The sequence below is a fragment of the Pararhizobium sp. genome (assembly GCF_965279435.1).
Lineage (GTDB): Bacteria > Pseudomonadota > Alphaproteobacteria > Rhizobiales > Rhizobiaceae > Pararhizobium.
This window is the reverse complement of sequence record NZ_CBDIHY010000002.1, coordinates 1-57,671: the sequence shown is the minus strand read 5'-3', so window position 1 is coordinate 57,671 and position 57,671 is coordinate 1. Positions and strand designations below refer to the sequence as shown.

Annotated in this window: 49 protein-coding genes and 4 pseudogenes; 29 read left to right on the top strand and 24 right to left on the bottom strand. The window is 58.6% G+C overall.

Going from position 1 to position 57,671, the window contains the following annotated elements:
* The first annotated feature begins 254 nt into the window (after window positions 1-254).
* Complete coding sequence (locus tag ACQY8Q_RS01815; protein ID WP_428424082.1) at window positions 255-458, top strand: cold-shock protein; 204 nt, start codon at window positions 255-257, stop codon at window positions 456-458.
* Between the two features lie 493 nt (window positions 459-951).
* On the opposite strand, the gene ACQY8Q_RS01810 is transcribed toward ACQY8Q_RS01815, so the two are convergent.
* Entirely contained in the window at window positions 952-1,659 is a 708-nt protein-coding gene (locus ACQY8Q_RS01810; RefSeq protein WP_428424080.1) for a hypothetical protein, read from the bottom strand.
* Window positions 1,660-2,134: 475 nt separating this feature from the next.
* Between ACQY8Q_RS01810 and ACQY8Q_RS01805 the strand changes: the two genes are divergently transcribed.
* A protein-coding gene (locus ACQY8Q_RS01805) for an IS630 family transposase (protein WP_428424032.1) occupies window positions 2,135-3,194 on the top strand; the annotation gives its coding sequence in 2 pieces (ribosomal slippage) (window positions 2,135-2,628 and window positions 2,627-3,194; 1,062 coding nt in all).
* A gap of 16 nt (window positions 3,195-3,210) precedes the next feature.
* Here the strand turns inward: ACQY8Q_RS01805 and ACQY8Q_RS01800 are convergent.
* The 12 genes and pseudogenes from ACQY8Q_RS01800 to ACQY8Q_RS01745 all read right to left on the bottom strand — a co-directional run bounded on the left by ACQY8Q_RS01800 (window position 3,211) and on the right by ACQY8Q_RS01745 (window position 14,249).
* Window positions 3,211-3,968 (bottom strand): IS5 family transposase gene (locus tag ACQY8Q_RS01800; protein WP_428424078.1). Its coding sequence is split into 2 segments (ribosomal slippage): window positions 3,211-3,635 and window positions 3,635-3,968, totalling 759 coding nucleotides; the frame shifts between segments, so codons are not numbered across the junction.
* 267 nt (window positions 3,969-4,235) lie between these two features.
* A complete protein-coding gene (locus tag ACQY8Q_RS01795) occupies window positions 4,236-5,924 on the bottom strand; it encodes an arylsulfatase (RefSeq protein WP_428424076.1) in 1,689 nt (562 codons plus the stop codon).
* 256 nt (window positions 5,925-6,180) lie between these two features.
* Window positions 6,181-6,483, bottom strand: a pseudogene (locus ACQY8Q_RS01790) (ornithine cyclodeaminase); the annotation flags it as partial.
* Window positions 6,474-6,919, bottom strand: a pseudogene (locus tag ACQY8Q_RS01785) (IS5 family transposase); the annotation flags it as partial. The pseudogenes ACQY8Q_RS01785 and ACQY8Q_RS01790, both read right to left, overlap by 10 nt.
* A gap of 219 nt (window positions 6,920-7,138) precedes the next feature.
* Window positions 7,139-8,041: an aldose 1-epimerase gene (locus ACQY8Q_RS01780; RefSeq protein ID WP_428424074.1), complete on the bottom strand. Its 903-nt coding sequence runs from the start codon at window positions 8,039-8,041 to the stop codon at window positions 7,139-7,141.
* Window positions 8,041-8,796 carry an SDR family oxidoreductase gene (locus ACQY8Q_RS01775; protein WP_428424072.1) on the bottom strand — a complete coding sequence of 252 codons (756 nt, stop codon included), beginning with the start codon at window positions 8,794-8,796 and terminating at the stop codon, window positions 8,041-8,043. The genes ACQY8Q_RS01780 and ACQY8Q_RS01775 overlap by 1 nt, the downstream gene beginning before the upstream one ends.
* A 7-nt stretch (window positions 8,797-8,803) precedes the next feature.
* A complete protein-coding gene (locus ACQY8Q_RS01770) occupies window positions 8,804-9,535 on the bottom strand; it encodes an ATP-binding cassette domain-containing protein (protein ID WP_428424070.1) in 732 nt (243 codons plus the stop codon).
* Window positions 9,532-10,515, bottom strand: a complete 984-nt coding sequence (locus ACQY8Q_RS01765; RefSeq protein ID WP_428425508.1) for an ABC transporter permease — start codon at window positions 10,513-10,515, stop codon at window positions 9,532-9,534. The genes ACQY8Q_RS01770 and ACQY8Q_RS01765 overlap by 4 nt, the downstream gene beginning before the upstream one ends.
* Before the next feature lie 73 nt (window positions 10,516-10,588).
* Entirely contained in the window at window positions 10,589-11,563 is a 975-nt protein-coding gene (locus tag ACQY8Q_RS01760; protein ID WP_428424068.1) for a sugar ABC transporter substrate-binding protein, read from the bottom strand.
* Window positions 11,564-11,609: 46 nt separating this feature from the next.
* Window positions 11,610-12,302 (bottom strand): GntR family transcriptional regulator, encoded by a 693-nt coding sequence (locus ACQY8Q_RS01755; RefSeq protein WP_428424066.1) that lies wholly within the window; start codon window positions 12,300-12,302, stop codon window positions 11,610-11,612.
* A 78-nt stretch (window positions 12,303-12,380) separates the two neighbouring features.
* Window positions 12,381-13,583, bottom strand: a complete 1,203-nt coding sequence (locus tag ACQY8Q_RS01750; RefSeq protein WP_428424064.1) for a mandelate racemase/muconate lactonizing enzyme family protein — start codon at window positions 13,581-13,583, stop codon at window positions 12,381-12,383.
* Between the two features lie 3 nt (window positions 13,584-13,586).
* Complete coding sequence (locus ACQY8Q_RS01745; RefSeq protein ID WP_428425506.1) at window positions 13,587-14,249, bottom strand: FadR/GntR family transcriptional regulator; 663 nt, start codon at window positions 14,247-14,249, stop codon at window positions 13,587-13,589.
* Between the two features lie 156 nt (window positions 14,250-14,405).
* Here ACQY8Q_RS01745 and ACQY8Q_RS01740 point away from each other — a divergent pair, with 156 nt between their 5' ends.
* From ACQY8Q_RS01740 to ACQY8Q_RS01685, 12 genes are all read left to right on the top strand, one after another.
* A complete protein-coding gene (locus tag ACQY8Q_RS01740; protein ID WP_428425504.1) occupies window positions 14,406-15,317 on the top strand; it encodes an SMP-30/gluconolactonase/LRE family protein in 912 nt (303 codons plus the stop codon).
* Window positions 15,318-15,397: 80 nt separating this feature from the next.
* The gene (locus ACQY8Q_RS01735) at window positions 15,398-16,180 is read left to right on the top strand and encodes an SDR family NAD(P)-dependent oxidoreductase (RefSeq protein ID WP_428424062.1); all 783 of its coding nucleotides are present in this window, start codon (window positions 15,398-15,400) and stop codon (window positions 16,178-16,180) included.
* 22 nt (window positions 16,181-16,202) lie between these two features.
* The gene (locus ACQY8Q_RS01730) at window positions 16,203-17,450 is read left to right on the top strand and encodes an enolase C-terminal domain-like protein (protein ID WP_428424060.1); all 1,248 of its coding nucleotides are present in this window, start codon (window positions 16,203-16,205) and stop codon (window positions 17,448-17,450) included.
* A gap of 831 nt (window positions 17,451-18,281) precedes the next feature.
* Window positions 18,282-18,824 (top strand): helix-turn-helix domain-containing protein, encoded by a 543-nt coding sequence (locus tag ACQY8Q_RS01725; RefSeq protein WP_428425502.1) that lies wholly within the window; start codon window positions 18,282-18,284, stop codon window positions 18,822-18,824.
* Between the two features lie 127 nt (window positions 18,825-18,951).
* On the top strand, window positions 18,952-19,893 hold the full coding sequence (locus ACQY8Q_RS01720) for an ABC transporter substrate-binding protein (RefSeq protein ID WP_428424058.1): 942 nt from the start codon (window positions 18,952-18,954) through the stop codon (window positions 19,891-19,893).
* Between the two features lie 81 nt (window positions 19,894-19,974).
* A complete protein-coding gene (locus ACQY8Q_RS01715) occupies window positions 19,975-20,772 on the top strand; it encodes an ATP-binding cassette domain-containing protein (RefSeq protein WP_428424056.1) in 798 nt (265 codons plus the stop codon).
* Window positions 20,769-21,794, top strand: a complete 1,026-nt coding sequence (locus ACQY8Q_RS01710) for an ABC transporter permease (protein ID WP_428424054.1) — start codon at window positions 20,769-20,771, stop codon at window positions 21,792-21,794. The genes ACQY8Q_RS01715 and ACQY8Q_RS01710 overlap by 4 nt, the downstream gene beginning before the upstream one ends.
* A gap of 1 nt (window position 21,795) precedes the next feature.
* Window positions 21,796-22,884, top strand: coding sequence for a phosphotriesterase family protein (locus ACQY8Q_RS01705; protein WP_428424052.1), 1,089 nt, complete (start codon window positions 21,796-21,798; stop codon window positions 22,882-22,884).
* 29 nt (window positions 22,885-22,913) lie between these two features.
* The gene (locus ACQY8Q_RS01700; RefSeq protein WP_428424050.1) at window positions 22,914-23,684 is read left to right on the top strand and encodes a glutamine amidotransferase; all 771 of its coding nucleotides are present in this window, start codon (window positions 22,914-22,916) and stop codon (window positions 23,682-23,684) included.
* 3 nt (window positions 23,685-23,687) lie between these two features.
* Window positions 23,688-24,605, top strand: a complete 918-nt coding sequence (locus tag ACQY8Q_RS01695; RefSeq protein WP_428424048.1) for a ribokinase — start codon at window positions 23,688-23,690, stop codon at window positions 24,603-24,605.
* Complete coding sequence (locus ACQY8Q_RS01690) at window positions 24,602-25,444, top strand: BtpA/SgcQ family protein (RefSeq protein WP_428424046.1); 843 nt, start codon at window positions 24,602-24,604, stop codon at window positions 25,442-25,444. The genes ACQY8Q_RS01695 and ACQY8Q_RS01690 overlap by 4 nt, the downstream gene beginning before the upstream one ends.
* A complete protein-coding gene (locus tag ACQY8Q_RS01685; RefSeq protein WP_428424044.1) occupies window positions 25,441-26,709 on the top strand; it encodes a Zn-dependent hydrolase in 1,269 nt (422 codons plus the stop codon). Before ACQY8Q_RS01690 ends, ACQY8Q_RS01685 begins: the two co-directional genes overlap by 4 nt.
* A 20-nt stretch (window positions 26,710-26,729) precedes the next feature.
* Here ACQY8Q_RS01685 and ACQY8Q_RS01680 read toward each other — a convergent pair.
* Window positions 26,730-27,423, bottom strand: a pseudogene (locus tag ACQY8Q_RS01680) (IS6 family transposase).
* A 158-nt stretch (window positions 27,424-27,581) separates the two neighbouring features.
* Between ACQY8Q_RS01680 and ACQY8Q_RS01675 the strand changes: the two are divergent.
* The 6 genes from ACQY8Q_RS01675 (at window position 27,582) to ACQY8Q_RS01650 (ending at window position 34,951) form a co-directional block, all read left to right on the top strand.
* Window positions 27,582-28,616, top strand: a complete 1,035-nt coding sequence (locus tag ACQY8Q_RS01675) for a LacI family DNA-binding transcriptional regulator (protein ID WP_428424042.1) — start codon at window positions 27,582-27,584, stop codon at window positions 28,614-28,616.
* 279 nt (window positions 28,617-28,895) lie between these two features.
* Entirely contained in the window at window positions 28,896-30,731 is a 1,836-nt protein-coding gene (locus ACQY8Q_RS01670) for an ABC transporter permease (RefSeq protein WP_428424040.1), read from the top strand.
* Window positions 30,732-30,777: 46 nt separating this feature from the next.
* The gene (locus ACQY8Q_RS01665) at window positions 30,778-32,007 is read left to right on the top strand and encodes an ABC transporter substrate-binding protein (RefSeq protein WP_428424038.1); all 1,230 of its coding nucleotides are present in this window, start codon (window positions 30,778-30,780) and stop codon (window positions 32,005-32,007) included.
* A 31-nt stretch (window positions 32,008-32,038) separates the two neighbouring features.
* Window positions 32,039-33,169, top strand: coding sequence for an ABC transporter ATP-binding protein (locus tag ACQY8Q_RS01660; protein ID WP_428424036.1), 1,131 nt, complete (start codon window positions 32,039-32,041; stop codon window positions 33,167-33,169).
* A 90-nt stretch (window positions 33,170-33,259) separates the two neighbouring features.
* Window positions 33,260-34,147, top strand: a complete 888-nt coding sequence (locus ACQY8Q_RS01655) for an inositol monophosphatase family protein (RefSeq protein ID WP_428424034.1) — start codon at window positions 33,260-33,262, stop codon at window positions 34,145-34,147.
* A gap of 225 nt (window positions 34,148-34,372) precedes the next feature.
* The gene (locus ACQY8Q_RS01650) at window positions 34,373-34,951 is read left to right on the top strand and encodes a tyrosine phosphatase family protein (RefSeq protein WP_428425500.1); all 579 of its coding nucleotides are present in this window, start codon (window positions 34,373-34,375) and stop codon (window positions 34,949-34,951) included.
* 320 nt (window positions 34,952-35,271) lie between these two features.
* Here ACQY8Q_RS01650 and ACQY8Q_RS01645 read toward each other — a convergent pair.
* Window positions 35,272-36,331, bottom strand: a protein-coding gene (locus tag ACQY8Q_RS01645) for an IS630 family transposase (RefSeq protein ID WP_428424032.1) whose coding sequence is annotated in 2 segments (ribosomal slippage) — window positions 35,272-35,839 and window positions 35,838-36,331 — 1,062 coding nt in all. Because the reading frame shifts where the segments join, the coding sequence is not laid out codon by codon here.
* A gap of 82 nt (window positions 36,332-36,413) precedes the next feature.
* Here ACQY8Q_RS01645 and ACQY8Q_RS01640 point away from each other — a divergent pair.
* Window positions 36,414-36,989 (top strand): annotated as a pseudogene (locus ACQY8Q_RS01640) (zinc-binding dehydrogenase); the annotation flags it as partial.
* A 155-nt stretch (window positions 36,990-37,144) separates the two neighbouring features.
* Here ACQY8Q_RS01640 and ACQY8Q_RS01635 read toward each other — a convergent pair.
* Genes ACQY8Q_RS01635 through ACQY8Q_RS01615 form a run of 5 tightly spaced genes read right to left on the bottom strand, consistent with a single transcriptional unit; the run spans window position 37,145 to window position 42,665 of the window.
* Entirely contained in the window at window positions 37,145-37,933 is a 789-nt protein-coding gene (locus ACQY8Q_RS01635) for a MurR/RpiR family transcriptional regulator (RefSeq protein WP_428424030.1), read from the bottom strand.
* 52 nt (window positions 37,934-37,985) lie between these two features.
* Window positions 37,986-38,843, bottom strand: a complete 858-nt coding sequence (locus ACQY8Q_RS01630; protein ID WP_428424028.1) for an inositol monophosphatase family protein — start codon at window positions 38,841-38,843, stop codon at window positions 37,986-37,988.
* Window positions 38,840-39,937 (bottom strand): ABC transporter ATP-binding protein, encoded by a 1,098-nt coding sequence (locus ACQY8Q_RS01625; protein ID WP_428424026.1) that lies wholly within the window; start codon window positions 39,935-39,937, stop codon window positions 38,840-38,842. Before ACQY8Q_RS01625 ends, ACQY8Q_RS01630 begins: the two co-directional genes overlap by 4 nt.
* 5 nt (window positions 39,938-39,942) lie before the next feature.
* Complete coding sequence (locus ACQY8Q_RS01620) at window positions 39,943-41,625, bottom strand: ABC transporter permease (RefSeq protein WP_428424024.1); 1,683 nt, start codon at window positions 41,623-41,625, stop codon at window positions 39,943-39,945.
* Window positions 41,626-41,645: 20 nt separating this feature from the next.
* Window positions 41,646-42,665 carry an ABC transporter substrate-binding protein gene (locus ACQY8Q_RS01615; RefSeq protein WP_428424022.1) on the bottom strand — a complete coding sequence of 340 codons (1,020 nt, stop codon included), beginning with the start codon at window positions 42,663-42,665 and terminating at the stop codon, window positions 41,646-41,648.
* Window positions 42,666-43,203: 538 nt separating this feature from the next.
* On the opposite strand from ACQY8Q_RS01615, the gene ACQY8Q_RS01610 reads away from it, so the two are divergent.
* The 7 genes from ACQY8Q_RS01610 (at window position 43,204) to ACQY8Q_RS01580 (ending at window position 52,924) form a co-directional block, all read left to right on the top strand.
* The gene (locus ACQY8Q_RS01610) at window positions 43,204-44,532 is read left to right on the top strand and encodes an ABC transporter substrate-binding protein (protein WP_428424020.1); all 1,329 of its coding nucleotides are present in this window, start codon (window positions 43,204-43,206) and stop codon (window positions 44,530-44,532) included.
* A 10-nt stretch (window positions 44,533-44,542) separates the two neighbouring features.
* The gene (locus ACQY8Q_RS01605) at window positions 44,543-46,447 is read left to right on the top strand and encodes an ATP-binding protein (RefSeq protein WP_428424018.1); all 1,905 of its coding nucleotides are present in this window, start codon (window positions 44,543-44,545) and stop codon (window positions 46,445-46,447) included.
* Entirely contained in the window at window positions 46,444-47,772 is a 1,329-nt protein-coding gene (locus tag ACQY8Q_RS01600) for a sigma-54-dependent transcriptional regulator (RefSeq protein ID WP_428424016.1), read from the top strand. Before ACQY8Q_RS01605 ends, ACQY8Q_RS01600 begins: the two co-directional genes overlap by 4 nt.
* A gap of 160 nt (window positions 47,773-47,932) precedes the next feature.
* Window positions 47,933-49,252: an ABC transporter substrate-binding protein gene (locus ACQY8Q_RS01595; protein WP_428424014.1), complete on the top strand. Its 1,320-nt coding sequence runs from the start codon at window positions 47,933-47,935 to the stop codon at window positions 49,250-49,252.
* 159 nt (window positions 49,253-49,411) lie between these two features.
* Window positions 49,412-51,088 (top strand): ABC transporter permease, encoded by a 1,677-nt coding sequence (locus ACQY8Q_RS01590; RefSeq protein WP_428425498.1) that lies wholly within the window; start codon window positions 49,412-49,414, stop codon window positions 51,086-51,088.
* 18 nt (window positions 51,089-51,106) lie between these two features.
* Window positions 51,107-52,207 carry an ABC transporter ATP-binding protein gene (locus tag ACQY8Q_RS01585; RefSeq protein ID WP_428424012.1) on the top strand — a complete coding sequence of 367 codons (1,101 nt, stop codon included), beginning with the start codon at window positions 51,107-51,109 and terminating at the stop codon, window positions 52,205-52,207.
* Between the two features lie 57 nt (window positions 52,208-52,264).
* Complete coding sequence (locus ACQY8Q_RS01580) at window positions 52,265-52,924, top strand: histidine phosphatase family protein (protein ID WP_428424010.1); 660 nt, start codon at window positions 52,265-52,267, stop codon at window positions 52,922-52,924.
* 162 nt (window positions 52,925-53,086) lie between these two features.
* Here the strand turns inward: ACQY8Q_RS01580 and ACQY8Q_RS01575 are convergent, their stop codons facing one another.
* The 4 genes from ACQY8Q_RS01575 to ACQY8Q_RS01560 all read right to left on the bottom strand — a co-directional run bounded on the left by ACQY8Q_RS01575 (window position 53,087) and on the right by ACQY8Q_RS01560 (window position 56,637).
* Entirely contained in the window at window positions 53,087-54,040 is a 954-nt protein-coding gene (locus ACQY8Q_RS01575) for a sugar ABC transporter substrate-binding protein (protein WP_428424008.1), read from the bottom strand.
* Between the two features lie 421 nt (window positions 54,041-54,461).
* The gene (locus ACQY8Q_RS01570; protein WP_428424006.1) at window positions 54,462-55,112 is read right to left on the bottom strand and encodes a GntR family transcriptional regulator; all 651 of its coding nucleotides are present in this window, start codon (window positions 55,110-55,112) and stop codon (window positions 54,462-54,464) included.
* Between the two features lie 80 nt (window positions 55,113-55,192).
* Window positions 55,193-56,125 carry a 2-hydroxyacid dehydrogenase gene (locus ACQY8Q_RS01565; protein WP_428424004.1) on the bottom strand — a complete coding sequence of 311 codons (933 nt, stop codon included), beginning with the start codon at window positions 56,123-56,125 and terminating at the stop codon, window positions 55,193-55,195.
* A gap of 107 nt (window positions 56,126-56,232) precedes the next feature.
* Window positions 56,233-56,637, bottom strand: coding sequence for a VOC family protein (locus tag ACQY8Q_RS01560; RefSeq protein WP_428424002.1), 405 nt, complete (start codon window positions 56,635-56,637; stop codon window positions 56,233-56,235).
* Window positions 56,638-56,836: 199 nt separating this feature from the next.
* Here ACQY8Q_RS01560 and ACQY8Q_RS01555 point away from each other — a divergent pair.
* Window positions 56,837-57,671: alpha/beta hydrolase (locus ACQY8Q_RS01555; RefSeq protein ID WP_428424000.1), on the top strand; the 835-nt coding region annotated here is incomplete at its 3' end.

The following is a 57,671-nucleotide window of genomic DNA, read 5'->3' as shown; positions in this document are numbered from 1 at the left end:
GTTCTATCCGCAGGGCTGCACCGCTACTTCTGCAACGCCTGCGACCGTACGCTCAAGCCAGCAACCACTCTTGCGGTCTGAAAGATCCCTCGCCGACTTGCCGGTAGGGACCAGATCCATGATGAACGACCCGGTTCTGATGCCCCAAGATCCAAGTTTGATAAGAAATCCGACGATCAGGAGGTTGCGGATGAGCCGCGCCAAATCTATTTTAGATGCAGCAGCGCTCGCTGCACAGGATACAGGGATTGAACATGGCTACTGGTACGGTAAAATTCTTCAACGAAGACAAGGGGTTTGGCTTCATTACGCCCGAAAATGGAGGTACCGATGTGTTTGTGCACGTGTCTGCGCTTCAGAGCGGAGGCTCACTTCGCGAAGGCCAGCAGGTGAGTTACGAGCTTGGTCAGGATCGCAAGACTGGCAAATCGAAAGCTGAAAACGTCCGGACGATTTGACCGGCTGGATGTGATCGTTGTCTTTACGGTCACATCCACACTGCCTTGAAAGAAGACGGTGGCGCTTCGTCGTCTTACCTTGTTTTGGTGCACGTAAACGATTGCCAAGCGCTCGCCAAATGGCGATCCGCCATCCAAATTGCGGGCGCCGATCCGATTACTCTCTCCTGACAAGGTAGCGAGAACGGTTGCATCCGCGTCCGTTGCAACGTCGCGATTTGCCTTCTCACCCGGACCTAACTCAGCGTCGGCATCGGTTTACCGCCCGCCTTTGTTTAACGGCGCCTTGTCTTCTGCGTCCTTCTTCTGCGTAACCTGATCGGCTGCTATCTGTGAATGGCGCATCGCCACCCAGGCATTGTCCGGTTCAGACGTGATCGACGTGCTCGTTTCAACTTTGGTCGGTGAAGAGGCCGAAGTCGCGGATATGGGTGAAACCGGACTGACCACAAAATTCTCCTCGTCCACGGGGCATCAAGCGACCGGCCGGGCGTCAAGCTTTTGGATCGGTGTCGAGAGCAGAAAAGGCGGCCTCGCGACGACGTTTCGGAAAGAGCGGTGTGATGTTAGATTCATCATCGTTCTTAAGGAGGAAGCCGACCTTCCGGCCACGATTGCGCGCGTCCAGTATCTTATCGATACGGCCCTGAAAGTCCTGACGCGGATCATAGTAGGAGGGCCGCTCAGGCTTTGGAAACGCGTATTCAAAGGAAATCGTCTCGATCAGGTCCAGCGCGTGTATACCCAGCCGGGAAAAGTCCTCTTCCCTGCGCTCGAACAAATCGTCGAAACCCGGCGGCACAATGTCAAGGGAATCGAGGCCATCGAGAACATTGCGGATGCGGTTCGGCATCCACAAAAGCTGTTCGGCGATGTCTGGTTTCATGACGCTCCACTCGGCATCCCTAGGCAGGAAGAGGCGTGGATCTTCCGCATGGAATACGAATTCGGTGGGATCTGCGGGGTTGAATTCTGCAGTATCGTTGACTGCGGCCTGACAGGCACCGACAAAATCGTCGAGTGCGATCACTGAGCGAACAGCAAGCTGCCGGGCTTCTAGGGCTGCTGCCCCGCGTTGCGCGGATCGACTTGCGCCCCTTTGAGACAGCATCGAAATCAGCCAGCCCGCAGCAACGCCTGCAAGGGTTAGCCCAGCACCCAGCAGGGCAGGTTCAATTCCGTTACCCAGAATTTCGCTCAATATGAAGTCCCTCTGCCTGGAAGATACCCAAGATGTAGTATACGCGCCAGCTTCCAACAAGTAGGTGCAGTGGAACAATCGGGAGGAAGTCCAAAAGATTACTTCCTAACATGTTTGCTCGGAGCCTTCTCCTAACAAGACGCGGGTTACCGGCTACTGATTCAAATGTTTCTGGGAAGGAGGCGAGCCCAGCCCGAAGCGCAAAATGCGTGTGGTCGCCAGCCTACATGCTAGGAGTGTCCATTACCCGAGTGAAAACCTCGTGCCGGGCATCCAAGAGCGTGTCTCCAATTTCATTTGATACCGAACTACAAAGCAAAGCCATGTGGGAGGCGGTTACGCCCGGATGGACGAGTTTTTGAATCCGGCAAACTTTGTAGTGCTCGACTTATACCAACCGTCACTGAGTGTGACACTCTCGAGGATTCCATCAAGCCGACGAATCTGAATCTCTGGCGCAAACAGGAGGTTTGCGATGGGTTCAGCGATTTCTTTGCGACCGGATTTCAATGGGTTCATTTTGCGGCGTCTGGCTCGGCAGGCGCGCGATGCCGATCAGGCGCGGCGTCTTCTGGCGCTCGCATCGATCTATGATGGCGGCTCGCGCGCCGATGCAGCTCGGGTCGGCAGTGTGACAGTTCAGATCGTGCGTGACTGGGTGGTGCGCTTCAATGATCGTGGTCCCGGCGGCCTGATCAACGGCAAGGCTCCGGGCAAACCTTCTCTGCTGAACGACGATCAGCGGGCGGCCTTGGCGCAAGCCATAGAACGTGGGCCGACCCCGTATCTGGATGGCATCGTTCGGTGGCGTCTATGTGATCTGGCGCAATGGATTTGGGAAGAATTCCGCATCTCGGTGAGTGAGGAGACCCTGGGCCGCGAAGTGCGTGCCATGGGGTATCGCAAGCTCTCGGCTCGCCCAAGACATCATGCGCAGGATGCCGAGGCGGCTGAGACATTTAAAAAACTTCCCCATCGCTGTGGCAGAAATCGCTGCCGGTCCCGCCAGTGGCAAAGTGATCGAAATCTGGTTCCAGGACGAGGCTCGTATCGGGCAGAAGAACAAGATCACCCGCCGCTGGGCCAAGCGTGGATCAAGGCCATCCGCACCCCATGACCAGCGCACACGCTCAGCCTATATCTTCGGCGCGATCTGCCCCAAGCAGGGCAAGGCGGCCGCTCTCGTCATGCCCTGGTGTGACACCCATGCCATGAACCAGCACCTGACCGAGATATCCCGCAACGTCGCAGACAACGCACACGCCGTCCTCATCATGGACCAGGCCGGATGGCACATGTCCAAAAATCTGATCGTTCCCGAAAACATCACCATCCTGCCACTGCCGCCCAAATCGCCGGAGTTGAACCCCGTCGAAAACATCTGGCAGTTCATGAGGGACAACTGGCTCTCAAACCGCGTCTTCAAGTCCTACGAGGATATCGTTGACCACTGCTGCTACGCCTGGAGAGCGATGCAGGAGCGCCCATCGAAAATCATGTCCATCGGCCGACGCCTATGGGCGCAAGGGTTCTGATCAATGACGTTTGGTATTAATCGATCCAGTAGCAGCATGTTGCGGCGATGGGGATGGCTGAGAAGAATGTGTGGGCACATCGATCGTATCTTGTTGCGATGCGTCTCCAGTTCTTGATCCTGCCGAACATGTTCTCGATGCGGTGGCGTTGCTTGTAGAGCAACTCGTCATAGTGGGCCGGGTCTCGGCGCTTTTTCCCCGGTGGAATGCAGGGAGAAATCCCCTTTTCTTTCAATCCGTTGCGGAACCAGTCGGCATCGTATCCACGATCTGCCAGCAGTTCTTTTGCTTTCGGCAGACGCTCAAGCAGATGCCGTGCACCTTTGTAATCACTCACCTGGCCCGCCGTCAGCAAGAACAGCAATGGCCTTCCCCTGCCATCGGTGACGGCATGCAGCTTGGAATTCAGGCCACCCTTCGTTCGTCCGATGCAGCGGGAAAGAGCCCCTTTTTTAGCAGGCTGGCTGCGGTGCGATGGGCCTTGAGATGGGTCGCATCGATCATCAATCGATCCGGTTGGCCCGCTTTGCCCGCGAGCGGCTCGAAAATCCGATTGAAGACGCCCAACTCGCTCCATCGGATAAAGCGATTATACAACGTCTTGTGAGGACCGTATTCCTTCGGCACATCTTTCCACTGAAGTCCATGTTTAAGCACGTAAATAATGCCGCTGACCACACGCCGGTTATCGACACGGGGGATGCCGTGAGCAAGTGGAAAATACGGTCTGATCCGAGCAAGCTGCGAGGGCGTCAGCAAAAACAAATCACTCATGGCAAATCCTCCTGCCAACAGTGAATCAAAACCCGCCGAGTTTGAAAAGGAGTTTAATCAATAGGGCCTGAGCCTAGATGCCAGGCTCGGGACTCGTGGTTACGCCTGGAAGACCAATTTCAAGATTCAGGAACATATCGGCATTAGCGTGGGCCAACGGGAATTCACTAGCTTGCGCGTTGGTTATGTCATGTCTGGATGGCGCCCGTTGGCTGCCAGGGGCGAGTGCCGAGTGGCGATTTGCGTCGGCACTCGGCACCCGACCTGTCAATTCTGGCCGGGCGCTATGGCCGTTATCTGCTCCATCGCATCGCTGACGGTGAAACTTGCCGCCTTCGCACGTGGCGGGAACTCTTTGAAGCTCTCGAGATATTTTCCGACGATTGCCTGTGCCGGCACGAATACGAATATGCGCCGAGCCGCCCAATCCGCATAGTATATACTGTTGGTGCCTTTCTCGAATGGATCGGAACGCAGATTGTAAAGCATCGGGGCACGCAGTTTGGTGAATTGACCCTGCCAGACGCCCAATGGAGTCTCCGGACCGATCTCGGTGTGTTGCTCGATAAAGGCGATTTTCCAATTCTTGATGCGGATCGCCATCAGGTCGCCGTCGTCGCTCCAGTAAGGAAAGCCTTCGCGAGGCGTTTCCTTAACCTCTCCCTTGAAAAATGGCAGGAGATTTTGCCCGTCGAGATGAACCTTGAAGGTCTTTCCGTTGAGCGAGTGGCCCGTCAGCAGTTTCCCCACGAGACCCGGCTCCCCTGCCGCTGCGGCAAAGGTTGGAACAAAATCCTCGTGCGCGCATATATCGTTGACGACCGTGCCAGGTTTGACAACGCCGGGCCACCGAATAAGCGTCGGAACGCGGAACGCGCCTTCCCAGTTGGTCGCTTTCTCGCCCTTGAAAGGCGTCGTGCCGCCGTCCGGCCAGGTAAAAGCTTCAGCGCCGTTATCGGTGGTATAGACGACAATGGTATTTTCGGTGACGCCGAGGTCGTCAAGCAGTTTTAGCAATTCCCCGACATGGCCATCGGTCTCCACCATCCCGTCCGGATAGAGGCCCAGCCCCGTTTTTCCATGCGATTCCTTCTTGAGATGTGTGAAGATGTGCATGCGTGTGGTGTTGAAATAGCAAAACCACGGTGTGCCAGCCTCTTGCTTTCGCTTGATGAAATCCTTGGCCGATGCGAGGAATTCTTCGTCGATCGTCTCCATACGCTTGACGTCGAGCGGTCCGGTATTTTCGATGACCTGCTTGCCGATCTTGCCGAACGCCGGGTCGATTGTCGGGTCGTAGGTATCGCTGGCCTTGCATTTGAGGACACCCCGCGGCCCAAACCTTGCACGGAAGCTCGGATCCTTCGGATAGTCGGGATTTTCCGGCTCCTCCTCGGCATTGAGATGATAGAGGTTGCCGAAGAATTCGTCGAAGCCGTGAGCCGTCGGGAGATGCTCGTTGCGGTCGCCAAGGTGGTTCTTGCCGAATTGTCCGGTTGCATAGCCAAGCGACTTCATGACATCTGCGACGGACGGATCATCGGCCCCGAGCCCGAGTTTCGCGCCAGGATTGCCTACCTTGGTGAGTCCTGTGCGGATCGGTGATTGCCCGGTAATGAATGCCGCGCGCCCAGCTGTGCAGCTCTGTTGCCCGTACCAGTCGGTAAAGACGGCTCCCTCCTTACCGATCCGGTCGATGTTAGGAGTGCGGTAGCCCATCACACCCATGTTGTAGGCGCTGATGTTGTACCAGCCAATATCATCTCCCATTATCATAAGGATGTTAGGCTTGCCGCCCGTTCCGCCAGTTTTGGTTGACTGTTGGGCCCTTACGTCGTCCGTCGAGACCAATGACGCCGCCACGGCAGTGAGAGCGGTGCCAGCGACAAGGACCTCACGCCTGGTCAGCCCAGGGGGTATTTCAGGCACAGAGGCATTCTTCGGATCATCTGCCATTTCCTGTTCCTCCATTTGAGGCGTTCGACCGCAATTGCTGATCTCGCCTACAGCACAGTATCAATGATATTGATTGTCAGTAAGTACGTTACAGTTACATCAACACTGTTCCTAACGCTCGGTGCCGAAGTATAGGATCAGTTAAACGTTCTCCGGGGGGTGTTGTTAGTAAAATGTCAGCGTTGACATCGTCGGGTAATTTCGGCCAGCATTGCCGTAACGGCTCGTGCTCTCTGCGTCAGGCTGACCAAAACGGTTAAGCCGCTGCTCGCAGGAGCATTCCGAACAAATCACGAGGTTCGTCCGGATCGGCGAGCAGATCAAGGTGCTCGAAGAAGGGGTGGTCATTGAGCTTGGCTCGAACATAACGCAACGCGGAGAAATCCTCGATGGCAAATCCAACACTGTCGAACAAGGTCACCTGCTCATCCCGATCCCGACCGCGGATTCGGCCATCGACCACCTGACACAGTTCGTTGACAGGGAAGTCCGCCGGCATCTGTTGAATTTCGCCTTCAATGCGAGTTTGTGGCGGGTACTCCACGAAAATCTCTGGCCTGCTGTGAGAATGAAGCGCACTGGGCATCCAAGACCACGTACCGCCATGTAGATTTTGGTGCTCAGGCCGCCGCGAGAACGGCCAAGGGCCTGATCCTCAGCCCTTTTTGCACCGGAGGCGTGTTGGTGAGCGCGGATGATGGTGCTGTCGACGATAAGGTATTCAAATCACTGTCATCCGACTTCGTTTCGAAGAGACGCCACCAGGCGCTCTTTTGACTCCAGCGGCTGAAGCGCCGAAAGACGCTGCTCCAACCGCCGAACATATCTGGCAGGTCACGCCAGGGCGAGCCCATTCGTACGATCCACAGGACCGTTTCTACGAACATGCGATTGTCGCGCCCTGAAGGCCCTCGCGTGCGATTATCGCCGACAATATGCCGCGACATCTGATCCCACTGGTCGCCACGAAGAATAAAACGGTCCAGAACACCCATGACTACCTCCAAAAGGCAGTCGTGAATCACATCATCGGCAGTTTGAGATCCTAAGAGTCCACACCTCCTAAAGCGGGTTCCTCGGTAGATTGTAAAGCCAGCGTCTACTGGCGCTGCCGATCGAATCCATCTATGCGGTTGCTTCGATCCGCTGGATCATGGCAGCTGCGACAGGGTGGTCGGTCCTGCCGGCTACGAGACGTGCATTATGTAAACAAATCAAGCGAGGCCGACTTTCGAGATGAAGGGTTTTATCCTGGTCGTCACGCTCAACATCTCTGATGGGTTGAGCACCTGCATGCCATGGGCTTGCGGCCCCTCGGGCAGATTGAACGCATCGACGGGATGGGTGACGGGCTCGAAGCAGAAGAAGTCAGCCTCTGGGGATGGAGAAAAGACGACATATTGATTTAGGCCTTCACCGACTTCAATTTCGGCGGCAATGCCGCGCGCAGGCCAGTCGATCCGGGCTTTTCCATTCCAGCCGGTGAACCAGTTGTTGATCCAGCGCTCTGGCAGACGGTAGCGCGTGTTAAAATCCATATCTGCATGGTTCGATACGGCGTCGAATATTTCCGGCAGGTGATCAGCCTGTTCCAGCCAGACGCCCTCAGCTGAAGCCGCCAGGAAAGTTTCGCGATCACGCACGAACCATGGGTGAAAACCAGCGCCGAAGGGTAGGCGGATACTTGCCCGGTTGGTGATGGTCAGCTCCATGATCAGCGCCATGCCGTCCAACCGGTAAGTCATCAACGCATCATAGCGAAACGGGCCGGGCCCCTCTGCCAAAAGCGATAGAGTGATATGGTTGTCAGCCTGTTCATCCACGATCCAAGCCGAGGAAAAACCATTGCCGTGGATAGGATATTTCTCCGTTTCAATGTTGCGTTCGATCGGGTGGAATGTTCCGTCGAACATAAAGCCACCGCCAGAAACACGCCCGGAAAAAGGGATCAGCAGAATGTTGGACAGATGAAATGGATGCTGTGTTGCCGGGTCCGCAGCGCGGAAGATCGGTTGCCACGCATTGCCGATAAAGACATCGTAACAACTGAGACCGGCGCCGAGGTCGGGGCGGACAGTGATCCGAGCGCTACCGTTGGAGAGGGTGACGGACGTCATCACCAGCCGCCGTCGATGGCAATGTTCTGGCCGGAGATCATGTCAGAGGTGGGCGAGACGAGGAAATGCACGAGATTGGCGACGTGGGTCGGCTGAATGCGCGTTTTCAGGGATTGGTTTTCAAGTACCCAGTCGTTGTATTGCTGCAGCCGGTCGGCAAAGATGCGCTCCTCGGCCTCCGATACGATGGCTCCCGGCGAAACAGCGTTGACGCGGATGCCGTGCGGTCCGAGTTCTCGCGCCAACGACTTTGTCAAACCAAGCATCGCGCCTTTTGACGCGACATAGGGGACATAGCCGTCCCATCGCCCGTTGAGTGTCAGTGAGCAGAAGTTGACGATTTTCCCGTAGCCCTTTTGCTTCATCGCCGGCGCTGTCGCGCGGGTCAATGCGAAGGCGGCGGAAGAATTGACCCGAACCTGATCCTCGTACTCCTCTAGAGAAAACTGTTCAAAGGGCTTGTTGATGATCAGCGCCGCGTTGTTGATCAGGATATCGATGCCGCCGGTGCTTGCAGAAAGCTCAGACACCCGCATTTCGGTGGATGCCAGCGTGTTCAGGTCCTCGCCGATAAAGATTGCCCTAACGCCATGGGTGTCGGCGATCTGCGTCGCGAAATCCTCTCCGCCTTCGGCGCGCGGCCGATCCAGCAACAGCAGTGTGGCGCCGCTGTGGGCAAGGCGCTCGGCTTGGGCGCGGCCGAGTGTTCCCAAAGCGCCGGTCAAAAGAACGGTTTTCCCAGACAGGTCGGTCATCTTATCCTCACAGCAACTCGTGGACTTCATCGATCGATGTTGCTGTCGTTGGGCGATCGAAAACGATCTCGCCGCGCGCCATGGCGACGATACGGTCACAGGATTGGAACACGTGCTGCATATTGTGCGAGATGAAGATGCCGGTGAGCCCCTGCGCTTTCAGCCCTCGCACAAAGCCGATGACCTTGTCAGTCTCTTTGACCGACAGATGGTTGGTCGGTTCGTCGAGAATCAGGACTTTCGACTTGAAATGCATGGCACGGGCAATGGCGACACCTTGCCGCTGACCGCCGGAAAGCTCGCCAACCAGGGCGTCGGGTGATCGCAGATGCAGATCCACGTCGGCGATGGCTTTGACACTCTCCTCGCGCATGCGTTTCTGATCCATGATGCCGAAGCCCCCGATCGACCATTTGATCGGCTCGCGGCCAATGAAGAGATTGCGGGCGATCGACATGGTGGGAACCATGGAATTGTACTGGTAGATGGTCTCGAGCCCATGGCGCATCGCCTCTTTCGGGTTGCGTATCTCGACCTTTTTTCCCTCGATGAGGATCTCCCCCGAATCCTGATGATGGACGCCGGAGAGGATTTTGATCAGTGTTGATTTACCAGCACCGTTGTCACCGACGAGGCCTACCGATTCTCCGGGATTGATAGTCAGATTGATGTTCTTGAGTGCGTGGACACCGCTATACCATTTCTGCAGGTTGCGGCATTCGATAATCGGGACTGTCACTTGTGCGCCTCCACCTTGATCTTGCGGGACATCTTGCCCATCCAGGCGTTGGCGATGACGGCGAACATGGTGAGCACGCCGATCGCGAACTTGAACCAATTGGCATCGACGCGGGACAGAACGAGGCCATTGTCTATGGTGCGGATCAAAAGCGTGCCGATGATCGCGCCGAACACAGTGCCAATGCCGCCGGCAAGTGCCGTGCCGCCAATAACCGCTGCAGCAACTGCCTGAAGCTCCAGCCCCTCTCCAATTGAGGGGAGTGGCGAGCCAAGACGTAGCACTTGCAGCAGACCGGCAAACCCCGCGAGAACCGAGCAAAGCATGAAGCAGATGATCTTGACGCGCTTGACGGGAATACCCATCGAAGCGGCGGCCTCGTTGAAGCCGCCGGTGGCGCGGATCCAGTTCCCGAAATTCGTCAGAGAAAGCAGGCCAGCGACAAGGACCGCGATGACAATGAACCAGATGAAGGACATGCGGATGATGGCTCCTTGCCAGATATAGTCCGTGAAGAGCCAAGTTGGCAGATCATCGGGAAGCAAGGGCGGGAAGCCACCGGAGATGACGATGGTCAAAGAACGGGCAATGAAGAGCATGCCGAGCGTTGTGATGAAACTTGGAATAGTGAACTGGAGCGTGATGTAGCCGTTGATGAAGCCAATCAAGGCGCACAGCAGCAGACCGAGCAGCACGGCTGCGGTGAACGGTACACCAGACGTGAGAGCAACCGCCATCGTCATGGGCATCAGTGCAAAAACAGAGCCGACCGAAAGATCGAACTCGCCGCAGATCATCAAGATCGTCACGCCGATCGCAACGAGCGCCATCTCGGGCAGAAGTCCCATGATGCCGCGAATGTTCTCGAATGACAGAAGGATGCCGTTCGATTTCACCTGGAATACAATCATCAAGATAATGAGGAGGGCGAGACCGGCGAGTTCGGGCTTGTCCAGATAGATTTTCAAAAACCGCTTCATGGGGCTGCTACTCATCGTTCAGCAACTTGCCTCCGCGGAGACAAGTTGCTGGTTTCAAATAGGCAAATCAGTGTCAGCGAAGACCCTTTTTCGCCATCTCAAGGATCATCGGCACATCCTTGGGCGTGACGATTCCCTGTCCGGTATCGATATCGGACGGTGCAAGGCCTGCCGTCTTGTAGAGATAGGTTTCCATGACCGGCATGAACCCTTGCATGTAAGGTTGCTGGTCGACCTGGACCTGCACATAGCCTGCCTGCATTTGCTGGAGGACTTCGGGCACGAGATCGAAGCCGCCGAGCAAAACTTTACCCGGTTCGATGCCACGATCCTTCAGCACCTTGGCAACGCCAGCATGCCAGTAACCGGTATCGAAATAGGCTGTGGTGTTGGGATTGGCGTTCAGATAGGCGCCGATGCGATCCGCCGTCAACGCGAGGTCGGTGGCGGAATCGATGCGCGTGATGTTGATTTCACGATCCTTGTGTTCTGCCTTGTATTCCTCAAGGAATTTCATGACGCCACCAGCACGTTGCTCGGACCAAGTCTGGCCGGGAGCATTCACGCCGACAAGCAGGTTCAGAGGACCGTCCTTCGGAAAGTTTTCCGACTGTGCCTTGGCGAGCGAATAGCCGGCCGCCGTAAAGCCTTGGCCGATGAAGGCCTTGCGGGCGTTACCCTTGGCACCTTCACTGTCGTCAACGTTGACGGCCAGCACCAGAATGCCGGCATCGACCGCCTCCTGGATGACGGCGTCATAGGCCTTGTTATCGACGATCGCGACGAAGATCGCGTCCGGCTTCGAAGCGATCGCCGCTTGCAGATTGGCGACCGCTTGCTCGACAGACCCTTCTGTCTGAGTGAGGATCAACTGGCAATTGGCACCAACCTTTTCGCAGGCATCGTCATAGCCCTTCTTGACGGACTGCCAGAAGGTGTTTGAGGCCGAAGAATGGCTGATGAAAGCGATATTGAGGCCTTCGGCGCTGGCGCCGGATGCCATCATTGTCAGCCCGAGGGCTGTTCCTGCTATCAATTTCCGGATCATGATGTTTCTCCTCCCGTTGTTACATCAAACTGGTTACTGGCGCGGATCACTCCGGCGCATCGAAGAACTCGGCCCTTGACCGGGCGATCTCTGGTAGCGACTTCAATATTTCGCGCAGGTGTGTCCGCACGGCGTCCTCCGCTTGTGCGACGTCGCCGGTTGCGATCGCATCGACGATCCGCTCGTGCTGATCGATCAGGCGGCCGACGTGCATGTCATCGACACTGAGGAACCGGACACGATCCATCTGCGCCTTGACACTTTCAATGACACTCCAGGCGTAGGCGTTGCCGGCGGCTGCGGCGAGTGTCCGATGAAACAGTTCATCAAGCCGCAAGAACGCGGCACGATCATTGTACGGCACCTGCTTCTGTCGGCCGATCTGTGCGCGCAGTTCGGCAACGGTCGTATCCGAATGCTCGGCAGCGACATGACGGACAATATCGGCCTCTATCGCTTCGCGGACAAACCGGACATCCATGACCGAGGCCGTCGAAATCTTGGTGACATAGGTGCCACGCTGCGGCAGCACCTGGACAAGACCCTCTTCAGACAGCTTGATGAAAGCCTCGCGAACCGGCTGACGGCTGATCGACAACGACTTGGCGATTTCCGATTCGGAAATCCTTCCGCCCGGCAACAGTTCCGCCTGGATGATCTGCTCGCGCAGAATGCGGTAGACCTGAGGCCCAACGGCTTCTGTCGGCGACAGAACTCGAAACGGCTTCGCGTTATCCATACTCAGCCTCCCCTTGTTTATTCTGTAATAAAAGCTACTGGCATACTACCATACAAGTCAAGGGTGCCATTGCTGTCTTTACGCATCTTGTTTCGACATGCGGCGGCTGACGGTGAATTTGCGGTCGAGATCTGCAGCCAGATCGACCCCATGGCCGGGGCCTGGCGGAACGGTGATCATTCCGTTTGTTACTGTTGGAAGCTGGGTGGTGAGGTCGGCGTACCAGGTTTTATAATAGGCACGCACGCTCTCTTGAACCAGCGCATTGGGCACGTTCAGCGACAGATGTGTCGATGCGGAAAGCACAACGGGCCCCGTGCAATCATGCGGTGCTACCGGCAGATGCCAAGCCTCGGCCATCGTGGCGATTTTCTTCGCTTCCGATATGCCGCCACACCACGACAGGTCGAGCATTATGACGCCGGCGGAGTCCGTTTCCAGAAGATCTCGAAAGGCCCAGCGGGTGGCGAGCGTCTCTGATGCGCACAGCGGCGCGCGGCTGGCAGCCGCATAGCGCTTCAGGCTGGAGAGCGAGTCCATCTTTATGGGATCCTCGTGCCAGAACGTTGCAAACGGCTCGAGCGCCCGGGCGATCTGTATGGCCGGCATAAGTTGCCACATGGAATGGAACTCGACCATGATGTCGATTCGATCACCGACGCGCTTGCGGATCTTCTCGAACGGTTCGAGTGCCTTGCGCAGATCGGGGCCGGAAATGTACTGGCCGCCGGATTTTTCCGCAGCGATATCGAATGGCCAAATTTTCATGGCGGTGATGCCGTCAGCGAGAAGGTCCTCGGCGAGTTCGTCGGCCCGCTCGAGAAAGCCGTTGAGATCGTCGTAATCCTTGCGTGGACCGCCAATGCCGTAATTGGCGGTTTGCTGCCCCTTGGCGTCACGCATATAGGTATTGCCGGCGCAGGTGTTGTACGTGCGGATTTCGCGGCGTGAGAAACCGCCAAGCAACTGCGCGATGGGCAGGTTGGTGGACTTGCCGAAAAGATCCCAAAGCCCGATATCGACGGCTGAGTTCCCGCGCATTTCCGCGCCGGTCGAGCGGAAGCCGAGATAACCGGTTAAGTCTTTGGAAATGCGGTCGATCTCCAGCGGATCGCGGCCGAGAAGTTTCGGAGCCACGACTTCGTGGATGTAGGTCTCGACCGTCTGGGCCATGAAGAATGTTTCGCCAAGACCGACAAGCCCTTCGTCGGTATGGATCTGGACCCACAGAATGTTCGAGAATTCCTGGACGCGGATAGTTTCAAATGCCGTAATTTTCATCGTTCAATACACCCCGGCCGCCAGAAGTGCCCTTACCGTCAGATCAAAATGCTCAACCATGGCCTGTTCGCCTTTTGCCGGATCGCCGTTGGCGATCGCCTGGGCGATGATCATGTGTCCGTCGATACTCTCCTGCCGCGTCTCGTTGCTCCCGCGGCTTGCCCAGCCAATCGGCCATGTATGGCGGGTCACAAGATGGAAGGAGCCGACAAGCAACGAGAACATCGGATTGCGCGATGCGACGCCGATTGCCTCGTGGAAAGCGATATCGTGCTCCATAACCTTCTGTGGATCGGCGAAATCGATCTGCATCGCATCGACAAGACCGATGATCTCCGATGCCTCCTTGTCGGTCCGGCGCAGCGCTGCGAGCACCACCGTCCTGCGCTCGATCGTGCGGCGAACGTCGAAAATCTGTTGGATCGTTGCCTGATCGGTATGAACGGCGTGATCGGTGATCATTGCCAGCACGTCCGCTTTGGGGGTGGCCACACGCGCCCGGCGACCGTTGCCGATATCGATCAGGGTTAGCGCCGCCAGTGATCGATAGGCCTCCCGGACGATGGTGCGAGAAACGCTGACCTGTTCTGCAAAGGCACCTTCGCTCGGCAGTTCGTCACCGACCTGCAAGCCATGCTCCCGAATATAGACTTTCACGGCAGTCATCACGCCACCGAGCAATCCCTCACTGGCGGGTTTTTCGATGGACCCCTCGCTGGAGTCAGGGATAAAATCCGTCAAGCTATCCTCCTACCTATCATATAGGTTTTACTTCACCTTGATTTATTGTCTGGCTTGGGTATTGTCAATCGCAATTATTCGATGCCTTGGGAGGGGTCATTGCAGACAAGCATTCAATTCGCGGCGCAGGACATTGTTGGCGAAAGTGTCATCTGGGCGGCGCACGAGCAGGCGCTGTACTGGGTGGATATCGTCGGCAAGCGCATTCATCGCCTGGAACCGGAAAGCGGCCGGCACGATGCGTGGCCGGCTCCTGATTTTCCAACATCGATCGGCCTGCGTGAGAATGGAGGCTTCATTGTCGGTCTGTGCCGGGAAGTCTGCTTCTGGTGCCCGGACAGTGCATTCGAGCCCTTTGTTGTTCCTGAGCCGGATTTGCCGGAGAACAGACTGAACGAGGGTCGCGTGGCCCCAGACGGATCCTTCTGGGTTTCCACCATGCAGAATAATCTTAATCCCGACGGCACGCCCCGCGAAATGACTGGAAGATCCGGCGCAATCTACCGTATTGATGCCGACGGAAGCGTGATGCAGCTGACCCCGCGCGAATATGGGATCACCAACACTATGGGCTGGACAGGGGGCAATCGCTTCCTTTTTGCCGACACGCCGCAGAATGAAATCTATTCTTTTGCCTACGATCCGCAGACGAAGCGTCTGTCCGATCGCCGGACGATCGTCAAAGGATTCGCACGCGGGTTGCCGGATGGTTCCTGCATGGATGCGGAGGATACGCTCTGGAATTGCCGTGTGGTCGGTGGCGCTTCGATTGCCCGGTTTACACCGCGGGGCGAGTTGCTGGCGCTTGTCGAGCTTCCCGTCTCCTGGCCGACGAGTTGCACCTTTGGAGGCCCTGATCTTTCAACCCTCTATGTCACGTCGGCCCGCTTCACCATGACGCCGGATCATCTGGCTGCCCATCCCATTGAAGGCAGCCTGCTCGCGATCGCAGATGCGGGCGTAGGTATTTCCGAACCGAAATTCGCCGGTTGAGGAAATGTCAAGAAGCCGGTTGACTTGCTGGTATGGTAGAATGTTAGTTATGGGACTTGTCGGTGACGGAGAGCGGTTCAATGGAGTTTTCGGGCAAGAGCATCGTCGTTACCGGTGGCAGTCTGGGTATGGGCCGGGCGTGCTCGGTGCGTTTTGCCGAAGGCGGGGGCAAGGTGTTGGTCGTCTCCAATGATGCCGGATCGGTTGCCGAAACCGTTGCGATAATCGGCCCGAATGCATCGGGCTTCATTGGTGACGTCCGCTCCGCACAGGACATGGAACAGGCTGTTGTTGAAGCCGTGGCACGGCACGGCGGTGTCGATATACTCGCATGCTGCGCTGGTATTCAGCGCTATGGCACGGTGGTCGACACGCCGGAGGATGTCTGGGACGATGTCTTTGCAGTTAATCTCAAGGGCATTTATCTCGCCTCGCGCTTTGTAATACCGGAGATGAAAAAGCGCGGTGGCGGCGCAATTGTTGCCATTTCATCCGTTCAGGCCTACGCCTCGCAGACGGGGGTAGCCGCCTACACTGCCAGCAAGGGCGCGATCAACGCGCTGGTCCGGGCGATGGCGCTAGACCATGCCACCGACAATATTACGGTCAATGCCGTTTGCCCCGCCTCTGTCGATACCCCGATGCTCCGCTGGGCGGCCGACCAATGGAAGGGCGATCACAGCCAGGATGAAATGATTGCGCTTTGGGGAAAAGGCCATCCGCTTGGCCGTGTCGGCAAGCCGTCCGAAATCGCCGAACTCGTCGCCTTCCTTGCCAGCGACAAGGCGCGGTTCATCACCGGTGCCGATCTCAAGATTGATGGAGGGACGATGGCCAAGCTGGGCATCGTGCTTCCCGAATGAGCATTATTAAAGGAGACCAGACATGAAGCGGCCCATCATCACCGACATTCGCGCCACCACCGTGACGGTTCCGCTCGAAGCGCCCCTCAGGCATTCCAACGGCGCCCATTGGGGCCGCTTCGTGCGCACAATCATTGAGGTCGAGACGGATATCGGCATTGTCGGCCTCGGCGAGATGGGAGGCGGAGGTGAGAGCGCCGAGGCAGCGTTTGCTGCCCTTAAATCCTATCTTGTCGGCCATGACCCTTTCGAACTGGAGCAACTCCGCTTCAAAATCTGCAATCCGACGGCCAGCCTCTACAACAATCGCACCCAAATGTACGCGGCCATCGAATTTGCCTGTATCGACATCATCGGAAAATTTCTTAGCATTCCGGCCTACGACGTCCTTGGCGGCAAGATGCGCGACGAGGTGGGTTTCGCCAGCTATCTGTTCTTCCGGTTGCCAAACAAAGATACAGGTACTGGCGAAATCCGCACGGCCGAACAGCTAATTGAACAGGCGCTCAGCCTGAAGAAGACGCACGGCTTTACGGCGCACAAATTGAAAGGCGGAGTTTTTCCACCCGGCTACGAGCTTGAGGTCTATCGAGAGCTAGCGAAGGCCGTTGGAACGGACAGCGTGCGCTACGATCCAAACGCCGCTTTCACCGTCGAGGAAGCTGTCCGCTTTGCCAAGGGTATCGAGGATCTCAACAACGACTATTTCGAGGATCCGACATGGGGTCTCAACGGTATGCGGCGGGTGCGTGAGAATACCCATATGCCGCTTGCGACCAACACCGTCGTCGTCAACTTCGAGCAGCTTGCGACCAATGTCCTGAGCCCTTCATGCGACGTGATCCTGCTCGACACGACCTTCTGGGGCGGCATTCGGGCCTGCGTCAAGGCTGCTGCGGTCTGCGAGACTTTCCAACTGGGGATCGCCGTGCATTCCTCGGGCGAACTCGGTATCCAGCTCGCGACGATGCTGCATCTTGGCGCCGTCTTGCCAAACCTCGTTTTTACGGCGGATGCGCATTACCACCAGCTTGTCGACGATATCATCATTGGTGGGCCGATGAAGTATGTAAATGGCAGGATCGCCGTTCCCACAGGACCTGGCCTTGGCGTCGAGATCGATCGGGAAAAGCTCGGCACTTATGCCGAACTTTACAAAGCACTCGGTGGATATCTCTACGACCGCGACCCTTCACGCCCAGGCTGGTTTTCAACGGTGCCGAACACACGCTGGGCCGATCCGGAGGACGCACGCATTGTCGATTATTGAATCGATAGAGTCGCATCGACGCAGACAGAAGATCCGATGGCACATGTCCATAAAGGCTGATGAAGAGAATTACATGAAGTCAGGCAGGTGCGGTTCTGTTATTTGAGGCTTTTTATCAGCGGGGCCGGAATGTTTACTGTGCCGCAAAATGGAAATACAATCTACGCTTGTTCTGTCTCAATCCTGTGAGCTAGATTCCGCAAAAATCTATCCGTCCGGATACAACTGCCTGCGATAAGGTTGTGCTTTGCAGTTGCATCAACTGAAATTGAAGAGATGCTGCAGGATGTCTTGACCCGATTGCTGACCACCGACACGCCATCAGCTGCCGCTGTTGTCTTGGTTCGCGATGGCGCCAGAGCTTCAGATGACCGACTGTGGTCCGAGGGTTTCACGGATGTGATCTCGGTCGCAACCAAGCCCCAAAACAATTTGGCGGTACCTATTATCGGCGTCGATAATTCAAGCGAGGCCCAACCATGTCCCGCTCGGATTTCTGTTCCCTCGGCCTTACAGCCGTTAGGCGAAGGGGTACCTTGACAGAAGGCGCAACTATGACCATGCCGCTTAGATTCTGCGGCTTGTTTGAATAGGGGAATTGGGGCATTCAGACCAGCAATAAATTCAAGTGACTTGATTGCGATGAAAGAGGAATGGTAATCGTGATCTCAATCACGGTTGGCTTCCACGAAGAGAGCTGTACTGCAAGGCACCTGGGCGCATTCGCTCCTAACAATAGAAGACAAAGATCGCATGAAAAACGGGCTTGGATTGACGACGGTAGTTGCCGATAGTGATGATGCGCAGGCCGCCAATCCAGTCCGGTTGGGGATGCGTTTGCGGCTTGCGCGTCAGACGCGGGGGATGACGTTGAAGGCCCTTGCGGATGCCGCCAATTGCTCCGAAAGTCTGCTGTCGAAAATTGAAAACGGCAAGGCATCGCCGTCATTGCCCATGCTGCACCGCTTGGTTGGTGCGCTCGATACAAATATCGGCTGGATGTTTGAGGAATCCGATGGGGAGGAGGGGATCATCTTTCGGGCCGGGACACGACCGCTGATCGCACTGGATCCTTTGCGGCGCGGCGAGGGGATTTCGCTGGAGCGGATCATTCCCTACTCGGCCGGGCATCTGCTTCAGTGCAATATCCATCACATCGAGGAAAAGGGTGAAAGCGCCGGGCCTATCCAGCATGCCGGAGAAGAGGTCGGGTATCTCCTTGCCGGTGAAATCGAATTGATTGTCGATGGCAAGAGCTTCATGCTTGCGACCGGCGACGCCTTCGTCTTCAACTCCGAACTGCCGCATCATTATCGCAATACCGGCCGTGAGCGCGCCAGCATCTTCTGGGTTAATACGCCAGCCACATTCTGAGTAAGCCCCCTTCGAAAAGTTAAATTCAAGAGACTTGACAAAAATTCAAGTCTCTTGAATTATGTCCTGGCGCTCAAGCGCTTGATGAGCCCGGCTACGGGCCTTTCCGAAAACAAGGGGAACCCGAATGCGCCTTTCCAGACTTTTGATCCGCAGCACCGCAGCCGTCGTCATGACACTTGCTTTCGGCGCCGCGTCCGCCAGCGCAGATACGTTTGCGCTCGTCACCATCAACCAGCAGGCGTTGTTCTTCAACCAGATCAACGACGGTGCGCAGAAGGCTGCTGATGCCGCCGGTGCCAAGCTGGTGATCTTCAATGCCAACAACGTGCCTGCCGCACAGAACGACGCGATCGAAAATTATATCACCCAGAAGGTTGATGGCATCATTCTCGTCGCCATCGACGTCAATGGCGTGAAGCCCGCGATCACAGCGGCCAAGACGGCCGGCATTCCGGTCATCGCCATCGACGCGCAGATCCCGGACGGAGACAACATCTCCTTCATCGGTGTCGACAATGCCAAGGCTGGCGAAGATATCGGCAAATTTTTTTCCGATTATGTGAAGTCCGATATGTCCGGCACTGCCAAGACCGGCATTGTCGGGGCCCTCAATTCCTTCATCCAGAACCAGCGGCTTGACGGTTTCAAGAAGGCTGTGACCGATAGCGGCCAGGCTGTTACTTTCCTCGACACCGTTGATGGCCAGAACCAGCAGGACATCGCGCTGGGGGCTGCCGAGAACCTGATGACCGCCAATCCCGACATGACGACGATCTACGCCACCGGCGAACCGCAGCTGATCGGCGCCGTTTCGGCTGTCGAAAGCCAGGGACGTCAGAAGGACGTCAAGATTTTCGGCTGGGACCTGACGGCACAGGCCGCCAAGGGTATCGAAGAAGGCTGGGTCACAGCTGTCGTTCAGCAGGATCCGGCCGGTGAAGGCAAGGCTGCCGTCGAAGCGCTGGTCAAGCTGAAGAAGGGCGAAACCATCGATCCGATCATCAATGTTCCGGTGACGATCGTCACCAAGGACAACGTTGCCCAGTTCAAGGACATGTTCAAGTAAGGGTTTTTCCCGCATCATCGCGGCATGGCCGGTTTTTAGGAAACTGGCCATGCCCGTTCAGGCAATCGGGGAGAACCCATCATGACCGACGGCACACCATACCGCGTCCGGATGACCGGTATTTCGAAACGTTACAATCCTATTCAGACGCTGGACAATGTCTCGCTGACCCTCAAGCCCGGCGAAGTGCTGGGGCTGGTCGGTGACAATGGCGCCGGCAAGTCGACGCTGAGCAAGGTGCTTTCCGGCGCCGTCATTCCAGATAGCGGCACCATCGAGATCGACGGCAAGGCCGTTTCCTTTTCATCGCCGGCCGATGCGCGCGGCGCCCACGTCGAGATGGTCTATCAGGACCTCTCCCTCTGCGACACCGTGGATGTGGCTGGCAATCTCTTCCTTGGCCGCGAACCGCGCCGCCGCATTCTCGGTGTGCCGTTCCTCGACAACAAGAAGATGCACGGGCTTACCCGCGATATGCTTGATCGTCTCGGTATCGTCATTGCCGATACGCGGCTGAAGGTCGAAAACCTGTCCGGTGGCCAGCGCCAATCGATCGCTATTGGCCGCGCCGCTTCGTTCGAGCCCAAGGTGCTCATCATGGACGAGCCGACTGCAGCGCTTGCCGTGGCCGAGGTCGAAGCCGTGCTGGAACTGATCCGCACGGTCAGTGCCCGCGGTGTCAGCGTTATCCTGATCACCCACCGCCTGCAGGACCTGTTCCTCGTCTGCGATCGCATCCAAGTCATGTACGAAGGGCGCAACGTCGCCGAACGGCTGATCGGCGAGACCAGCATCGAGGAAGTCGTCAACCTGATCGTCGGGCGCAAATTTTCGGCCCGTTCCGCCCGGCACGGCAATGAAACTGGAGTTTCCGCATGAGCATGCCCTCAAGCCAAACCGGGCATGCCGGTTCTCACGTTTCGCCTTCCCGTCTGCGCAAGGCAACGCTTTGGGACAAGCTTTTGGCAAACGGCAGCGTCGTGTCGATTGCCCTGTTCTTTCTCGTCGTCTGCGTTGTCTTTTCGATCATAACCGATGCCTTCTTGACGGCGCCGAACCTGCTCAACATCATCCGCCAGTCGGCGCCGCTCCTGATCGTTGCTGCCGCCATGACCTTCGTCATCACCACCGGCGGCATCGATTTGTCGGTCGGCTCGGTGCTGGCGCTGGTCGCCACGTTGTCGGCAACGGCCTTGCAAGCTGGGATCGCGTGGCCACTGGTCATTCTCTTGATGCTGTTGCTCGGTGTCATCATCGGCGCCATCCACGGCTTCTTCATTGCCTATGAGCGCATTCCAGCCTTCATCGTCACGCTGGCGGGCCTGTCCGTCATCCGTGGCCTGGCGCTGCTGATTACCGGCGGTTACTCGATCCCGGTCGATCCGGCGAGCTTCTTCACCGTCATCGGCCGATCCTGGTTTCTCGGTGTTCCCGTGCCGGCGCTGATCGCCCTCGTGGTGCTGCTGGTCGCCTATATCGTCTTCAACGAAACTCCATTCGGCCGCTATGTCACCGGCATCGGTGCCAATACCGAGGCCGTGCGCCGCGCCGGCATCGACACGCGCTTCACGACGATGTTCGTCTATATCCTCTCCAGTGCTGCGGCAGCATTGGCCGGCATCATCGTCACCGCCCGCCTCGGTTCCGGGTCATCCAATGCGGGCCAGGGTTTTGAGCTTGAAGTCATTGCCGCCGTGGTTCTCGGAGGCACCAGCCTGTTCGGCGGACGGGGCACAATCCTTGGCACCGTGCTCGGCGCTCTAACCGTTGCCGTCATCGCCAATGGGTTGATCCTTGCCCATATGTCACCCTTCCTGACGCCCATTGTCACCGGCACGATCATTCTGATCGCCGTCTGGCTCAACTTCCGCCTCTTCCGGGGCGCAGTCAGGGGCAAGTGATATGGATCATTTGTTCGATACAGTGCCCAGAGAGCGCGCGGAGATTGGCGTGAAGACGGGAGCAGTGATGACCGTTCTCGGTCCGGTGCCGGTCGCCGAGATGGGTATCACCCTGATGCACGAGCACATCCTGCTCGACGGCGCCAAATCCTGGCGCTGCCCCTGCCACCCGGAAGCCCAGGCCATCGGCGAGCAGAAGGTCAGCATGGAGATCATCGGCGAATTGCGGATGAACCCCTATATGAACCGCGACAACGTTTCGCTCGACGACAGCGATCTGGCACTGTCGGAGTTGAAGCGGTTTCAGGCATTGGGCGGTCATACGGTCGTTGATACCACCAACATCGGCATCGGCCGCGAGCCCGTCAAACTCGCCCGCATCGCAAAAATGTCCGGTCTCAAGATCGTCATGGGCACTGGCTTCTACCTAGAATTCAGCCATCCGGACTGGTTAAAAGCCATGGATATCGACGAAGTGGCGGCCTTCATCGTCAACGATGTCGGCGGTGGCGGGACCCAGCCGGAGGTCATGGCCGGCATTATCGGCGAGATTGGCGTCAGCAAGGATTTTACGTCCGAGGAACGCAAGTCGCTGCGGGCTGCGGCCCGCGCCTCGAAAATCACCGGCGTGCCACTTTCCATCCACCTGCCCGGCTGGGAGCGGCTGGCGCATGAGGTCCTCGATATAGTCGAGGAGGAGGGCGCTGATCTGCGCCACACGGTTCTCTGCCACATGAACCCAAGCCATGACGATCTGCCGTATCAGAAGGCGCTGGCCGAGCGTGGCGCTTTTCTCGAATACGACATGATCGGCATGGATTTCTATTATGCCGATCAGGACGCCCAGTCGCCGTCCGACGAACAGAACGCCCGCGCGATCCGTTCGTTGATCGATATGGGTTACAGTGACCGCGTTCTGCTCTCGCAGGACGTGTTCCTGAAAATCATGCTCACCCGCTACGGCGGCTTCGGCTACGGCTTCATCCTGAAGCATTTCCTGCCGCGCCTGAAGCGGCACGGGGTTGATCAGGAAGCTATCGACCGGATGCTGATCGACAATCCGAAATCCGTTTTCTCCAGCGTTCTCTGAGCGCTGACAATAAAGTCCAAGGAGTTTCCATGTCCAAGTCCAAAGTCCTTCTCGCAGGTGAGTCCTGGGTTTCTACCGCAACCCACATCAAGGGTTTCGACCAGTTTCCGACCGTCACCTATCATACCGGCGCCGACGAGCTGCTGGCTGCGCTGAAAGACAGCCCGTTTGATGTGCAGTTCATGCCGGCCCACGAGGCCCAGCGCGATTTTCCGCAATCGCTGGAAGCGCTGTCTGCCTATGACGCGATCATCCTGTCGGATATCGGCGCCAACACGCTTCTGCTGCATCCCGACACATGGATCCACTCGAAGACCACACCAAACCGTCTTCGCCTGCTGCGTGATTATGTCTGCAATGGCGGCGCCCTGCTGATGTTTGGCGGCTATTACAGCTTTCAAGGCATCAATGGCGGCGCCCGCTACCACAGGACACCGGTCGAGGACGTGCTGCCGGTTTCATGCCTGTCTGTCGATGACCGCGTCGAGGTTCCGGAAGGCTTTGCGCCCGTCGTCACCGCCAAGGAAAGTCACCCGATCCTCAAAGGTCTTGGTACAGACTGGCCGGTCCTGCTTGGTTACAATGAAGTGACAGTCAAGGACGGCGCCGAAGTTTTGGCGACGGTCTCGACCGATTACGGTTCGCAGCCTCTGCTGGTCACCGGTACCTACGGCAAGGGCCGCACCGTCGCCTGGACCTCCGACGTCGGTCCGCATTGGCTGCCATCGAGCTTCATCGCCTGGCCGGGCTACAAGACCCTGTTCGAGCAGATGCTTGCCTGGGCAACGGCGAAAGCCTGAGCCATGCGCGTCCATGTCGTTGGCAATGCTTGCATCGACACCACTTTCCGTCTCGACCGCCTTCCAGAAGCGGGCGAGACGCGGAATGCGGTGAGCCATGCCGACGGCCTCGGCGGCAAGGGCGCCAATCAGGCCGTAGCTGCGGCGCGCACCGGTGCGCCTGTCACGCTTTGGGCCGCAATCGGCCGGGATGGCAATGGCGCCTGGATTCGCGAAACACTGACCGGCGAGATCGATAGCGCCTGCCTGACGGAGTTCGATCTACCGACCGACCGTTCGACCGTTGCTGTCGATGCTGTTGGTGAAAACATCATTCTTAGCGGTGTCTCCTGCGCTCTGGCATTTGATCCCCTCGCACAGACCAAATTTCTCGATACGATCGCGCCGGACGATGTGCTGGTCATGCAGGGCAATCTTTCCGGTGTGGTGACCGGCGCCTGCCTGCGGGCCGGGAGGGCCAAAGGGCTCACGACAATCTTGAATGCCAGCCCGCTGGCGGCAGGTGAGCCGCCCGAGTTCGCAAATGTGGACTTCGTCATTGTCAACGAAGGTGAGGCTCAAGCCATTTCTGGCTCCCGCGAACCGGCTCTCGCCGCGGCCAGAATCATCGAATCTGGTGCGCGCCGGGTGATCGTCACACTCGGCTCCAGAGGTTGCCTTCTTCTTCTGACCGGCATCAACGCGGCTCCAGTCTATATCGAAGCTCCGAAGGTTTCGGCGATCGATACCAGCGGCGCCGGCGATGTGCTGTGCGGCATCTTTGCGGGCTACCTGGCCAGGGGAGTGCATCCGCAACGTGCCATCCGCATCGCAGTCGAGGCATCCGCGCTGGCGGTGACACGGCCCGGAACACTCTCCTCCTGTCCAACAGCCAAAGAACTATCAGCTCTCATCAAAACATCAGAAACGGAACACCCATGATACAGACCTCAAAACCGGTCGGCCCGGGCACCGGCGATGCGATCACGTCCCTCTTCGGCCGTAGCAAAGCTGTCATCGGCGTCGTGCACCTGGCACCTCTGCCGGGTGCGCCGCGTTACAATGGTGAGGCTGTCGAGGACATCTACACCCAAGGCCTGGACGATGCCCGCGCCTATCTCGAGGGCGGCTGCGATGGTGTCATCGTTGAAAACCACGGCGACATTCCCTTCTCCAAGCCAGATGATATCGGCCCCGAAACCGCCGCCTACATGTCCGTGATTTCCGATCGCATCCGCCGCGAACTCGGCCGCCCGATCGGTATCAACGTCCTGGCCAACGCTGCCATTCCCGCTCTTGCCATCGCCGGTGCCAGCGGTGCCGGCTTCGTGCGCGTCAACCAATGGGCCAATGCCTATGTCGCCAACGAAGGCTTCATCGAGGGCGAGGCGGCTCGCGCCATGCGCTACCGCGCGAAACTTCGCGCTAGCGGCATCAAAATCTTTGCTGATGCCCATGTGAAGCATGGCGCGCACGCGATCGTCGCCGACCGGCCGGTGGAAGAACAGGTCAAGGATCTGGTCTTCTTCGATGCCGATGCGGTGATTGCGACCGGCCAGCGAACCGGTCATGCCGCCGATCTCGGCTATATCCGCCTGATCAAGGAGGCCGCCGGCCTGCCGACTCTGGTCGGCAGCGGTGTCACGCCCGACAATGCCCGTGATATCCTCGACATCGTCGATGGCGTGATTGTCGCAAGCTCGCTGAAATATGACGGCGTCTGGTGGAACAAGGTCGAGAAGGCGCGGGTCACGGCCTTCATCGCCGGACTAAAGAAATGATACCTTCAGTGGAGATCAACGGCGCGCGTCTGCTGAAGAGGCTTGACGACTTCGCCGCAATCGGCGCGACGCCAGCAGGCGGTGTCAACCGGCAGGCGCTTGGTTCGCAAGACCAGGCTGCCCGCACGCTTCTCGCTGACCTCGCGCTGGAACGCGGCTTCCGTGTTTTCCAGGATCCTTTGGCTAATCTATTCATTCGCCGCGATGGCCGAAACGGGCATCGCGCGCCGTTTCTCATCGGCAGCCATCTCGACAGTCAACCAACCGGGGGCCGTTATGACGGCGCTCTCGGAACGCTCGGTGCTTTCGAGGTTCTGGAGACGCTGGAGGACGCCGGAATAGTCACAGATATACCGATCGAAGTCGTGGCGTGGACCAATGAAGAAGGCAGCCGGTTTGCGCCAGGGGCCATGGGCTCTATGGCATTTTCGCAGGGTAATATCCCGCAAAGTTGGCACGATGCCAAGGGAACGGATGGCGTGCTGTGGCGCGATGCACTGGCAGCGACCCTCGCGGCTCTGCCCATAGCTGAGCCGAGGGCGCTCGGATTTCCCATCGCTGGTTACCTGGAACTCCACATCGAACAGGGGCCTTCTTTGGAAAATGAAGATATCCCGATCGGTATCGTCACCGGGGTTCAGGGTACTCGCTGGCTTGAGATTACGGTCAAAGGGCAAGCGGCGCATGCCGGGACCACCCAGCTGGCCTTCCGGCGCGATCCGATGATGGCCGTGAATGCAGCGTTGCACGGCCTGTACGCGACGATCATGCCTGGCGATGAAAGCGCACGCTTTACCGTCGGGAGGATCGCCGCCCATCCAGGTTCCGTCAATGCCATTCCGGGCTCCGTTAGCCTCAGCGTCGATTTACGCCATCCGGATGCCGAGCGCCTTGCCGCAGTCGAGGCACACGTGCTGGCGACCTTTCAGTCCTCTGCCGCGCAGCATGGCTGTGAGCTTGGGATCCACAAGACATTCGATATGATGCCGGCGGAGTTTTCCAAGCGTCTGATCGACAGCGTTGAGCGGGCGGCACGCCATCTCGGACTAGCGGCCAAACACATGGTCTCCGGGGCCTTTCACGATGCACTTTACGTGGCTCGGATAGCCCCGGCCGCCATGATTTTCGTGCCCTGCCGGGACGGTTTAAGTCACAACGAGGCGGAATATGTCGAACCCCGGCATGCCACGGCGGGGGCACAGATGCTTCTTGAAACCGTGCTGGATGTTGCGAAGTATCGTAAAGTTAACGCGCTCAGGCTTTAAAGTGGGCGTATCGCTATCGTTCATTTAGCGTGAAAGTGAGCGGTATCGGGCCATGTTTGTATGGCGAGCGGCTCGCAGCTCTCTATGGTGTGCGGATGGAATACTGTAGCGGGGAATGCGCGCGAGCTTGGCGATTGGGTCGTGGATGGATACGAAACGCGGAAGGTGTCGGGCTGACTTGAGCCGCTTCATGATCCTCTCCCGTCTTTGGATCGGCTGATGGGAATTCTCGGCTTGCCTGTTCAAGCCCTTGTGCAAGCGATGCCCGACGCCGGGCATGATATCGCGTTTTGCGGCGCCATAGGATCGGAGCTTGAACGTGATAATCACACGAGGCGAACGGCCTTGACCCTTGAGGCGCTTTCGCATCAGGTGTTTTGCAGCTTTGGCATTGCGGCGACTTTGCACCAAGGCGTCGAGAACAAGCCCATCCTGATCGATGGCCAGCCACAGCCAGTGCTTCCTTCCCTGGATGGCGATGACGACCTCGTCGAGATGCCACTTATCGCCGAGCCTGCCGGCTGATTGCCTCCGTATTTCAGAGGCAACATGTCTGCCGAATTTTTCCGCCCAAAGTCACACCGCCTGATGAGATAGCATGATGCCGCATTCGGCCAACAGATCTTCGACTATTCGTAGGCTCAACGGAGAGCGGAAAGAGAGCCAAACCGCATGGGCGATCACGTCGGCTGGAAATCGGTGACGACGATAAATGGGATCACGAGCTAATGGTCATGACGCCAGATCCCATATTTCGATGGCCGCTCGGTTAATGTTACGATGCCCGCGTTGGGTATCTGATCCGCCTTGGATTGACATTCGACGGCGACAATCCCAAAGGGGGATATGCCGTGTAGCCCAAGGATGCTCTAATGAAAAAGAAACCGTCAGGCGTTGGCGGTCGCAGAGAGACCCCCCAGGCTTTTGTCACCGCTCAGGATGTGGCTGATTTGGCGGGGGTATCGCGTGCGGCGGTGTCACGCAGCTTCACCCAAGGTGCCAGTGTTTCGGAAGAGACGCGCCAGCGCGTCATCCGCGCGGCGGAGGCGCTTGGTTATAGGGTCAACCGGCTGGCACAAACCCTCAGTGGAGGGCACTCCAATATGGTTGGGGTCGTCGTTGCAAATATGAGCAGCCCTCATATGTCTCATCAACTGGATCAGCTCAGTGGTGTCCTTCTTCGCCAGGGAATGCAGTGCCTGCTTCTGAACGCCTCGGCCATCGCGGGAGATATCTCCAAACTCATTGAACTCATCCTTGAATTCCGCGTGCGTGCGGTGGTGGTCCTGTCGGGTACTCCCCCGGAGGCGATCATTGAAGAGTGCATGAGTAACAACGTCAGAATGGTGCTGGTCGATCGCAGCCACCATGATGAGGTCGACAATATCGTAAGCGATGATGCGGAGGGGGCCCGCTTGGCTGCCGTCCGCCTGATTGCCGCAGGCTGTAAGCAAGTCGCTGTTGTCAGCGCGCGCAGGACGTCAAGCCAGTTTCGCCGCCGGACGGAGTTCATTGCCCACATGCAAAAGGCAGGTATCAAGACGATTCCTTGGGCTATGGAGGAGCCCAGTTACGATGCCGGAAAACGTGCGGGATTTGAGTTGCTGGAGAACGGCAATATCGATGGCGTATTCTGCGTAACGGATTTGCTGGCGATAGGACTGCTTGATGCAGCACGGGCGCTGTCAAAAAGAGTACCAGAAGATGTGAGTGTCATTGGGTTCGATGATATTCCCCAGGCAAATTGGCACGCGTATCAGCTGACGACTATCCGCCGTAAACAGAATGCAATGGCCGAGAGCATTCTCGAAGCCATCGAGCGCGACCACGCCAGTGGTGTACCTGTCCATTGCCTGATCCCCGTCGAGCTCATCGAGCGCGGCACCGTAAAGGTTCATCAGACCTGACCTGAAGTCGTGGCCGCCAGGAACGGGTTTTTCGAAGGTTTCTTTTGCAACCGCGTACAAAAAATATCACCAATTTCGGATGAAAATTCTAATTTGTAAGATATTTTGGAAAATTATTGCCCATTAATACTATTTATTCGGCTTATTTTTTATACTTTTGAATCTTCATCCATAATTATTGACACAAATTGCAATCGCGTACATTGTTTCTGCACGGAGGCGGCAGGGGGGGCCATACTATGGTGCCGTCCTTCGTTAGCAGAATAATGGGAGGGGATCTTGCTCAATCAGCGGGCGGCAAGTCATGAAAATACGGGCCACGAAATCTCGGCGCTGGCAGCGTTGCGTTTCCGGTTTTCCAGGATTTCGGTGGAGCGCTGGCTCAGTCTTGCTCTGACTCTTGCCCTTGTCGCCTTGATCGTAGTCCCACTCATTGAATTGATACGAGAAACGCTGACGGTCCAGCAATATGACCGGGCTTATTTGCCCGGGGCAAAAGTTGGGGACTTTACATTTTTCCATTATGAACGCGTGTTCAGTAGCCCCATGTCTGCGGCGCTCTTTTTCAAGCCTTTTCTGAATTCGCTGATAACGGCGTTCGCGGCGACGGGTGTCTGTCTTGCGCTCGGCGGAACGCTGGCGTGGCTCGTCGTGCGCACGGACATCCCTTTCCGCAGCACGCTGCATACTGTCGTGATGATCCCTTACATGTTGCCGTCCTGGGTGATGGCCTTGGGATGGCTCATTTTTTTCAAGAACGAACGCATTGGGGGCTCGCCTGGCGTATTCGCGTATCTGACGGGCGTTCAACCGCCGGATTCGCTGGCCTATGGTGCGGTCCCGATCGTAATCTGTCTTTCACTTCACTACTATGTCTACGCCTATCTTACGGTTTCAACCTCGATTGCAAACGTTGACAGCCAGTTGGAAGAGGCTGGCGCCATGGCGGGCCTGTCACGCCGCAAGCAGCTGCTCATGATCACGATGCCTTTGCTTCTGCCGGCAATCGGCTCAGCCGTGGTGATGACGTTCATCCGCGTCGTTGGTTCTTTTGGCACGCCTGCAGTTCTTGGTATGCCCGTGCGCTTCTATGTCCTGCCGACGCAGATTTATGCAGCGATTGGGATGCGCAATACGGGGGACGGTTTCCTCTTGGCCCTCGTTCTGGTCTTGCTCGCAGGATTGTTCATCTACATCAACCAGCGAATGATTGGTGTCCGTAAGAGTTTTGTTACTCTGACAGGCAAGGGCTTCCGTACCCGCACGACGCCGCTTGGCGCGTGGCGATGGCCCGCGCTGTTACTCATCGGTCTTCTGCTCCTGGCAGCAGTTGTCTTTCCGCTCGGTTTGCTCGTGCTTCAATCCTTGATCAAGCAGGTTGGTAACTACGACCTCACGAACCTTACACTGTACTATTGGATCGGCGGCAATTCCGAAGGTATGGCGATCAACCAGCCTTCGCTTGTCGACAACGCCGATATCATTGCGTCCACATGGAATAGCCTGCGCCTCTCGTTTCTTGCGGCGCTTGCCGCAGGGTTCTTCGGCGTCCTGATCAGCTATGTCGTGGTTCGGACGCGGGGATCCTTCAGTTCAAGGGCGCTGGAGACCATTTCCTTCATGCCGTACATTTTCCCGGCTTTGGCCTTCGGCGCGATCTATATCGGTTTGTTTGCGCGGCCCATCGGTCCGTTTCCGGCATTGTATGGAACGTTCACACTTCTCGTCTTGATTTGCACGGTCAAGATGCTGCCGATCATCACCCGCACCAGTATCTCGACCCTGCTTCAACTCGATAAATCGCTGGAAGAAGCAGCTCAGGTCCAAGGCATAGGCTGGGCCAAACGGATGATCCGCATCGTCGTTCCGATCGTTGGCGGCGGCCTGTTTTCCGGCATGTTGCTGGCCTTCGTCAGCATCATGCGGGAACTGTCCCTTATCATTTTGCTCGTGACCCCATCAACGAATGTGCTCGCAGGCGCGATCTACAATTATCAGATCGGCGGGCTCGAACAATTGGTGGGCGTGGCCTCCACTTTGCTCGTCGTTCTCGTCATCGCAATCAACTTCCTTGCCCGCGCCATCGCGCGCAAGGCGAACATCGCGGTGATCTGACCACACCAAAAAACCGATACTCAACGCCAGAAGAGGGAGATTTGGCATGTTTGTAAAAGCAAGACATCTGACATTAATCGTAGGCGTGGGCCTTGCGGCAGCGATGGCGGGCGCTGCCTGGGCCCAAAGCTCTCCGGAGTTCGAGACTTGGCTCAAGGATGCCAAGCTTGGCGCTTATCAGGCCGGGGAAAACTGGGACGAGGTTGTTGCCGCAGCGAAAAAGGAAGGGGCGTTGATCGTCTATTCCTCGGCCACGACAATGACGGCGGCGGGCGAGGATTTCGCCAAGGCCTATCCCGAGATCAAGGTGCAGGTATTCCCACTGGGGCCTGAAAAAACCATTGAAAAGGTACTGAGCGAGCATCAGGCCGGCATCTATAATGTCGATGTGGTCTATTCCGGTGGTACGCAGCAAATGGTGTATGACCTGCTGCCAAACCAGAACATCGTCAACTACGTTCCTGCCTATCTCAAGGACCGGATCGATGAGAAATACCGCGAGCCGCTTTTAACTCAAAACATCGAAGCCTTCGCGATTACCTATAATGGCGAAGCGAATGCCACCCCGCCTATCAAAAATATCTGGGAGCTGACGGAACCCAAATGGAAGGGCCGTTTCGTCATGAAGGCGCCCATCGGATCGGCAACAACGACGACGGCACTTGCTGCGTTTGTCGAGCGCTCCGATGACTTGGCCAAGGCCTACGAGGCCCATTCCGGCAAGAAGATCGAATTGTCCGATGGCGTTGAAAATGCTGGATACGAGTTTCTGCATCGTATCCTTGCCAACGATGTTGTGATCCAGTCCAACAGCGGAAAGATCGCAGAAGCATCCGGTAAGGCCGGCCAAAAGATGCCGCCGATTACGCTGGCGCCAATGGCATATCTGAGCCGCAACGATACTGATGGCTACGTCAATGTTGCGGCCTACGATCTGGTTCCCTCAGGGATTATCACCTATCCGAACTTTGTCGCTGTCGCCGGGCAGGCGCCACATCCGAATGCCGCGAAGCTGTTCATTGCGTACATGATGGGCTCGAAGGATATCAACAAGGACTCGCAGTTTAAGCCGCCCTTCCGCGAAGGGGAATCCGGCAAGCTGCTCCAGGGCATGGGACCTTTTTTCCGGATCGGCACTTTCTCTCCACGCAACGACGTTCCTATGCCACCCACCGGCGAAAACTGGCCGCAGGCAATCAAATGGCAAGCAACGCCGGAATTCGTCCGTGACAATTCCGCCAAGCTCAACGACTTCTGGCTCTCGCGGGCGAACTAAACATGACCTGGCCCAACCTGGGGGAGCCTCGATGAACGAGATTGTATTTAGGTCTATAACCAAGACCTACGGAAGTCACGTGGCCATACCTGGCCTTGATTTGGAAGTTGCGAAAGGCAGCTTCGTGACATTGCTGGGTCCCTCGGGTTGCGGCAAGACGACAACACTGCGCATCGTTGCGGGGCTGGAGCAGGCCTCGGCCGGCACGCTTTCGCTCGGTGGGCGATGTATCTATTCAAGCGCCGAAGGCATTTTTGTGCCTCCGGAAAAGCGGGGACTTGGCTTCATTTTCCAGAGCTACGCCTTGTGGCCGAACATGAAGGTGGCCCGCAACATTACCTTGGCGTTGACCGAGGCACGCATGGCAGCAAGTGAAGTGCGCAACCGGCTCGAGGACGCCCTTGCCAAGGTGCAGTTAAAGGGTTTGGAGGAACGGTATCCCTCCGAGCTCTCTGGTGGGCAGCAACAGCGTGTCGCGGTTGCGAGACTAATTGCGGCGCGCAACTCGATCCTTTTGATGGATGAGCCTTTGTCGAACCTCGACGCGAAGCTGCGCACGGAAATGCGCAGGGAATTAAAGAAGCTGCATGCCGATCTGGGAGCGACAACGATCTACGTTACCCATGACCAGGTCGAAGCCCTGACCATGTCGGACGTGATCGTCGTGATGAAGGGTGGCATGATCGCGCAGCAGGGCACCCCACATGAACTCTACCACCAGCCGGCCAATCTGTTTGTCGCCGAGTTCATCGGTGACCCAAAGATCAACATCCTTCCCGGTCACATGGACGGCGACGCGCAGGGGCCGCGGGCGATATTTGAGGGCTTCAGTATGCCCATGGCAGAAGGTTTTGATGTCGATGGGCCGGTGACGTTTGCAATCAGGCCGGAACACGTCGAGATTCACCCAAAGTCCGTCGCCGGCGCGGTCGCAGCGTCGGTGGATATCGTGCAGCCGATGGGATCGCAGACAATCGTTTCGCTCACGGTCAACGGACATCCGGTCACGGCCCTCATTCCCAAGTTCGCCCAGGGGCTCGGCCAAGAGGAAGTGTGGGTAAGTTTCAATCGAGAGCATATTTTGGTTTTCGACAAGTCTGAGAGATTATGCGTGCCGGAGAAGCCGTCAGTGCGAGAATACAGGCGAAATACCGGCGGTTAGTCTGAGGGGCCGTGACTGCCGCTGTCGTACGGACAGCCAATATCAGGCCGTGGCAAAGTCAGTAGCGCCGCCCAAGAACGGAAATATCCTATGATCTTTACCACCAGAGATGCCCAAGCCGTCGTGCAGATTATGCGTGAGGTGGCGGTTACCGAAATTCTACCCTGCTGGCGCAACCTGCCGCCAGGCGCTATTCGGTTTAAAACCTCGATCCATGACATTGTGACGGATGCGGACGTTGCCGCGGAAGTGGCTATCACGGCAAAATTGCGTGAGCGGTTCCCCGGCGCCACAATTGTCGGCGAGGAGGCTGCTGCTGCCAATCCGGCATTGCTGGATCGCCTGGCGGAAGCAGAGTTTGCGTTCATTGTGGATCCAATCGACGGAACCAAAAACTTCTCAGCTGGGTTGCCGCTATTTGGCGTCATCATCGGGGTGGCCACGAAAGGCGAGGTAATTGCGGGCTTCATCCTGGACCCCGTCGGGGATGACGTCGCCATTGCGTTGCGCGGCGAGGGCGCATGGATTGAAACGCCCGATGGCAGGCACAATGATCTACAGGTGGCGGCGTCCGCCCCCCTCCACGACATGACTGGTTGTGTTGCATGGAACCAGCTCGTGGAACCGGTTAAAACAACGGTTCTGACCAATCTTGCGAAAGTGCGCGCAGCGCCGAGTTATCGCAGTGGAGCGCACGAATACCGCATGATTGCGGCTGGACACTATCATTTCCTGCTCCAGGGCAAGATCATGCCCTGGGACCACGCTGCCGGTTGGCTGATTCATCGGGAGGCAGGTGGATACTCCGCGCGTTTCGACGGTTCGCCCTACAATGCGGCAACGCATAGTGGAGGCATTCTTTGCGCGCCCGATAAAGACAGTTGGCACACTCTTAAAGAGGCATTGTTCGACGTTGCTGCTGACGCTGTTCATTCAGCGAAGCCCGATCGGGTCAACGCTTTGAATCAGCAAGGATGAAACGAGGTTTACCAATCCGGATATGCGTGCCTGCGGGTGGATGCTGTCGTGCGTTAACCCGCAATCGCCAGATCAGTCAACCGAACGCACGTCGTGGAGTGCGGCAGGCCGCTATCCAACAACCGATGAATTCACTCATTCCCGTGGCGGTCCGGCATGACGTGACCCGGCCAAGACAGCAATTCCGATAACATCGTAAAATGCAGAAGGACAGTCGTGCCAACAATGAATTTTCCCGCCTTAACTATTTGTGGAATTGAGGAACTTCCTGCCCAGAGGGACCGGGAGGTGACCCATGTTCTTTCGATTCTTGACCCCGATCATCCAGAGATAGGTGCTTTCGAAGCATATCCTGCGCATTGCCGTACAACACTGCGCTTTCATGACATCATTGATCCGGAACCAAACAAGATCATGCCGCAATCAGGCCATGTCAACGAGATCATACGTCTCGGGGAGAGCCTGAAATTGCGAACGGCCGATGCCGAAAGCGGGCATTTTTTGGTGCATTGCCACAAGGGCGTCTCCCGCTCGACAGCGGCTATGCTGACACTCCTGGCGACAGGAAATCCGCAGGAAGATTCCGAAAGCTTGTTCAGGCGGCTAGCTGAAATCCGTCCTCAGGCATGGCCGAGCTCACTAATGGTTCGTCTTGCTGATGAACAGCTTGATCGTGGTGGCAGTCTTATCGCTGCTCTACGCCGTCATTACGGGCGGCAGATTGTAGCAAGGCCTTATTATATTGATTTTATAATCAATATTGGCCGCCGGGCTGAGGTCGAGATGGCTGAAATGGTGGCCTGAGCTAGGCTTCTCAAACATGCACGCCAAGATCGATTCTCTATCCGGTGGCGCCTAGCTTGCGGTTCGCTGCCTGCGGCGTCATCGCGTTGCCCCGACTTTTCAACGTTAGCGAGACATACTGCAGTTCAGCTTTCTTTAGTCGCCCTGCGGAGGCTCGGCTCGCCTGGTGGGGCGAGATTCGGCATGCTCGTGCCCCCCAATGTCATTCGCTGTCAAGCCGCCGGTTCATCGCCACTCTTGCAACGAACTCGCATCTAGTTTTCCCAATCCTGAGCGTGACATTGACGGGGTGATGTCAGATTAATACCAAACGTCATTGATCAGAACCCTTGCGCCCATAGGCGTCGGCCGATGGACATGATTTTCGATGGGCGCTCCTGCATCGCTCTCCAGGCGTAGCAGCAGTGGTCAACGATATCCTCGTAGGACTTGAAGACGCGGTTTGAGAGCCAGTTGTCCCTCATGAACTGCCAGATGTTTTCGACGGGGTTCAACTCCGGCGATTTGGGCGGCAGTGGCAGGATGGTGATGTTTTCGGGAACGATCAGATTTTTGGACATGTGCCATCCGGCCTGGTCCATGATGAGGACGGCGTGTGCGTTGTCTGCGACGTTGCGGGATATCTCGGTCAGGTGCTGGTTCATGGCATGGGTGTCACACCAGGGCATGACGAGAGCGGCCGCCTTGCCCTGCTTGGGGCAGATCGCGCCGAAGATATAGGCTGAGCGTGTGCGCTGGTCATGGGGTGCGGATGGCCTTGATCCACGCTTGGCCCAGCGGCGGGTGATCTTGTTCTTCTGCCCGATACGAGCCTCGTCCTGGAACCAGATTTCGATCACTTTGCCACTGGCGGGACCGGCAGCGATTTCTGCCACAGCGATGGGGAAGTTTTTTAAATGTCTCAGCCGCCTCGGCATCCTGCGCATGATGTCTTGGGCGAGCCGAGAGCTTGCGATACCCCATGGCACGCACTTCGCGGCCCAGGGTCTCCTCACTCACCGAGATGCGGAATTCTTCCCAAATCCATTGCGCCAGATCACATAGACGCCACCGAACGATGCCATCCAGATACGGGGTCGGCCCACGTTCTATGGCTTGCGCCAAGGCCGCCCGCTGATCGTCGTTCAGCAGAGAAGGTTTGCCCGGAGCCTTGCCGTTGATCAGGCCGCCGGGACCACGATCATTGAAGCGCACCACCCAGTCACGCACGATCTGAACTGTCACACTGCCGACCCGAGCTGCATCGGCGCGCGAGCCGCCATCATAGATCGATGCGAGCGCCAGAAGACGCCGCGCCTGATCGGCATCGCGCGCCTGCCGAGCCAGACGCCGCAAAATGAACCCATTGAAATCCGGTCGCAAAGAAATCGCTGAACCCATCGCAAACCTCCTGTTTGCGCCAGAGATTCAGATTCGTCGGCTTGATGGAATCCTCGAGAGAGTCACACTCAGTGACGGTTGGTATAACACTGCCAAGGTGCAGCAGGGTGATAGTGTTGCCGTCTTCGGTCTGGGTGGGATCGGACTGGCGGTGATTCAGGGCGCCCGGCAGGCAAAGGCTGGCAGCATCATCGCGATCGATGCCAACTCGTCGAAATTCGAGCTTGCGCGCAGTTTTGGTGCCACCGAGTGCATCAATCCGAAGGATCATAACAAGCCAATCCAGGAGGTGATCTTTGAGATGACCGGATGGGGTGTTGATCACTCATTCGAGTGTATTGGAAACGTCAGCGTCATGCGGGCGGCGCTGGAATGTACGCATCGGGGTTGGGGACAATCGATCGTTGTCGGCGTTGCCGGTGCCGGCCAGGAGATTTCCACTCGGCCATTCCAGCTTGTTACCGGGCGCACCTGGAAAGGCACGGCATTCGGCGGCGTCAAGGGTCGCACGCAGTTGCCAGTGATGGTGGAGGACGCAATGAACGGTAACATCGAGTTGGCCGCTTTCGTCACCCACACGATGGAGCTGGATGCGATAAACGACGCATTTGATCTGATGCTTGACGGCAAGTCTATCCGGTCAGTGGTTCACTATTGAAACGGCATCAATTTTGACCGCAACGTCCCTCCACACGTTACAGTTTAAAGCGAGAGGTGGCTCGCACCGCTTCTCGCTGAAACAAGCGGCAACTGCTTATCATCGATTGCGGCGCGGTCGTGAGTTCATCTCCGTTCAAGGCAACCATTCTGGATCTACTCCACCACACCATCGCATTTTTGCGCGAGCAGGGCGAAAAGTACGTCGAGCATCACGTACATCGGTGCGCGGCCAGTTGGCACGATGAGGGCCTGGCCCGAGGCGCGGTAGGCATTGAGATTGATATTCTCATCGGCGAGCGAAGCAACAATGGAGCTGCCGGGAGAGATGGAAAGGATGCGTGCGCCGGCCTTCCTGGCGATTTCCATATTTGCAATCAGATAGCTGGTACGCCCCGAGAAGGAGAGCACGAAGAGAACATCCTGTGCCGTCAGGCGCGGGGCGGAGACCATCTGCAGGGTCGGGTCCGCATAGGCAACGCTTGCAATACCAAGCGAGGCGAGGCGATGCTGAGCCTCGGCGGCGAGGAAGCCAGAGCCGCCATAGCCGTAGAGATCGATGCGCCGGGCATTTGCGAGCATATCAACGGCGCGGCGCAGCGCTTCGAGGTCGAGGTCGTGGCGGGCCTCGCGCAGGGATTCGGCTGCGCGGCTGAAGATGTCGTCGACGAGGCCGGCAAAGGGGTCTCTGCCGTTCTCCGCTGGGCTCACCGGCGCCTGGCGCACAGCAAGCTGCTGGGCAAGTTTCAGCCGGAAATCCGGGAAACCGTCACAGTCGAGCCGCCGGCAAAAGCGGATGATCGACGGTTCGCTGACTTTCGCGATGCGCGCGGCATCGGTAATCGACCAGGTGATGGCCGTGCTTGGCGTGTCAAGGATCGCTTCGGCGATCCTGCGTTCGGCGGGTGTGAATTGGGCGAGGGACTGCCTGATCAGATCGAGCATGAAACCCTTTGTTCCGGTGCAGGTGTCATGGGGTGGCTTTCGCATGTGAAGGCTACAAGATGCCGTCTGCCATCAGCTTGGACAGGCACGATGATTGATAGTCAAAACCGGCCTGCGCCACAACGAGCCTTTTTACCGATCCGAGTGTATTCTCGCGCGGCTCGATGCGGCGACCTTGCGCGTCTTGGGCAACGATATGCCCGCCGGACGCCTCGACGAGCTGGATGCCGGCCGCGATATCCCAGGCGCTGAACTTCGATTCATAGGCGATCGCCACACGCCCGACGGCGACGTAGGCAAGGTGCAGGGCGCAGGAGCCGAGCCGGCGCACGGCGCGAAAGGAGTTGACGAGATCGGCATGCGCCTCCTGAGCGGCACGCGAGGGGCGCTCGCCCTCGTAGGGGGCGTTGCTCAAAATTTCGACCTCACGGTCGGTGCGGCCACGCAGGAAGGGTTTCACCAGCGCGCCGTTCAGCGTCAGCCGTCCGCGATTTGCCAGGAACAGTTCGCTGTGGATCGGATCGTAGACGACGCCGCAGACCGGCTCTCCCAGGTGATAGGCGGCGATCGAGACGCAGAAGAAGGGCAGGCCCGAGGCGAAGTTGCTGGTGCCGTCGATCGGGTCGATAATCCAGGTCGTCTCGCCTTCACCCTGCCAACCACCCTCCTCGCCAAGGATGCGCGAGGCTGGGATACGCGACCAGATAGTATCGCAGGCAGCTTTTTCCGCCGCCTTGTCGGAAGCCGTAACGATGTCGAAGAAACCGGCCTTCTGCTGGGTTTCCAGAGTTTCGGGGCTCGCATTGATATAGTCGCGATGTGCCACCCGGCCGGCGGCAAGCGCCGCTTCGCAGGCGACGGTAGTAATCGTCTCGTAAAGGGCGTTGGGGATGGGGATTGTCAACGTCATGCGGCTTTTCCAAGAGTAGTTGCTTCATTCTCCGGGAGGATCCAGACCGGCCGGCTGTCGATGGAGAGCTTGAGTGTCTGGCCGACTTCGGCGACACCTGTCTTGTAGTAAGCGGTGTCAAGGAAGACGCATTCCTGGCCTTCGAGATCTGTGAGGTATTCCACATAGGCACCCTGGAAGACGACGCGGCGCACCTTCGCTTCCAACGCGCCGTCCGGATCGACGCGGATATGCTCCGGCCGCACGACGCAGCGTACGTCCTGTCCTGGCGTGAAGGCGCGGTTGCCACGCGCTAGCGTCAACGCGATCGTCGAGGCGATGCGCACGCGCACCGTAGCCTCGTCCGTGATCTCGACCTTGCCGTTCAGGATATTCGCCTTGCCCATGAACTCCGCGACAAAACCGGTTCCGGGACGGGAGTAGACGTTCAGCGGACTGTCGTCCTGCTCGATCATGCCGTTGCGCATGACCACCACGCGGTCGGAGATCGCCATCGCCTCGCTCTGGTCGTGGGTGACGTAGAGGCTGGTGATGCCGAGGCGCAGTTGAATGGCGCGCAGTTCGTCGCGCATGCGTTCACGCAGCTGTGCGTCGAGGTTGGAGAGCGGCTCATCGAAGAGCAGCACCTTCGGCTGGGTGACGACGGCGCGGGCGAGCGCCACGCGCTGCTGCTGGCCGCCGGAAAGCCGCGAGGGCGAGCGGTCGGCATATTGGGCGAGTGCCATTGTCTCAAGGATCGTCTCGACGCGGTCCCTCATCTCGGCTTTCGGCAGACTGAGCAGGTGGACGCCATATTCGACGTTTTCGCGGACCGTCATGTGCGGGAAGAGCGCGTAGCTCTGGAACACCATGCCGACATTGCGGGCGTTGACCGGAACGTTGGTGACGTCGCGGCCGCCGATGGTGATCGTGCCGCCGGAGGGTGTCTCGAAACCGGCGAGCATGCGCAGCGTCGTCGTCTTGCCGCAGCCCGAGGGTCCAAGCAGCGTGACGAGCGTGCCCTCCTTGATGGTGAGGTTAAGGCCATCGACGGCGGTGGCGCCGGTAACGCCGGGAAAGCGCTTTGAGATATTGGAGAAGATGACTTTCGACATGGGGACTACCTCTTCGATGTCGAATTGAGAAGGATCTGCATGAGCGCCAGGATGGCGAGCACGACGAAGACGAGGATGCTGCAATAGGCTGCCGCAACGCCGAGCTTCAGTGTTTCGACCTGCGACAGGATCGTGACCGTGATCAGCGTCCAGTTGGCCGAGACGAGGAAGATCACCGCCGAAAGCGTCGTCAGCGATCGGGTGAAGGCATAGGACAGTGAGGTGAACAGCGCGGGCTTCAAAAGCGGCAGGGTAACCTGAAAGAAGGTCCGGGTATTCGATGCGCCGAGAATGGAGGAGGCCTCTTCAATCGACTTGTCGATTTGACGCAGCTGGTTGGAACCGGCCTCGATGCCCACCTGCAGGTTTTTCACCACCATGGCGGCGATGACGATGAAGGCGGTACCAGTGAGTAGCAGAGGCGGCGTGTTGAAGGTGCTGACATAGCCGATGCCGAGGATTGTGCCGGGTGCCGCAAAGGACAGCAGGGTGCCCCAGCGCAGCAGGAAGCTGCCCGGAAAACTCTTGCGGATCAGGAGGTAGGCGATCAGCATGCCAGCAATAGCGGTGACGGGCGTTGCGATGCTGGCCAGAACCAGCGAATTGCTGAGCGTCTGGAAGCCGGCGGTAAAAACGGTCGCGTAATGATTGAGCGTCAGCGTGTTGTCGACACCCGGCAACTTGGTGAAGGAGACGTAGATCACCGTCAGGTAGAAGAGCAGGATGGCGAAGACGATGGCGTAGCAGGCAAGAGTGAGCGGTATGACGACTGCGCCGGAAATGCGGATCGTCTGCGCACTTGGCTTGCCGGTGACGGTAACATAGCTACGCTTGCTCACCCAATAGCGGTGGATGAGGAACGCAGTCATGGACGGCACCAGCATGAGGCTGGCGAGTAGGGCACCGGCTCGCAGGTTGAAATAACCGACCATCTGCGAATAGGCTTCGACCGCGAGCGTGTTGTAATTACCGCCGATCAGCATCGGATTTCCGAAATCCTCGACCGATTTAACAAAGACAAGCAGCGCCGACGAGAGGATCGCTGGCGTCACCAAGGGCAGCGTCACGCGCGAGAAAGTCGTCCAGCGCGAGCCGCCGAGAGAGGCCGAGGCATCCTCAAGGGCGGTATCGATTGATTGTAGCATGCCGCGGATATTGAGATAGGCGATCGGCGTGAAGGCGAGCGACTGGATTAGCACCAGGCTATGGAAACCGTAAACATTGGCGTTGCGGATTCCGAGCAGTTCGCGGGTGATGAGGCCCGAGCGGCCGAACAGAATGACCACCGCCAGCGCCATGACGAAAGGTGGCGAGATGATCGGCAGCAGCGCCACGCTATGTACGAATGTCTTTCCAGGCATGGTGGTGCGGGTTGCTGAAAAGGCCAGCAGGAAGCCGGCGGCGGTAGCAACCACCGCCGAGGTCGCGCCGAGCAACAGCGTGTTGAACAACGATTCCCAGACGAAGCGCTGGGACAGTGTGCCGATCAGCGCGCCGAAGTCGAAACCGTGGTCGGTGACGACGGCCTGCTTCATGACGGTGAAGATCGGCAGGACGGCGAAGACCAGCACGGAGAGCGTGACGAGGACGAAAATGCCGAACAGCCACGGATCGACGAGCATCTTGCGCAAGAATGCCGGCGATGCCCCCGTCCTGCCGGACGGGGTCGCTTGCGAGACGAGGGTCATAGGGGGCTCCTTGCAGGGCGTTACTTGGCGTCAGCCTTGTGGCGCACGTCATTTTCGTATCGCTCCAGCAGGCGTGCTCGGTTCTCACCCGCCCAGGTGAAGTTGTAGTCGATCATCTTGACGTTGGAGAGGTCGATCTTGGCGGCCGGGTTCTTGTAGCCCGGGACGATCGGGCCGCGGAACGTGGCACCGATAGCGGCTTGCCCCTTTTCCGTCAGAACCCAGTCGAGGAAAGCGCTTGCTCCCTTTGCCTGCTCTTCCGGGGCGTTGGCGATGGCGGCGGCGGCATTCACTTCAAAGCCAGTACCTTCTTCCGGGAAAGAGTAGCCGATCGGATAGCCCTGGGCGATCGCCGCCTCGATGTCTTGCGTGTAGGCCATGGCGAGTGCGATCTCGTTGTTGGCGACCATGCGGGACGGTGCGATGCCGGAGCGGGTGTATTGCACGACGTTCTTGTCGATTTCCTTCATCAGCGCAAAGGCCGGCTCCTCGCCGTCGAGTTGAACCATGGAGGCAAGCGCGACATACGCGGTGCCGGACGACGCCGGGTGGGCGAGGGCGACACTTTCCTTGAAGACTGGGTCTGCGAAGGACTTCCAGCTGGTCGGAGGCTTGGTGCCGATCTCATCGAGTACCTGTTGGCTGTATGCGAAGACAATGGGCGAGAGCGAGATTGGCGTCCAGCGCGCTTCCTTGTCGGTGTAGCGCTGGTCAACCTTGTCGCTGCCGGCTGCCTTGTGCGGGGCAAGCAACCCTTCAGTGGCGGCCTGGATGAAGTTGTCGGCAGCACCCGCCAGCCAGAGGCCAGCCTGTGGGTTGGCCTTTTCGGCGCGGATACGGGCGAGAATTTCGCCGGCGCCGATGCGCACGAACTGCGTCTCGATGCCAGTATCGCTCTTGAAGGCCGCAAGAACAGCGCCACAATCGTCGTCCGACATCGGGCAGTAGACAGTCATTCCCGCAGCATCGGCGTTACTGACCGAAAGGGCATGCGAGCATAGCATTACGAGCGCTGAAGCCAGCGCGAAAGGGCGTGACATATGATTTCCTCCAGGTTAACGCCGCGGCCCCTTCCTGAAGTCTCTTCCAAGGCTTCAGGTCTCACTCACCGTGCGCGATTGCCGATGTATTAAAGAAAATTACATTTGTCAAAATAAATGTAGCTTAGCTACATTTTCTTCCTGTCTCCCGATTAGGTGATGAGAAGATGCCAACGATGTTGGTTACCCCAAAGTGAGAAACCTGACCTCGGCAGATCGAGAATTACCGACGGTGCACCAACGTTAAAGAATATGGGCTGAGTGCCGAGGGTCTTGTCGGCGACACCAATCGTTTGTTCAATAGGTGCGAATTCAGCGAATATCTGAGATCAAGCCACAGCGGATGAACTATGATCTGCTTGAGGAAATATGACGCTTGTCGTTCATGGCAGAACTCTGCATCCTCGCTGCTAGCTCCGCTCGATGACACAACGTTTATGTGACAAGGCCGTCGGCGCAAGTGGACATCGCCGGTCCAGATGGGCATTGTCCTGCGTTGTCGGCGCCGTGGAGGCGGATGCCAAGCGGGAGGGAAACCATGTCGGGTCAGAGAATTCAACGCTGGGCGGGCGTGCTGCTGTTGCTTGCCACGCTGTTTCTCTGCAGTTTTCGATTGGCACTTGCGGCGGACCTTTCGGTCATCACTTCTTACCCACCCTCGTTCTACGAGCCGTTTCAGCGGGCCTTCGAGGCACACAACCCGGATATTCGCCTAACCATCGTCCAGCGCAACACGAGCAGCGCCAGTCGTTTTGTCATAGAGAAACCGGATGTTGTCGCGGACATTTTCTGGGCTTCGGCCACGGACGCTTTCGAGTTGCTGAAGCGTCGAGGGGCGCTGAGAAAAATCCATCCGAGGCAGACAGGGGCTCCGGAGCGGGTGCTCGGCTATCCGCTGAACGACCCGGACGGCTTCTATCTTGGCTTCGCGCTGTCCGGCTATGGCCTGGTCTACAATCCCGCCTATCTTTCGCAATACGACCTGCCGGTGCCGCGGAGCTGGCAGGACCTGCTTAATCCGGTCTATTCCGGCCATATCGGCATCACCTCGCCATCGCGCTCCGGCACCACGCATCTGATCGTCGAAGCCCTGTTGCAGACCTATGGCTGGGAACGCGGCTGGGCTTTGTTGTCGGAAATCGGCGGCAATCTTTCGACCGTCACGGCGCGCAGTTTCGGGGTAGCTTCGGGCGTCGCGCAGCGCCGTTTTGGTATCGGTGTGACGATCGATTTCCTCGCCAAGGCGCCGGACGTTTCCGGCGGGGAGAACGTCTTCGCACTGACGCCCGATCCGATCTATGTGCCTGCCAATATCGCCATCCTGTCACGGGCAAAAAATGTGGGAGCCGCCGAACGTTTCGTCGATTTCCTGTTTTCCGCTGAAGGGCAGGGCATCCTCTTGCAACCCATTATCGGACGCATTCCCGTTCTGGCGTCGCTGAATGCCGGCCTCCTGCCGATGGAAGATGCCGGTGGACTTTTGACCCCACACGGTTTCGATGCGCGCCTTTCGGCCGAACGCTACGGCATCGTCAACTTGATCTTCGACGACTATATCGTGCGCCGTCGCGCGATGCTGGCGCGGCTCTGGGCACGGCTGCGGGCGATGGAAAATCTGGAAGGGGGCGATGCGGCGCGACGCAGTACCCTCGCGCTCGCCCGTCGATTGCTCGGCACGCCACCGCTTCCGGATGCTGAGGTGCGGAAACTTCCGGAGACGCTAAAGGGAGAATGGCCGCGCGGCATGACACGCACCAATGAGCAGCAAGCCTTTGCTCGCGATATACGTGGCACCGTCGAACAGAACCTGACGCGGGCCGAAAGCCTTCTCGTCTCCATCTCGACCCCGAGCAGCAGACGATGGTAGAAGCCCGCGCATGAGTACGCGCGACAGATCACCACGAATACGGCAGAACCGCTGGCGCTTTGGCATCGGAGCACGGCTTGGCGCGGCCTTCGTCCTGATCGTCGGGCTTGCGGTTGGGGCCAGTTTTGTCGGCTGGTTTTCTTATCGCGAATTGTCGGGTGAGCTTTCGCGTATTGCCGAAGTGCAGATGCCGCAACTTGGCTTCGCTTCCCGTCTTTCAAAGGCGGGCGCTGATATCGGCTCGGTGACCGCGGTCTTGACGGGGGCGGAGACCCGGGCTGAATATAACGAAACCCGGCGCGTCTATGCCGAGCGTCTGGCGGCGTTATTAGCGCTGCTGGAAAAGCAACAGCCCGAGCTTTCCGCGCAGTCCTTGCTGCCGCTGGCGACGGCGATCAACGACAACCTCGCAGAGATCGACCTCGCCGCCGGGAAGCGCTTCACGCTGACTGAGGCGATGCGCGCTGACGTTGACGAGTTGCGCTGGATACAGGCCGATCTGATTGAAGAAGCCGATCCACTCGTTGATGATATCCGCTTCAACATAGAGGCAGAGACGCGCAACGGCCGCAGCACGGCCGCGTTATCAGAGCAACGAAGAAGCGAAGCGTTGCTGACCGCAGTTTCACAGGCTAACCTTGCAACGGGGCTGATCGCGCGGCTTGTCAGCAGTTCGATCGCTGAGGAGGTGCAGGAGGCCAATGCCTTTCTCGGCGACAGCGCAGATGAGCTTGCCGCTCGATTGACGACGCTCGAAGACTGGCCGGACAGTCTCACCGTGCGCCAGCTCGCCAAACGCATCCTGCAACAATCCGATCCGGCAACGGGTACGCCGAACCGGAAACGCTCCGAGATGCGCGAGGCTGGGCGGCTCAGCGAGCTTGCGAAGGAAAACGGCCGGCTCGTCGCCGAACTTGGCCAGCGCATCGAGGCCGAGGTTGTGGCAATCGAGGCAAGCGCCGGTGCTGCGGCACGGCGGGCATCGGCGGCGATCGATCTCGGCCGTAAGCTGCTTGCGGCAATCGCCGTTCTCGCTGTCGTTGCCGCGCTGGTCATAGGCATCTTCTATGTCCATCGTAACCTGCTCACGCGCATCGACCAGCTTGCCTACGCGGCAACCGCGATCAGCGAGGGCAATCCAGCAGCACAGATCCCGGCGGGCGGCGATGACGAGCTCACCGATCTCGCCCGCGCGTTGACCCTCTTTCGGCAGACGCGGGACGAACTGGTCCAATCGGCGAAGCTTGCAGCATTGGGGCAGATGGCGGCAGGCATCGGCCATGAGTTGAATCAACCGCTCGCTGCCATTCGTGCGCATATCCACAGCGGCTCCACACTGATTGCCCGCGGCAAGAGTGAGCAGGCGCTCAACAATTTCGAAAAGATCCGCGCGCTGACGGGCCGCATGGCCGATCAGATCAGCCATATCCGTCGCTTTGCGCGCCGGCCGGATTCCAAGCTATATCCCGTCGATCTCGCCGCTGTCGTCAACGAGGCCCTCAGTCTGCTCGAACACCGGTTTGAGGAAGAAGGGGTTACGCTCAAACTTTCACTGGTGCCGGACGTTCCAAAAATCATGGCCGAGCCGGTGCGGCTGGAACAGGTCGTGGTGAACCTTGTGGCGAACGCGCTTGATGCCGTGGCCGACCGGCCGGAGCGGGTGGTCCACGTGACAATGGCGCCAAGCGATGACGGGGCGATGCTGACAGTCGCCGATACAGGAGCGGGTATTGCGGCAGAACACCGCAGCGCGGTGTTCGATCCGTTCTTCACCACAAAGCCGGTCGGCACGGGCCTCGGCCTCGGCCTGTCCATTTCCTACAATATCATCAAGGATTTTGGCGCGGGTATTGCCGTGCTGGAAACGGGGTCGGCTGGCACGAGCTTTGCCGTATCCCTGAAAGGAGTGGCATGACCGCAGACATCATCCTTATCGACGACGACGGCAACGTACTCGATGCCTGCCGCGAGGTTTTGGAGCTCGAAGGCTTCAGCGTATCGCCACACGCCTCGGTCGCTTCCGCCCTCGTCGATCTTCGGGCCGACAGCGAAACCGTGATCGTCTCCGATGTACGCATGCCGCAACAGGATGGTTTTGATCTGTTGTTGTGCGTGCGTGCGATCGACAGGGATATTCCGATCGTCCTGATGTCCGGCCATGGCGACATCCCCATGGCGTTGCGCGCCATGCGAGACGGCGCTTGGGATTTTCTTGAAAAGCCCGCTGATCCGGTGCACCTGATAGAGACGGTGCGTCGCGCCCTCGATCATCGCCGTCTGCTGACCGAAAACCGCCGCCTGCGGCTCTCGATTGCGGCTGATGGCTGGGAAGCGCGCCTGATCGGCCATTCTGCGCCGATGGTGACACTTCGCGAGCGCCTGAAACGCATCGCCGGCGCGGCGACCGATATCCTCGTTCTGGGCGAAACCGGCACCGGCAAGGAGGTGACTGCGCGGGCGCTGCATGATTTCAGCGGACGCAAGGGCCGCTTCGTCGCCATCAATTGCGGGGCGATCCCCGAGACGATGCTGGAATCCGAGCTGTTCGGCCATGAGGCTGGGGCGTTTACTGGTGCCCGGGAAAAACGTGTCGGCAAGATTGAACATGCGCATGGCGGCACGCTGTTCCTCGACGAGATCGAATCCATGCCGCTTGCTTCGCAGGTACGCCTGCTGCGTGTGCTTCAGGAGAGGGTCATCGAGCGGCTCGGCTCCAATGATGAGGTGCCGGTTGATCTACAGGTCGTCGCCGCGACGAAGGCAGACTTGCATCAACTTGCACGGCAGGGGAAATTCCGCGAGGACCTTGCGTACCGCCTCGACATCGCTCGGGTGGAAATCCCGCCGATCTCGGCGCGCAGAGGAGACATCGGGCTGCTCTTCCGGCATTTTCTCGACCTCGCCTCCCGGCGCCAGGGACGCGCCGCGCCGCGCGTCGAGGCGACCTTCCTTGCCGATCTTGATCGCCGGAACTGGCCGGGCAATGTGCGCGAACTCCGCAATGTCGCGGAGCGCTACGTGCTCGGCCTTGAGGACATGCCGGTTAGCGCCAATGCCGATGCTGGCGAGATGCTGGAGGCGCGCATGGACCGTGTGGAACGGGCGATCCTGCTCGACAGTCTAGCCGAACAAGACGGCCGCATCGGCGCAACGGCTGATGCGCTCGGTATCTCACGCAAGACGCTGTACCTCAAAATGCGCAAACATGGGCTCGGCGGGGACAGCGACAAGGAGGCGTGAGGTTACCGTTCTGACCCCGCTTCGCAGGGGCGATGTTACCTTTGTTTCCCATTTTTTCCACGGGAATCCCAGTTTTCCGGCGTTTCGTCAACTGGCACGGGGCTTGCTAACTTTCTGATGACCGCTGAATTGCCGGCGGTGCCATTGGGAGGAAACCAATATGCTCAAGACCATTGCTGCGGCGATGTTGATGTCGGCCGCCATGATCACAATCGTTCAGGCCCAGGATGGTGGAAAGGTCACCGTCATCACGTCCTTCTCCAAGGACGTCACCGATCCGTTCAAGGCCAGCTTCGAGGCGGCCAATCCGGGCTGCACGCTCGACGTGCAGAACAAGAGCACCAGCGCCGGGGTTAAATTCGTCGACGAAACGAAGAGCAACAACCAGGTCGACCTATTCTGGGCCTCCGCGCCGGACGCCTTCGAAAACCTGAAGGGCCGCGCGCTGCTTGCCAAATTCACGCCCTCCGTCACCGGGCTGCCGGAAAAGGTCGGCTCTTATCCGGTTAACGATCCGCAAGGCTATTATTTCGGCTTTGCCGCGTCGGGCTACGGTATCATGTCGAACGATCGCTACCTGGAGGCCAACAAGCTGCCGCAGCCCCGCGAGTGGAGCGACCTCCTGAAACCGGAATATCATGACCATATCGCGATCGCCGCTCCGTCGCGCTCCGGCACCACACATCTGACGATTGAGACGATCCTGCAGGGCGAAGGCTGGGAAAAGGGCTGGGCAACGCTGACCGGCATCGGAGGCAATCTCCAGCAGGTGACCGAGCGCTCCTTCGGCGTTCCGGATGCCGTCAATTCAGGCCAGACGGGCATCGGCGTCGTGATCGATTTCTTTGCCTTCTCGGCACAGGCGAGCGGCTTTCCGGTGAGCTTCAGCTACCCGTCGGTGACGACCGTGGTGCCGGCCAATATCGGCATCATCACCAATGCGCCGAACCAGAAGGGCGCCGAGGCATTCGTGAATTACCTGCTGTCGGAAAAAGGCCAGGCTGTGCTGCTGGAGCCGACGATCCGCCGTTTGCCGATCAATCCGGCACTCTATGCCAAGGCGCCGGAAGGCTTCCCCAATCCCTTTAAGGATCCGCGTTTCCAGTCGATGATCACCTTTGATTCCGACATCTCCAAGAAGCGCACGGACGTCGTCGATGCCCTCTTCGACCAGCTGATCACCTTCCAGCTCGACAGTTTGCGCGACGCAACGAAGGCGGTCCACGAGGCCGACAAGGCATTGGCTGCCAACAACCAGGCCGAGGCCCGCGCGCTCTTAGAGGAAGCCCGCAAGCTGATCTCCGCCATGCCGGTCACGGCGGACGAGGCGGCAAGCGACGAGACCCGCGCGGCCTTCACGGGCGGCGAGGAGAAAACCGCACGCCAGGCCGAGCTTGAGCAGAAATGGGCCGCTTTCGCCGGCGAGAAATACGCCGCTGCCAAGGCGAAGGCCGAGCAGGCACTCGACCTGATCGACTGACGGTTACGTCCTATGGAGGCTGCTTTCCGCCAAGGTGGGCAGCCTCTTCCGATCCCATGTTCTCGCTGCCCCTGGCACCCAACGGCTGCCGGGCCGGCCGACCTCATTCCGGAGACTGCCGTCATGGCTTTCGCACTCTCATCCAACCCGATCCGGCGCATGACCGCGCGGCCCGGGCAGGTCCTGGCGGTGACGCTGATCGCGCTGTTCCTTGCGATCTTCCTCATTATTCCCGCTGGCACCGTGATCTATATCGCTTTCACCGAGAAGGGCACCGGCGCATTGACTGCGGTGAACTTCATCGATTTCTTCAATACCGATCTCTTTCGCCGCGCCTTCTTCAACTCGGTTTATGTCTCGACCATGTCGGTGGTCTGGGCGACGGTAATCGCGCTGCCGCTCGCCGTCTTGACGACGCGCTTCGACTTCCGCGGCTCGCTGGTCATCCAGACGCTCGGTTTCGTGCCGCTTATCATGCCGCCCTTCGTCGGCGCCGTGGCGATGCAGCTGCTTTTCGGCCGCAACGGCACCGTCAACCTGCTCTTGAATGACTGGCTCGGCATCCGCATCCCTTTCATGGAGGGACTGAACGGCGTCATCTTCGTGCAGTCGCTGCACTATTTCCCTTTCATCCTCATCAATCTGTCGACAAGCCTGCGTAATATCGACCGGTCAATGGAAGAGGCGGCACAGAATCTCGGCTCATCTGGCCTGCGGCTCTTCCGCCGCATCGTTTTTCCGCTCGCCATGCCTGGTTATCTCGCCGGTGCCTCGCTCGTTTTCGTTAAAGTTTTCGACGATCTCGCCACACCGCTGCTCCTCAATGTCAAGGACATGCTGGCGCCGCAGGCCTATCTTCGCGTCACCTCCGTTGGCCTGACGGACCCGATGGGTTACGTCATCTCGGTCATCCTCATCGTTGTCTCGATCTTCGCCATGTGGCTTTCCGCCGTCGCCATGCGCGGCAAGGACTATTCCACGACGCAGCGCGGCGGGGGCGGTCTCGTGCGCCGCAAGCTCGGATTCGGGGAGAGCGTCGTCGCTTATGGCGTCGTCGGACTCATCCTGCTGCTCGTGCTGTCGCCACATATCGGCCTGCTGCTGCTCTCCTTCGCGACTGTCTGGTCATTCAGCCCGCTGCCAGATGCCGTCACGGTCGCCCATTACAGCCGGGTGTTCGGCGAAAGCTCGATCTACATCAAGAACACGCTGATCTATGCCAGCCTAGCCGGCCTGATCGACGTGGTGGTCGGCGGCGCTATTGCCTATCTCGTGTTGCGTACCAAGATTATCGGCCGGCGCTGGCTCGACTGGGCGGCGACGTCGGCGCTCGCCATTCCTGGCGTCGTGCTCGGCATCGGGTATCTGCGCACCTTCTACGGCGTTACGCTGCCGGACGGCACGCCGCTCGCCACGCTCTGGATCATGGTCGTTTTGGCGCTTGCCATCCGCCGTCTACCCTATGCGCTGCGCGCCTGCTACGCCGCCCTGCAACAGGTCTCGGAATCGCTGGAGGAAGCAGCGGAAAATCTTGGCGCGACCAAGCAGCGGACGATCCGCCGCATCGTGCTGCCGCTGATGACGGGCGGCCTTCTCGCCGGCTTCATCACCAGCTTCTCCACCGCCGCAGTCGAGCTCTCGGCAACGCTGATGCTGATCCAGAGCAATTCCGACGCGCCGCTCGCCTATGGCCTCTACGTCTTCATGCAATCGCCCGCAGGGCGAGGGCCAGGTGCCGCCCTGGGTGTCATCGCCGTCGTCATGGTCGCGCTCTGCACGCTGCTGTCGCACTACGTCATCGAACGCCGGCAGAAGGCGCTGGGAATGTCGAAATAGAATCCGAGAGGAACAAGAATGACCATTACCATCAACAATGCCGAACTGGCCGTCAGCCCCGCCAAAGCGATCAGCATCCAGGATGTGAACCTCTATTATGGTTCGCTGCATGTGCTGAAAGACATTAATCTCGAAATTCAGCCTGGCGAATTCTTCGCTTTCCTCGGCCCGTCGGGCTGTGGGAAGACGACGCTGCTCCGCCTTATCGCCGGCTTCAATAATGCCCAGAAGGGGCGCGTGGTCGTCGGCGGGCAAGACGTGCTCGACATGCCGCCTTGGAAGCGCGACATCGGCATGGTGTTCCAGTCCTACGCGCTCTGGCCGCACATGACGGTCGCCCGCAACGTAGCCTTTGGCCTTGAGGAGCGGCGCCTGCCGCGCGCCGAGGTGGAAAAGCGGGTGGCGGCGGCACTGGCACTCGTCGGCCTTTCACATTTGGCAGAGCGCCGGCCCTCGCAGCTTTCCGGCGGCCAGCAGCAGCGCGTGGCGCTTGCCCGCACCATCGCCATCGAACCAAAGGTGCTGCTGCTCGATGAGCCGCTGTCGAACCTCGATGCGAAGATGCGCGTCGAGGTTCGCCGGGAGTTACGCGAACTCCAGCAGCGGCTGAAGCTCACCACCATCTTCGTCACGCACGACCAGGAAGAGGCGAATACGGTCTGCGACCGCATCGCCGTCTTCAACGAGGGGAGTATCCAGCAGGTCGGTACGCCCATGCATCTCTACGAGAAACCGGCCAACCTTTTTGTCGCCAATTTCCTCGGAACGGCCAACATTCTGGATGGCAAGGTCAGCGGTACAGGTGCCGCGCGCAGCTTCGAGGTCGAAGGCGGCGGCAGCATCCCGGTGCCGGAGAGCGTGGACGTTCCGGCGGGTTCAAAGCTCGTCTTCCGCCCGCAATATGCAACGATCGGCACGGTGGAGTCCGGTGCCGTGCCGCTCAACGGCACGATCGCGCACCGGGAATTCCTCGGCGCGACGGTACGTTACGGCGTCCAGGTCGGTACGGGGACGGTGCTTGTCGATGCCCCCTTCCATTCCGGCGATGCGTTGCTCGCCCCTGGCAGCAAGACGGTGCTGGGCGTCAAGCCCAGTTCTGTCCTCTGGCTCGCCGATTGACCGACGTACCTTCGCCGCCCGGCGGCGAAGGTCTTCTCCCGCAAAGGTTTGAATGACATGACATCCTCTCTGCCGCCCCTCCTCGTCATCCGCCACGGGGAAACCCAATGGAACGTCAGCGGCCGTCTGCAAGGCCGCCTCGACACGCCGCTGACGGCGAACGGCATGCGCCAGGCGCTGGCGGTGGCCGCCCGGCTCGCGGAAACCGTTGCCGGTTTCGAGGACGCGGCCTTGTGGGTCAGTCCACTTGGCCGCGCAAGGCAGACGGCCTCCATCCTCGCCGACGTCTGGTCTCTTCCCTTCGAGCAGTTTATCGATGCGCCGATGCTCGCCGAGCGCGGCTATGGAGTCTGGGAGGGACTGTCGCATGGCGACATCGAGCGAGACCTTCCAGATCAGTATGGCGCCCATGCGGCGGACCCCTGGGACTATTGCATGCCGGACGGAGAAAGCCGAACGGCGCTTACCGCGCGGCTCGGGTCGTGGATCGCAACACTCGATGACACCCGGCCGCATGTCGCGGTTACCCACAGCGGCTGCCTGCGCGCCCTGCGTGGCATCTATGCGCGTGCTTCGCGTGCTGACATCCTGGCCTACAGCGAGCCGCAGACGGCTGCATTTCTATTGACCGAGAACAGCGAGGTTCTACTCGGGGTCGCACCAGCCCTGCTGCGTGCAATCGGATGCGAGAGCGAAGGCCGAACGGTCTGGATATAAGGCGCTGGGCGCTCAAAGCAGTTCCAGACCGAACAGCTTGCCAAGTAGGAGGGACAACTTATTCTGTCCTGTCTCCCAAATGGCAAAAAAGAAGGAACCCAAAAGTTGCGGGTTCCTTCTTTTGTCTTCCTGTTGCTCGCGCTACCGACGTCTTGGTGGTTCTTACGGCTGGTAATCTGCCGGCGCGATGATCTTGCTGAAGTCGTAGGTGGCGACCTTGTCCTTGGTGACGAGAAGTGCGGGGGCTTCGATGCGGCCGAGAACCTTTCCGCCTTCGACGGCTGCGACTGCTTCGCGCATGGCGTCCCGGCCCATCGATACGGCCGGTTGCAGCGAGGCACAGGTCAGAGTGCCGTTCTCGAGCGCTGCCCTTGCCTCATCGTTGAGGTTGGAGGTAGAGACCTTGACCTTCTCGATTGTTCCAGCAGTCCCCAGCGACTTGATGGTCTCGACAGCCATCGTATCGGCGGCGGTGAAGATGCCATGCATGTCGGGATAAGCCGTCGCCCAGTTTGTCGCCGCAGCGCCGGCATCCTGTGGGCTGCCAGCCTTTTCATCGATGATCTTGATGTCCGGGAAGTCTGCCGCCATGGTGTTCTTGAAACCAGTGACCCGCAGCTTTGCCCAGATTTCGTCTGGCCCGGCAAACAGTCCAACTTCGCCTTTACCGCCAATCGCCCGGCCGATGCAGATGCCCTGCAGGCGGCCCATACCGATATTGTCGGCACCAACGAAGGATGTCAGGCGGTCGGATTTCGGCGGTACCGAAAGGGCGATCACCGGAATACCCTTGTCGATGGCTTCCTCCACGGCTGGGCCAACGGCAGCGGCATCGGCAGCGCCGATGATGATGGCCGCGACCTTCTTGTCGATGAATCCACGGATCTGCTCGATCTGCAGCTTCGCCTTGTCCTTGGCGTCAGCCTTGATAAGCGAATAGCCGTGCTCTTTGCTGGCCTGCTCAACACCGTAAAGCCCGGCCTTCCAGAAGGCGGAGGCGAAATAGGGCACTGTCACCCCGATTGTCTTTTGTGCATCCGCATTGGCCGGTGCAGCCGATACGCCTGCCGCAGCGAGTGCCAGTGCCATTGTCATATACCGTGCATTCTTTCCCATGATTTCTCCTCCAGAATTTGGGTGGTGAATTTCGTCGGGAAGCGTCAAAAACGCGTCGCCGACATCAGGTATCCAATACAGTTAATATGTATGCACAGATATCAATAGGAATGCAAATATATAAATATGCACACCTTCAATAACGACTTGCGGACGGTCCGCACAAGCGCGTGATGCAGCCATCTGCGAAACCGCGCGGCCATGTGCTGCCAGGAGTGGGGGTGAGTGGAAGAGACATAGGAACAGGGGGCCCTCCGCTGCTTGCCGGAGATGCTAATGACCCGAGCGCGAGGAATAGAAGCTGCTGGAGAACGCTCATCAGGCCCGCGCACCTATCGCTAAAGGCGGGGGAATGTCGGCAGCTGCATCGACCGGATTAGTCGTGCTTCCGGTGTCAACTTGTCTCAGGTTGCAGAGGTTTTTATTGACCTGCCGCGGCCGCGAACCGCCGCATCACGCCAGCACTGAGACGGGCGCTGTGTTCGGAGAGCGCCGCAAAAGCGCCCGCAGCATCGTTGGCCCGTATGGCGTCGACGATTTTTTGATGTTCGTCGAGCGACTGCTGCAGCCGCACATCCGCTGGTCCTGCCTGTTGCTGGCGGAAGGGGGCCAGGCGGGCACGCAGTTCGACGGCCATCGCTGCGATCGTGACATTGTGCGCACCGCGGCAGATGGCGTCGTGGAAATTCCGGTTGATGTCGCGGCAGCCGTCGAGATCCTGGTTATCGACGCAGGCAGCATATTGCCGGTGCAGCTCGTAGAGCTGCTCGCGCTCCATCGCCGTCATCCGCTGGGCCGCCATCCGTGCGCAGGATGCCTCGATCTCGCCTTCGGCTTCCAGCATGTCTGCCATCCGCTCCATGTCGATTCGAGCAACGATGCCGCCCCGGCGTGGGTTCATCTCGATCAGGCCGCGAGCGCCGAGCTCACGCAGCGCCTCACGGACCGGGGTGCGCGAAACGCCATATTTTTCGGCGATCACCTTTTCCTCGAGCTTCTGCCCGGGTGCCATGGCACCCTTGGCGATCTCTTCCGCCAGAGCGTGATAGATCTGTGAGGCGATAGTCGTCATGCGCGTGGCTTTCCGGTCTTCACGACAAAGTGCGGTTCGCCAGACGGCAAACCCAAGTCGATTTAACGATAGGCTTGAACTTATGCAAGTTGAGCGGTCAACGGGCGGCCTGCAAGACAAGATCGGAGATTGTGCATCACTGCATCGATCTGCGCCCGCTCCGATGCCGGCGAACGCCCCGCCATATGCGGCGTGAGAACCACATTGTCCAGTCGGCGCAGCCTCTCCGGCAGGATCGGCTCGCCTTCGAAGACATCAAGTCCGGCGCCGGCGATGCGGTTATTCTCAAGGGCTGCCATCAGTGCCTGGGTATCAACGACCATACCGCGCGAGATGTTGATTAGGAAACCGCCTCGGCCGAGTGCTTCCAATACGGGTTCACCGACCAAGTGCCGGGTGGATGGGTCGCTCGGGCAGGAGACCACCAGAAAATCGCTGTTTGTGGCAAGCGCCGTCACATCGTAATAATGTTGCCACGAAACGTCGACCTTGCTGCGTGTGGTATAAGCGATGCTCATCCCGAAGGCCTCGGCTCGCCGGGCGATCGCTTTGCCGATATTGCCGAGTCCGATGATGCCAAGCCGCGCGCCAGACAATGTCGGCCGGGCCGAACGGATCGAGGCCCAGGCGCCATCGCGCAAGGCGCGGTCGCGCACGCAGATCTCCCGCGAGACGGCCAGCATCAAGGCCAGCGCGTGGTCGGCAACGGTTTCCATATTCGTGTTGGGCGCGTGGGTGACATGCACGCCTTGCCGGCGCGCAGCGTCTATGTCGATGTTTTCGTAACCGGCGCCATAGGCGCAGATCAGCTTCAAGTTTGGCATCCGTGCCATATCTCCAGAGGACAGTCCCGTGCTGCCGTTGGTGAGCACAGCATCTATACCGATTTTGTCGAACTCCGGTGATCCGCTGCCCGGTCCGCCGGGCAGCGTGATCACGTCGTACAAGCTGGACAGTTCTGACAGGCAAGTGTCGGAAACCGGTATCGTAACCAATAACGTCGGTTGCTTCATCGGAAAGTCTCCAGCCGTAGGCTCTGTATGGTGTCCTGGATCAATGCTTGGCGCCTCTCCAGCCCTTGCGCCGGCGTGAACCCTCGCTGGCGCAAGAAAGGGCCTGATCAGGCGGCCTTGACGTTCTTGACTGCACCCTTCCAGCCATTTTCGGTGACGTCGAAAACGATGCCTTCAGGTGTCTTGTACTTGACCTCGTAGAAGACGTTCGGGTCCTTTTCCTTGCGGCCAGCCATATAGGAGCCGCCAGCATCGCGAACGAGCGCGTCGGTTTTCTCGACTGAGTCGACCCACATTCCGAAATGGATAAGGCCATTATAGCCCTTTTCGGTTTCGAAGCCCGGAACCGGCTCTTCGCCGAAGTTGAGCAGGGCGACGTTCATGACGCCGTCCGTCATGTAGACGCCACGCATGGCCTGGCCGGCGCGGGTCATGCCGAAGGCTTTTTCGAAGAACTGGGCGGCGGCCTCGGGATCCGAGACCGCGATGGCGAGATGGCGCAACTTTGCCATTGGAATTCCTTTCTGACGATGGTGGACCGTATGCGGGATGCATCCGTCAACACAAACATAAATCGATTTGTGTATGCAAATAATTATCTTTGTATGCAATAAGGTTGTCAAGTGTGTTTTTGGATGCTATCCAAATGCATAACGAGGCGCAGCAGAGCCGTAGGGGCCAGCACGCACAGATAATAAGCTGGAGGCATCGATGCGGTTTGCGGGATTGTCGGTCACCGATCAGGCGCGACTGGATGCGATAGGCAAAGTCTGGAATGACGATCTCGCGGCAAGCCGAAAGGTCGTGCTCGACGTCTACGGGCCGCATGTTGAAGCCAACGCCGGCGAGGGGACCATCACGGTTCATCGCGACATTGCCTATGGACCGGATGGCGCCCATCGACTCGACGTCTTCGAGAGTGCGTTTGCCTGCTCCGGCGGGCGTCCGCGTCCGGTCGTCGCTTTTGTGCATGGTGGCGCCTTCACGCGCGGCTCGAAAAGCGCCGGCGGGTTCATTTATGACAATGTGCTGCGCTGGTTTGCCCGCCAGGGTCTCGTCGGGGTCAATATCGAATACCGGCTGGCGCCACGCGCGCAGTATCCGGATGGCGCGCTCGATGTGGCGGCGGCAATCGACTGGATTGCCGGATCGGTCGGCCAATATGGCGGCGATCCGCGATCGATCCTGGTGATCGGACATTCGGCCGGCGGCTGTCATGTCGCCGGTTATCTTTACGATCCCGCAGTCGGGCGGATGCCCAATCCGGGGATCAAGGGGGCGGTGCTGATCAGTGCGCGCCTGCGCGCCGACCAGCTGCCGGACAATCCGAATGCCGACAATGTCCGGCAATATTTCGGGGATGATAGCGCCAGCTATGAGGCGCGATCCCCGGTCATCCATGCGGGATCCCGTGATTTGCCGGTCTTCGTCGCCGTTGCCGAGCACGAGAACCGCTACATCGATGCCTATGGTGCCGAATTCGTTCAGCGTCATGCGCTGCGCAGGGGAAAGGCGCCCCGTTTTCTTCAGCTGAACCGGCACAATC

Coding starts and splice junctions, on each gene's coding strand:
- ACQY8Q_RS01815 (WP_428424082.1), top strand. CDS start 255: ATGGCTACTGGTACGGTAAAATTCTTCAACGAAGACAAGGGGTTTGGC.
- ACQY8Q_RS01795 (WP_428424076.1), bottom strand. CDS start 5,924: ATGGCAGATGATCCGAAGAATGCCTCTGTGCCTGAAATACCCCCTGGG.
- ACQY8Q_RS01780 (WP_428424074.1), bottom strand. CDS start 8,041: ATGACGTCCGTCACCCTCTCCAACGGTAGCGCTCGGATCACTGTCCGC.
- ACQY8Q_RS01775 (WP_428424072.1), bottom strand. CDS start 8,796: ATGACCGACCTGTCTGGGAAAACCGTTCTTTTGACCGGCGCTTTGGGA.
- ACQY8Q_RS01765 (WP_428425508.1), bottom strand. CDS start 10,515: ATGAAGCGGTTTTTGAAAATCTATCTGGACAAGCCCGAACTCGCCGGT.
- ACQY8Q_RS01760 (WP_428424068.1), bottom strand. CDS start 11,563: ATGATCCGGAAATTGATAGCAGGAACAGCCCTCGGGCTGACAATGATG.
- ACQY8Q_RS01755 (WP_428424066.1), bottom strand. CDS start 12,302: ATGGATAACGCGAAGCCGTTTCGAGTTCTGTCGCCGACAGAAGCCGTT.
- ACQY8Q_RS01750 (WP_428424064.1), bottom strand. CDS start 13,583: ATGAAAATTACGGCATTTGAAACTATCCGCGTCCAGGAATTCTCGAAC.
- ACQY8Q_RS01745 (WP_428425506.1), bottom strand. CDS start 14,249: ATGACTGCCGTGAAAGTCTATATTCGGGAGCATGGCTTGCAGGTCGGT.
- ACQY8Q_RS01740 (WP_428425504.1), top strand. CDS start 14,406: ATGCCTTGGGAGGGGTCATTGCAGACAAGCATTCAATTCGCGGCGCAG.
- ACQY8Q_RS01735 (WP_428424062.1), top strand. CDS start 15,398: ATGGAGTTTTCGGGCAAGAGCATCGTCGTTACCGGTGGCAGTCTGGGT.
- ACQY8Q_RS01730 (WP_428424060.1), top strand. CDS start 16,203: ATGAAGCGGCCCATCATCACCGACATTCGCGCCACCACCGTGACGGTT.
- ACQY8Q_RS01725 (WP_428425502.1), top strand. CDS start 18,282: ATGCGTTTGCGGCTTGCGCGTCAGACGCGGGGGATGACGTTGAAGGCC.
- ACQY8Q_RS01720 (WP_428424058.1), top strand. CDS start 18,952: ATGCGCCTTTCCAGACTTTTGATCCGCAGCACCGCAGCCGTCGTCATG.
- ACQY8Q_RS01715 (WP_428424056.1), top strand. CDS start 19,975: ATGACCGACGGCACACCATACCGCGTCCGGATGACCGGTATTTCGAAA.
- ACQY8Q_RS01710 (WP_428424054.1), top strand. CDS start 20,769: ATGAGCATGCCCTCAAGCCAAACCGGGCATGCCGGTTCTCACGTTTCG.
- ACQY8Q_RS01705 (WP_428424052.1), top strand. CDS start 21,796: ATGGATCATTTGTTCGATACAGTGCCCAGAGAGCGCGCGGAGATTGGC.
- ACQY8Q_RS01700 (WP_428424050.1), top strand. CDS start 22,914: ATGTCCAAGTCCAAAGTCCTTCTCGCAGGTGAGTCCTGGGTTTCTACC.
- ACQY8Q_RS01695 (WP_428424048.1), top strand. CDS start 23,688: ATGCGCGTCCATGTCGTTGGCAATGCTTGCATCGACACCACTTTCCGT.
- ACQY8Q_RS01690 (WP_428424046.1), top strand. CDS start 24,602: ATGATACAGACCTCAAAACCGGTCGGCCCGGGCACCGGCGATGCGATC.
- ACQY8Q_RS01685 (WP_428424044.1), top strand. CDS start 25,441: ATGATACCTTCAGTGGAGATCAACGGCGCGCGTCTGCTGAAGAGGCTT.
- ACQY8Q_RS01675 (WP_428424042.1), top strand. CDS start 27,582: ATGAAAAAGAAACCGTCAGGCGTTGGCGGTCGCAGAGAGACCCCCCAG.
- ACQY8Q_RS01665 (WP_428424038.1), top strand. CDS start 30,778: ATGTTTGTAAAAGCAAGACATCTGACATTAATCGTAGGCGTGGGCCTT.
- ACQY8Q_RS01660 (WP_428424036.1), top strand. CDS start 32,039: ATGAACGAGATTGTATTTAGGTCTATAACCAAGACCTACGGAAGTCAC.
- ACQY8Q_RS01655 (WP_428424034.1), top strand. CDS start 33,260: ATGATCTTTACCACCAGAGATGCCCAAGCCGTCGTGCAGATTATGCGT.
- ACQY8Q_RS01650 (WP_428425500.1), top strand. CDS start 34,373: ATGAATTTTCCCGCCTTAACTATTTGTGGAATTGAGGAACTTCCTGCC.
- ACQY8Q_RS01635 (WP_428424030.1), bottom strand. CDS start 37,933: ATGCTCGATCTGATCAGGCAGTCCCTCGCCCAATTCACACCCGCCGAA.
- ACQY8Q_RS01630 (WP_428424028.1), bottom strand. CDS start 38,843: ATGACGTTGACAATCCCCATCCCCAACGCCCTTTACGAGACGATTACT.
- ACQY8Q_RS01625 (WP_428424026.1), bottom strand. CDS start 39,937: ATGTCGAAAGTCATCTTCTCCAATATCTCAAAGCGCTTTCCCGGCGTT.
- ACQY8Q_RS01620 (WP_428424024.1), bottom strand. CDS start 41,625: ATGACCCTCGTCTCGCAAGCGACCCCGTCCGGCAGGACGGGGGCATCG.
- ACQY8Q_RS01615 (WP_428424022.1), bottom strand. CDS start 42,665: ATGTCACGCCCTTTCGCGCTGGCTTCAGCGCTCGTAATGCTATGCTCG.
- ACQY8Q_RS01610 (WP_428424020.1), top strand. CDS start 43,204: ATGTCGGGTCAGAGAATTCAACGCTGGGCGGGCGTGCTGCTGTTGCTT.
- ACQY8Q_RS01605 (WP_428424018.1), top strand. CDS start 44,543: ATGAGTACGCGCGACAGATCACCACGAATACGGCAGAACCGCTGGCGC.
- ACQY8Q_RS01600 (WP_428424016.1), top strand. CDS start 46,444: ATGACCGCAGACATCATCCTTATCGACGACGACGGCAACGTACTCGAT.
- ACQY8Q_RS01595 (WP_428424014.1), top strand. CDS start 47,933: ATGCTCAAGACCATTGCTGCGGCGATGTTGATGTCGGCCGCCATGATC.
- ACQY8Q_RS01590 (WP_428425498.1), top strand. CDS start 49,412: ATGACCGCGCGGCCCGGGCAGGTCCTGGCGGTGACGCTGATCGCGCTG.
- ACQY8Q_RS01585 (WP_428424012.1), top strand. CDS start 51,107: ATGACCATTACCATCAACAATGCCGAACTGGCCGTCAGCCCCGCCAAA.
- ACQY8Q_RS01580 (WP_428424010.1), top strand. CDS start 52,265: ATGACATCCTCTCTGCCGCCCCTCCTCGTCATCCGCCACGGGGAAACC.
- ACQY8Q_RS01575 (WP_428424008.1), bottom strand. CDS start 54,040: ATGGGAAAGAATGCACGGTATATGACAATGGCACTGGCACTCGCTGCG.
- ACQY8Q_RS01570 (WP_428424006.1), bottom strand. CDS start 55,112: ATGACGACTATCGCCTCACAGATCTATCACGCTCTGGCGGAAGAGATC.
- ACQY8Q_RS01565 (WP_428424004.1), bottom strand. CDS start 56,125: ATGAAGCAACCGACGTTATTGGTTACGATACCGGTTTCCGACACTTGC.
- ACQY8Q_RS01560 (WP_428424002.1), bottom strand. CDS start 56,637: ATGGCAAAGTTGCGCCATCTCGCCATCGCGGTCTCGGATCCCGAGGCC.